Origin of the sequence: Sorangium sp. So ce385, from assembly GCF_051474135.1 — a bacterium.
Lineage (GTDB): Bacteria > Myxococcota_A > Polyangia > Polyangiales > Polyangiaceae > Sorangium > Sorangium cellulosum_D.
On the sequence record NZ_CP150337.1, the window covers coordinates 286948 to 344618 of the forward strand.

Here is a 57671-nt window from a genome sequence, read left to right on the forward strand (position 1 = left end):
GCACCGAGGTCGGCGAGGCCGGCGTGAAGTTCGTCGTCGACATGGCCGCGAACGACACCGTGCACCTCCTGAGCACGGAGAAGTGGGCGCTCCACTACACCTTCATCCGCGAGCAGATCCAGCGGGAGCCGCACCTCGATCGCTGCGATCCCGAGCAAGCCGCGGAGTTCAACACCGGCTGGGGGCTGTTCAGCCAGTCCGAGTACTTCCGCGTCGAGGGGCGCCGCTTCCTCCTCGGCACGCTGGTGCAGCACACGAACGGCGCCAAGACCGTCGAGTTCGCCCCCGGCGACAAGATCGTCGGCGCGCAGATGCGGCGCGCGTTCTTCGCGGCGATGAAGGCGGTGCCCGACCCGGAGGCGTGGTCGATCCGGCCCACCGAGGCGCGCCAGATCGCCGAGGCGCGCGCGATCGAGGGGACCGCGCCGCTGGTCGGGCCGAACGCGCCGTACCGGGGGCTGACCTATCAGCCGCTCAACCCGGCCGAGGGGTTCGGCACGCTGACGTTCGTCCCGGGGCGCGAGCTGGAGTCGGCGGAGCTCGGCCCGAACGTGATCGTGGTGACGGACGACGTGCCGAACGAGACGGCGTTCATGGGCGGCCTCATCACCGAGGCGTTCCAGACGCCGCTCTCGCACGTGAACGTGCTGGCGCGCGGCCGGGGCACGCCGAACATGGCCCTGCGCGGCGCGCGGGACGACGGGCGCCTGAAGGGCCTGTTCGGCAAGCTGGTGCGGCTCGAGGTGCGCGCGACGGACTTCGACCTCCGCGAGGCGACCGCGCAGGAGGCCGACGCCTACTGGGAGGCGCGCAAGCCGAAGGGCGAGCGGCTCTCGCCGGCGCTCGACGTCTCCGTGCGCGGGATCGTGTCGCTCGACGCCGCGAATTACGCGATGAGCGACAGCATCGGGTCCAAGGCGGCGGGCATGGCCGAGCTGTACCGCGTGAGCGGCGTGGGGGCGTATTGCCCGCCCGACCTGATTCCGCTGTACGTGCCGCCCGCGGCGTTCGCGATCCCGTTCTCGCATTACATGGATCATTTCGAGGCGAGCGGCGCGGCGGAGCTGCTGGCCGAGCTCGAGCAGGACCCCGAGTTCCGCGCGGACCCGCGCGCGCACGCCGAGGGGCTGGCCGAGGTGCGCGCGCGGATGCTGGAGCACCCGGTGGATCCCGCGCTCCTGAGCGAGGTCGAGGCCGCGATCGAGCGGCGCTTCGGCGGCGGCCGCGTGCGGCTGCGCAGCAGCAGCAACACCGAGGATCTGGCGACCTTCAACGGCGCGGGGCTGCACACGTCGACGAGCGGCGATCTGGAGGCGGAGTCGAGCTCCATCGAGGACGCGCTGCGGACGGTCTGGTCGAGCCTCTGGAACACGCGCGCCTACGACGAGCGCGAGTTCGGCCACGTCGAGCAGGCGCGCGCGGCCATGGCGGTGCTGGTGCACCAGGCCTGGCAATCGGAGCGCGCGCAGGGCGTGGCCATCAGCCGCAACGCGCTCGACGCCACCCGCGACAGCCAGTATTACATCAACGCGCAGATCGGGGAGGCGTCGGTCACCAACCCCGCGCCCGGCGTGACCAGCGACGAGATCGTGTACACGCCTCCGCCGCGCACGATCAAGGCGGAGTACCACGCTCGCTCGAGCCTGACGCGCGGGCGCGACGTGCTGTCGTTCCCGGAGGTCCAGCGGCTCGGCTGCGTGCTCGGGTCGATCCACGACCATTACCGGCCGCTGGTGGACCCGAAGGGGGAGAACCGGCTCTACGCGATGCAGATCGAGTGGAAGCTGATCGGTCCGGAGCGGCGGCTGCTGGTCAAGCAGGCGCGGCCCTACAGCTTCGGCGCGCTCGCGGCGCCGGGCGACTGCCGCGAGTATTGATACCGCGCTGCCGAGCTCGCCGCGCGGTGACGACGTCACGGTCTCCGCCGCGGCGAGATGCGTTGAACCATCGCGAGCGCGCTTGTCCGGGGTCGTCCGGAGGGCGGCACCTCGACCCCGAGGTGCAACAAGCGCTCCACCAGATCCTCCGCGCAGAGGCGAGCTCGGTAACCTCCGTCGATCGGCTGGGGCCGGGGAAACAATGTGAAGAAATGCAAACCGGCCACGTGCCGTCGATTGCGACGATGTCGTGTCCAGGGCAGACCGCCACGCCCCCTCGCCGCCGACGAAGTATCTTATGAGTCCTGCTATCCTCGCGATAAGACAATGGTGTTTGTCGGCTCCTTATTTGGGTATTGATGAGGCTGTTAGCGCTACGCGACCTGCGAGATCTCAAGCTGAGCCTGCCATGTGACCGGCCGTGGCTTCATGTTGTGCTCTGTCTTAACCAAATCTTATCAATGCTTCGTCTTGCACGTTCGACGAGGCTCTTCTATGTTCGCGGCGTCGCAGGCGCGACGCGCGCATTCCGCGCCCTGGACGACGGCCTGCGATACAGGAGCTATGTCATGAAGATGCGACGAGCGTTCGCGGCCTTTGGCATCATTGCTGCTGTGGGCATCACCGGGTGCGTGGGCTCCGAAGAGCCTGCGGAGCCGGAGATCGTCCGCCTGGACCCGAGCGAAGCCGCAGAGAACCCGCTCGGCAGCTGGAGCGGGCCCTCCTCTGGTCCTGCCGCAGAAGCGCAGTCGACCGGCGAGACCTCCGACGCGGCCGCGTACTGTTGGGTGTGGCTCGACTACTGCGTCGACCCGCGTACCGGGACGGCGACCTGCCATGATAACGGCGGGTGTACCTTGGAACAGTTCGTCAATGCATGCATTGACCTGTACGAAGACATCTGCATCTGAGCGTGGCGGAGAGTCCCGCGGCACGTCTTGAATCGCTCCCAGCGTCAGGTGCGCGCGCCGGCTCCGCCGGCAAGGTCCGGCGCGCGCCCGGCGCTGGCAGGCGTTCCCCTGCGTCGCCCGCGCCCGATGCCGGGCCGGCGCGCGCCCGCCCGGTGGTAAGGTGGGCGCGTGGTCCTGCGTCCGGCAGCCTGGGTGGGTCGCGACCGAGAGCTGAGCCTGCTCGACGACCTGCTCGGCGCGGCGCTGGCCGGCCGCGGATCGAGCGCCCTCGTGGCGGGCGAGCCGGGGATCGGCAAGACGCGCCTGCTCGAGGAGCTCGCCGAGCGCGCGCGGGCGCGCGGCTTCGCGGTCGCGTGGGGGCGCGGGTGGGAGCTCGGCCAGGCGCCGAGCTTCTGGCCCTGGCTCGAGATCCTGCGCGCGCTGCTCGGGCGGCCGCGGGCGCCCGCGGCGTTCGCCGGCCGGCTGCGCGGGCTGCTGCTCGAGCTCGCGCCGGGGGAGCCCGCGCGCGGCGCGGACGTGTTCCAGCTCTACGACGCGGTCGCCTGCCACCTCTCCGCGCACGCGCGCGAGGAGCCGATCGCGCTCTTCTTCGACGATCTCCACGCCGTCGACCCCTCGTCGCTCGAGCTCATGGAGTTCGTCGCGCGCGGCCTGCGCGCCGAGCGCGTCGCGCTCTTCGGCAGCCGGCGCGACGTCGACGGCCGCCGGCCGGAGGTCGAGCGGCGCCTCTCGCGGCTCGCGCGGCTCTGCGAGCACCTCGGGCTCGAGCGCCTGTCCGAGGGCGACGTGCGGCGCTGGCTCCAGCAGACCGCGGGCGACGACGACCCGGACGCGGCGCGCCGGATCCACGCGGCCAGCGACGGCAACCCGCTCTTCGTGAACGAGCTGCTGCGGCTGCCCGCGCCCGCCGCGCGGCGCTCCTCCGCGGAGCTGCCGGGCACGCTGCGCGCGCTCGTCGGCGAGCGCCTCGCCGCCCTCGAGGCGGGCCACCGCGAGGCGCTGCGCGCCGCGGCGCTGGTCGGGCGCGAGTTCGGGCTGCCCCTCGTGGCGGCCCTGCTCGAGCGGCCCGCCGCGGAGCTCGAGGCCGCGGCGCACGAGGCGTGCGCCCTCGGCGTGCTCGCGCCGGTCAGCCCGGGCCGTTACCGCTTCTCGCACGCCCTCGTGGCCGAGACGCTGGTGCAGGAGCTGCCCCCGGCGCGGCGCGCGCTCCTGCATCAGCGCGCCGCCGAGGCCCTGGAGACCCGCCACGACGGCGACCCGGCCGCGCCCCTCCACGAGATCGCGCGCCACTGGCTCGAGGCGGGCGTCGCGTCGGCGCCGCGGGCCGCGCGCGCCGCCGAGCGCGCCGCGCGCCTCGCCATGGCGCGCCTCGCGTTCGCGGACGCCGCCGCGCTCTACGAGCGGGCGCTCGCGGCCGAGGCCCTCGCCTCGCCCGTCGATCCGGCGCGGCAGGGGGAGCTGCTCGTCGCGCACGTCGAGGCGCTGGCGCGCGCCGAGCAGCGAGCGAGCGCCGAGGCCGCGTGCGAGAGGGCCGTTGCGCTCGCGCGGGCCCGCGGGGACGGCGCGCTGCTCGCGCGGGCCGCGCTCGCGCTCGGCGCGGAGAGCCGCGCCGGCGCCGCCGATCGCGAGGTCGCGCGCCTGCTCGGCGAGGCGCTCGCGCTCTTGCCGCCGGGCGACAGCCCGCTCGCGGCCCGGGTCAGCGCGCGGCTCGCCAGCGCGCGCCAGCCCGAGCTCGATCCGCGCGGGCCGATGGACCTCGCCCGGAGCGCCATCGCCATGGCGCGGCGCTTCGACGATCCGGCGCTCTCGCTCTCGGTCATCCACGCCGCCCTCGGCGCCCTGATGGACTTCGCGCCGCCCGAGGAGCGCGCCGGCCTGAACGCCGAGGCGCTCGAGCTCGCGGCCTCGCTCGGCGACGGCCCGCGCGCGCTGCTCGCGGCCCAGCGCCTCGCCTTCGATCGCGCCGAGCTGCTCGACGCGGGCGGCTTCGAGGGCGCGCTCGGCCGCTGCGAGGCGCTCGCGCGCGAGCTCGGCCAGCCGCGCTACGGCTGGGTGCCCGCCATGTTCCGGTCGATGCGCGCCGAGTGGCAGGGCGACCTCGAGCGCGCCCTGCACTGGGAGAATGAGGCGCGCCGCATCCGCGATCAGGGCAACGCGGAAGGCGCGGCGCTCGTCCCGGCCCGGCCGCTCGCGCGGGCGCTCGGGCGCAGCGACCCCGAGCGCCTCGAGCGGCTCCTGGGCGAGCTCTCGAGCCGGGCGCCCGACAGCGCCGCCGTGCCCCTGTTCACGGCGCTGCTCGCGAGCTGGCGAGGCCAGGAAGGGCCCGCGCGCGCGGCGCTCGAGGCGCTGTGCGCGCGCGGCTACGCGGGCTTCCTGCGGCGTCCCGAGCCCCCGCGCGCCGGCCCCGGGCCGGACGATCCGAGCGTCGCCGGGTACATCCACATGCCGGAGCTCGCCGTCGAGATCGCGTGCGCCCTGGGGGACGCGCGCTGGGCGCAGGCGCTCTACGACGAGCTCGCGCCGTCCGCCGGGACGGCGTTCGTGCTGACCACGACCGCGTTCTCCCTGCACGGGCTCGTCGATCTCGCCCTCCTCAACCTGAGCGCCGCGCTGTCGCGCTGGGAGGATGCCGAGCGGCACGCCCGCGCGGCCGTCGCCGCCGCCGAGCGGCTGGGCGCGCGGCCCCTCCTGGCGCGCATCCACCACGATCACGCCCGCGCCGCGCTCGCGCGCCGGCGCACGGCAGCGGCCGGCGAGCGCGACGCGCTCGCGGCGAGCGCCCGGGAGCGGCTCGAGCGGGCCGCGGCCCTCGCGAGCGAGGTCGGCCTGAGCGCGCTCGAGGAGCGCTGCCGCCGGGCGCTCGCCGGGATCGAGGGCGCGCCGCTCGCGCCGCTCGTCCCGGCCGACCCTGCGCCGGCGCCGGCCGGCCCTCGGCCGGCGCCGGCCGGCCCTCGACCCGGGCGCGCCGAGCCGCTGCGGCTCGTCCGGGAGGGCGAGTACTGGACCGTCAGCGCCGCGGGCGCCCTGTGCCGCGTGCAGGACAGCCGCGGCATGCGCATGCTGGCGCAGCTCGTGGACGAGCCCGGCCGAGAGTTCCACGTGCTCGAGCTCTCGGGCAGCCCCGCGGGCGTCGATCTCGGCGACGCGGGCGAGATCCACGACGCGCGCGCGCGCGCCGAGTACCAGGCGCGGATGCGCGAGCTGCGCGCCGAGGTGGAGGAGGCCGCGAGCTTCAACGACCTCGGCCGCCGCGAGCGGCTCGCCGCGGAGCTCGAGGCGGTGACCCGCGAGCTCTCGCGCGGCCTCGGCCTCGGCGGTCGCGCGCGGCGCGGCGCCTCGGCGGTCGAGCGCGCGCGCGTCAACGTCCGCCGCCGCCTCACGCTCGCGCTGCGCCGCATCCGCGCCGCGAGCCCCGCCATCGCCGACGAGCTCGAGGCGGCGCTGCGCACCGGCGTGCACTGCGTCTACACCCCCCCGACCTGAGCGCCCTCGCTGCGCCGCTCAGCCGCTCGCACGGTCGAGCTCCGCGCAGAGCTCGGGCGAGAGCTCCAGGTTCACGGCGCGCAGGTTCTGCTCGAGCTGCTCGAGCGTCCGCGGCCCCACGAGGGGGACGACGCGGGGGGCGCGCTGGTGCATCAGCCACGCGAGCACCAGCTGGTGCGGCAGCACCTCGAGCCGCCGCGCGATCGCGGCGACGGCCGCGAGGCGCGCGTCGCTGTCGCTGCCGGCGTACGGCTGCATGGCCCAGTGGCCCTGCCGCTTCTCGGCGCTGTCGTAGATCCCCTTCAGGATCGGCGAGTACGCGACGAGCGTCAGGTCCGGGTGCTCGCGCAGGTAGTCGAGCTGCTCGTCGTCCACGATCGACGTGTGCTCGAGGCCCTGGCGCCGGCGGAGGTAGCTGTGCTGCTGCTGCAGCGCGACCGGCGCGGGCCAGCCCTCGGCCGCGCAGCGCTGGCGGATGCGCTCGAGGCGCCAGGTGCGCACGTTCGACCAGCCGATGAACCGCGCCTTGCCCGCCTTCACCAGCCGGGCGAGCGCCTCCAGCGTCTCGTCGAGCGGGGTCACCCGATCGTCGACGTGCACGTAGTACAGGTCCACGTAGTCCGTCTGCAGCCGGCGCAGGCTCGCCTCCAGGGCGCGCTCGAGCGTCTCGCGGCCGGCGCCCTCGAAGTCGCGGCGCGCGCTCGGCCAGTCGACCTCGCCGCCGCGCCAGTGCGCGTCGGGGGTCCGCACCATCGCCGCGCCCTTGGTCGCGAGGAACACCTGCCCGCGGTTGCCGCGCTGCGCGAGCCAGCGCCCCAGCACCGCCTCGCTCTCGCCGCCGTGGCTGCCCTGTCGCAAGAACCAGCCGTAGCAGTTGGCGGTGTCCAGGAAATTGCCGCCCCGCTCGACGTAGCGATCGAGCATCTGCCGCGACTCCTCCTCGCCCGTCAGCGTGCCCATCAGCATGCAACCCAGGCTCAGCTGGCTCACCTTCTGGCCCGTGTTTCCCAGCTCGACGACCTTCATCGTGCGCTCTCCTGGCTCGAGGTGCCGCATCGGGACCGCGCCCGGCGCATGCCGTCTCCCGGGCCGCCCGCCTCGAGCCGCGCGGGCGCCACCCGAGGGGCGTAACCTCTCGAGGAACGGACGTAACCCGGGCGATTTCGAGCCGCCGGCCGCGCCGGCGTGCCTGCCGTTCCCCGGCGTGCCTGCCGTTCCCCGGCGTGCCTGCCGTTCCCCGGCGGGGTCGAGGCCTCTCGGGCCAGCGCCGCATCACCCAGGCTCGTCCCTCGCGCTCCAGGGGACAGCGGCTCAGCGCTTCCGCAGGTACTTGCGGATATCGACGGAGACGGCCGCCACGATGATGATGCCCTTGATGATCTGCTGCCAGTAAGGGGACACCCCGAGGATGACGAGGCCGTTGTTGAGCACCTCGAAGATGAGCACTCCGGTGAGGATGCCGCCGACGGTCCCGACGCCGCCCGACGTCGAGACGCCGCCGATGACGCAGGCCGCGATGGCGTCGAGCTCGTACATCAGGCCATAGTTGTTGGTGGCGCCGCCGGTCCTCGCCGCGAGGAGCGCCCCGGCGAGGCCGTAGAGGGCGCCGGCCAGGAGGTACACGAGCAGGAGCGTCTTCGGGACGTCGACCCCGGAGACGACCGCCGCTTCGCGGCTCGAGCCGATGGCATAGATGTTCTTGCCGAGGCGGGTCTGGTTGAGGAGCACCCAGATGAAGAACGTGATCACCGCCGCGATGATGACGAGGTAGGGCAGCGCCCAGTCGCCGCCGAAGCGGATCGCGCCGGTGCCGATGGCGGTGAAGTCGTCCCGTAGGCCGCCGATCGGCTGGGCGCCGAGCGGCGGGCGGTCGACGTAGAGCGACGCGGCGCCATAGGCCATGATCATCGTGCCGAGCGTGGCGATGAACGGCGGCACGTTGAGGAAGGCCACGATCGACCCGTTGATGAGCCCGACCGTGGCGCCGACGCTGACGGCCGCGACGACGCACAGGAGCACCGGCTGGCTGGCGAGGTGCGGGTACATCCGGCTCGCGTAATCGGGCCGCTGCAGCAGCGAGGCGGCGATGCAGGCGGCGAGCCCCACCGTGCGGCCGGCGGAGAGGTCGGTCCCGCGCGTGATCAGGACCCCTCCCTCGCCGAGGGCGATGATCACCCGGACCGAGGAGATGATGAGGACGTTGATGAGGTTGGCCACGCTCAAGAAGCTCGGCCGCATGACGCCGATCACGAGGACCAGGAGGAGGAGGACCAGAGAGATCGCCTGCCGGCTGGCGAACTCTCGAACTGCCCTCATGCGATCTCGGGCGGCGCCGCCGGCGCTGCTGGTTGCCATGACGTGGTCCCTCTGCTTTCGATCGATTCGGTGGCTCACCGGAACTGCGTGGACAGCGCCATGATCTCCTCCTGGGTGGCGCTCTTGCCCTCCAGGATGCCCGTGACCCGCCCCTCGCACATGACCAGGATGCGATCGGACATGCCGAGCACCTCGGGCAGCTCCGAGGAGATCAGGATGATGCTCTTCCCCCGCTTCGCGAGGTCCGCGATGATCGTGTAGATCTCGTATTTGGCGCCGACGTCCACGCCGCGGGTCGGCTCGTCGAGGATGAGGACGTCGGGGCTCGTGAGGAGCCAGCGCGCCAGGATGACCTTCTGCTGGTTGCCGCCGGACAGGTCCTGGATGAAGGCGCGCGTGCTCGGCGTCTTGACCCGCAGCGCCTCCACGAGCCGCCGCACGTCCTGCTCGGCGCGGCCGAGATCGAGCAGGCCGGCCCTGCGCTTGTAGTTCTTCCAGCTCGCCGACAGCGTGTTGTCGGCCACGTGGAGCATCGGAAAGATCCCCGTCGAGCGGCGCTCCTCGGTCAGGAGCGCCATCCCGCGCGCGATGGCCTTGATGGGGCTCCCGATCTGCGCCTCTCTCCCGTCGACGACGACACGACCCTTCGCGACGGCGCGCAGCCCGAACAGCGCCTCCATCACCTCGGTTCGCTGTGCGCCCACGAGGCCGCTCACCCCGAGGATCTCGCCCCGCCGGAGCTCGAAGCTCACGTCCTTGAAGGACCTCGGATCCGCCGAGGTCAGCCCCTCGACCCGCATCACCACCTCGCCGGGGTCGTTCTCGCGCGGCGGGAACCGGTGCGTCATGTCGCGGCCGACCATGCGCTGGATGATGAGATCGGTCGTGAGCTCGGACGACGGGTAGGTCCCGACGAGGCGCCCGTCGCGCATGATCGTGACCTCATCGGAGATGCGAAGGATCTCCTCCATCTTGTGCGAGATGTAGATGATGGCCACCCCCTCGCGCCGGAGCCTGCCGATGATCTCGAAGAGGTGCTCCACCTCGTGCTCGGTGAGCGACGAGGTCGGCTCATCCATGATGATGATCTTCGCGCGCTGCGAGACCGCCTTGGCGATCTCCATCGACTGGAGCTTCGAGACCGGGAGGTCCACGGCCCAGGCGGTCGGGTCGATGTCCATCCGGAGCTCCTGGAAGAGCGCCTGCGTGTCCCGCAGCATCTTCTTGTGATCGACCAGCTTGAGGGGCCCGAACCGGCGGACCGGGTAGCGCCCCAGCCAGAGGTTCTCCATGACGCTCCGGTAGGCGATCGGCTGCAGCTCCTGGTGGATCATGGCGATGCCATGATCGAGCGCGGCGCGCGACGACGGCAGCGATACGGTCTTGCCGGCCAGCGCGATCGTGCCGGAGTCCGGCGTGTACATGCCGAACAGGCACTTCATCAGCGTGGACTTGCCCGCGCCGTTCTCGCCCATGAGGGCGTGGACGGTGCCTGGACGGACCCGCAGGGTCACCGAGTCCAGGGCCTTCACCCCCGGGAACACCTTGGAGATGCCGCTCATCTCGAGGGCGTAATCGGCGCCGGCCATGACGATCTCCTGTGCGCTCGCCCGCCGACGAGCCCCGCCGCGCGGAGCGCGCCCTCCGCCCTCCCACGCGGCGGCGCGCGTCGCGAGCGCGCTCGCGTCACTTGTACTGCTGGTGGTTCTCCTTCGTGACCTTCCGGTAGGGGACCCAGACGTACCTGCCGTCGAGCGGCGCGACGCTGGTCTTGACCTCGCCGCCCGTGGCGAGCGCGAGGGAGATGTCGAAGATCGCCTTGCCCTGGCCCTTGGCGTCGTTGAGGACGGTGCCGAGGAGCGTGCCGCTCGCGATCGCGTCGAGGGCGGGCGGCGTCGCGTCGACGCCGACGACCGGCATGTACTTGCCTCCGGTGAAGTACCCGGCCGCCTTGAGCGCCTCGATCGCGCCGAGGGCCATGTCGTCGTTGTTGGCGAGGACGACCTCGATCTTGTCGCTGTGCGCGGCGAGGAAGGCGGCCATCTTCTCCTGTCCCTTGACGCGCTCCCACATGGCCGTGTCCTCCGCGAGCTTCTCCACCTGGAGCCCGGCGCCGGTGATGGCCTTGATGGAGTACTCCGTGCGGATCGGGGCGTCCTGGTGCCCGGGCTCGCCGGTCAGCATGACGTACTGGATCTTTCCGTCCTTGTTCCGGTCGGCCTCGGGGTGGGCCTTCCAGTAATCGACGACGATCTCGCCCTGCATCGTGCCGGACTGCTCTGCCTCGGCGCCGACGTAATAGGCCTTGTCCCACCTGGCCATGTCTTCTTTGAGGGGCTCGCGGTTGAAGAAGACCACCGGCACGTCCTTGGCCTTGGCCTTGTCGATGATGATCGGCACCGCGGTCCGGTCGACCAGGTTGATGGCCATCACCTTGAAGCCCTGCACGAGGAACTGGTCGACCTGATCGTTCTGGATGGGCTGCTGGTTCTGGCTGTCGACGATGTTCAGCTCCGCCTTGCCCTTGGCGCTCTCCTCGATGGTCCGCCGGATGTACGACATGAAGGTGTTGTCGAACTGGTAGATGGCGACCGCCAGCCTGGGCGTGCCGGAGGCGGGCGCGCCGCTGGTCGATCCGCCTTCCTGACAGCCGGACATCATGACGGCGACGGCGGCCGCCGCGAAACAAAGCGCCCTCATACGGAGATCTCCTTACGCATCAGCCGTCGAATGAGCGAGGCTCGTCGTGGTCTCTCTGGATGACCGTTGGTGAGACCACGAGCGCCGTCGAGCAGCGATCGCTTTCACGACGACCGAGCGACGGAATGGGTGCCTAGACCCGGAGGTCTCGGTGCCCGTGACGACCCACCCACGGTGAAGCAAAAGCACACACTTCGTCCTCATGTTAACGATAACATTTGGGGTGTCAACGCGAATCGACCGGCCCGCGGGTCCCCTCGATCCGGGGGAGGACGAGGCGGGCGGGGCTGCTCCGAAGCGCCGCGTCAGGAGGGGAGGGCGCCCGCCCGCCCGCGGTCGCGGCGGCCGGCCGCCGCTGCGCGCCCGCCGGGGATGGCGGCGTACATCGGTCGATTTGGATTGACGCTCGTCATGTTAACGTTAACATATGGGTCCTGAGCCGCGATCGTGCGGCTGAGCTTGCCCTTACCTGACAGGAGACGTCGCATGTCGATGAGCATGAAGCTGATGGGTGCCGTGTTGATGAGCGTCGGCATTGGCTTTGCGGGGGCCGCGTGGGCCGCGGGCGGGGCGCCGGACCTCCCCGCCTCGGTCGCCGAGGGGAAGGATTTCGGCTGCGGCGCAAAAGGACAGAAGGCCTGTCCGATGCAGGGCTGGATGAAGACGGTGATGCAGTCGGCGACCACGAGCGGCGACGGCGCGAAGATCGCGTCGGCGCTGGACTACGTCGCGTCGAAGCCGCCGCCTGGGATGCCCAAGTGGGTCGCGATCTCGAAGGAAGGCGCGGAGAAGGCCAAGAAGGGCGACATCGACGGCGCCAAGGCGAGCTGCAAGGCCTGCCACGATCTGTACAAGGCGGAGTACAAGGCGAAGCTCCGCGACGCCGCGTTCTGAGGCGCCTCTCTCGGCTCTCCCCCCTCTCCGCTGCTCGCGCCGGGCGCGCCCTCTCCTGGCAGCCTTGGCCGTACCCGCCGGGGCTCGGGCCAGCGCTGGCCCCGAGGAGCTCCGGTCGACGCCGACGACGTTGCGTTTACAGACGCGCCGCTCGCCACTAGCCTGGCGAGCAGTGAGGTGCCCATGTCCACATCAGCCCAAGGTCCGGAGTTCGACGAACAACCCACCCCCGTGCGCTGGGGCGTCCTCGGGGCGAGCAACTTCGCGCTGACGGTCAGCCTCCCCGGCATGAAGCGGGGGCCCCTCACCCAGCTCGCCGCGCTGGCGTCGCGCGACCTCGGCAAGGCGAGCGCCGCCGCGCGGTCGCTCGGGATCCCGAGGGCGTACGGCAGCTACGACGAGCTGCTCGACGATCCGGAGATCGACGCCATCTACAATCCGCTGCCCAACCACCTGCACGTGAAGTGGACGGCGCGCGCGGCCCGCGCCGGCAAGCACGTCCTCTGCGAGAAGCCGATCGCGCTCAGCGCCGAGGACGCCGAGGCGCTGGTCGACGTGCAGCGCGAGACGGGCAAGCGGATCGCCGAAGCGTTCATGATCCGCCATCATCCGCAGTGGCAGCAGGCCAGGGACTGGGTGCGCCGCGGCAAGATCGGCGAGCTGGTCAGCGTCCAGGCGGCGTTCTCGTACTACAACCGCGACGCCACCAATATCCGCAACAAGAAGGCGGTCGGCGGCGGCGCGCTCTACGACATCGGCTGCTACGCGGTGAACACGTCGCGCTTCCTGTTCGGGCGCGAGCCCTTGCGGGCGATGGCGCTCGTCGACCACGACCCTGAGTTCGGCACCGACCGCTTGACCTCGGGCCTGCTCGACTATGGCGGCGCGCACCTGACGTTCACGTGCAGCACGCAGGCGGTGCCCTACCAGCGCGTGAACGCGTTCGGCACCAAGGGCCGCATCGAGCTCGAGATCCCGTTCAACGCCCCCGCCGACCAGCCGTGCAAGGTATGGCTCGATGACGGGTCGACGCTGAACTGCAGCTCGGCCAAGGTCATCTCGTTTCCCGCCGTCGACCAGTACCACCTGCAGAGCGAGGCGTTCTCGCGCGCCATCCGCACGGGCGGCCCCGTCGAGAATGGGATCGAGGTCGCGGTCGGCAACATGCGCGTCATCGACGCGCTCTTCCGCTCCGCCGAGAGCGGGCGCTGGGAGAAGATCTCGCCCGCGGTAGGCCCGGGAGCGAGGCAGCTCAGGCGCTCGCCCTGAGCGCGGCGAGGTCAGGGCTCCCCCGTCCCAGGCGGGAAGGACCCTCACGGACGGCGGCCCTCGCGCGGCCAGGTGCCGTTCTTCACGAAACCTGCACGAATCGCTCCGCCAAGCTCCACGAGCTGCCCATGCCGCCCACCCGTCCTGTGAGCTAGGTTCAAGGCCTCACTCACGCACGGCGGTAAGGCAATGACAGGAACGGTGCAGAGCGGCGGCGGACGGCACGGAAGCCCCTGGAGGATAGCGGTCTGGGGCGTTGCAGCGCTCGTCCTGCTGCTGCCCTTGATCGCGATGCAGTTCACCGAAGAGGTGGCCTGGGATCTGGCGGATTTCGCCATCTTCGGCGCCATGCTGGTCGGCGCTTGCGGCACCTACGAGCTGGCAGCGAGGGTGACGGGCAACAAGGCGTACCGAGCCGCCGTCGCCGTCGCGCTCGCGGCGGCGTTCATCCTTGTCTGGATGAACCTCGCCGTCGGTATCCTAGGCAATGAGGAGAACCCCGCCAATCTGATGTACGGAGGAGTGCTCGCCGTCGGGATCCTCGGGGCGCTCGTCGCGCGCTTCCAGCCGCATGGAATGGATCGCGCGATGATCGCGACGGCGATCGCTCAGGCGCTGGTCGCCGTGATCGCCCTGATCGCCGGATGGGGCTACACCTTGATACTGACAGGGTTCTTCGTCGCGCTGTGGCTCACGTCGGCCCGGCTGTTTCGGAAGGCGGCGCTGGAGCAAGCTCCCGAGGGCGCAGCGCCGTAGGTTGACGCGCGACGTCTGCCTTCGACCCCTGCGAGAGCTTGTCCGTGGGTCTCCGCGAGGCGTCCCAAGCCGCTTGCTGTCGTGTCCGGTTGCGCGGCCACGGTCGGCAGGTCCGGGAGCCAGGGCATTGACCTTGCGGACGCCACGTTCCCATGCTGCATTCTCCCACCTGGCTGGTGGATCCGCGCTCCCGAGGAGCGCTACCCCGCTCAGGTCGATGCCATGATCGTGGAAGCTCACCTGACCCTGCGAGGGCGCCGGTTCTCATTCCTCGACTTCGGCGGGGCCGGGAACTCCATCCTCGCGCTGCACGGTCATTTCGGGCGCGCCCGCATGTTCGCGCCGCTCGCGGCCGCGCTCGGCCGCGGACACCGGCTGGTGGCGCTCGACCAGCGTGGCCACGGGCGCAGCGACCACGGCGGCCCGTTCACCCGCGAGGACTACGTCGAGGACGCCGCCGAGCTCCTGCGCGCGCTCGGCCTCGGTGCGGCCGTGGTGCTGGGCCACTCCATGGGCGGCGTGAACGCCTACCAGCTCGCCGCCCGATACCCCGAGCTCGTCCGCGCGCTGATCATCGAGGACATCGGCGCCGTGGTGCGCGAGCCGGAGGTGCAGCGCCCGGTCCTCGACGTGAGCCGGTGGCCCGTTCACGCCCCGACCCGGGAGGCGCTCGCGGCCGCCATCGAGGCCCAGGGCATCCCGGACGCGAGCTATTTCATGGACAGCGCGACCGAGGACGCCGACGGCTGGCGTCTGCTCTTCGATTACGCCGACATGATGGCCTCGCAAGAGGCCCTGCTCGGGGACTTCTGGGAGGACTGGCTGGCGTCCTCCTGCCCGGCCCTGCTGCTGCACGGCCAGGAGAGCCCGATGCTCTCGGCGTCGATGGCGCGGACGATGGCCGAGCGCAGGCCGCGGACCCAGTGGACGACGTTCCCTGGGTGCGGCCACTGGATCCACGACGACGACCCTGCCGGCTTTGCCGAGGCCATCCGGGAGTTCCTCGCCCGGATCTGACGAGGTGCGCGGCGCGGACGAGCCGCCGCGGTCCCGCCGCCGCGGTCGGCGCGTGCGCGGCGGCGGCGCGTCCTCGCCGTCGCCGGCACGGGCGGCCCGGCGCCGTTCCGCGCGTGGCCGCGGAAATCCTGCTCCGAGCTCGCCCCGAGCGCGTCGCGCGCCAGCCGCTGGAGGCCGAGGCGTCGATGCGCATCGTCGCGCACGAGGACGACGCGCATCTCACGATGCTTCCGGCCGCGACCGTGTGGGGAGAGAGAACATCCATGAACTTCATGTTCATTCACATTGTTTAACAAGATGGCTTTGGAAAACTTAATCATAAAGCCTCGTGCCGCGCGTTGACGACGTCGAGTGCTGGAGCCATATCGTCGAGCGGGCGTGCGGCGCCAGGCGCGATGAGCCATGGCAGCCGATGCCGCTGGCAGGGCGCGACGACCGCACGCTCCGTCACCAACTTGGGCACCAACTTGGGTAGGATCGATGCACAACTTCCAGAGCAGATGGAACATGTGGGGGGCCGCTGCAGCGCTGGCGCTGCTGCCGGCATGCGGCGACGGTTCGAAGGAGCCGATCGACACATCGCAGGCCGCGCTGGAGGGCGCGAACGGGATCAGCGCCGATCGCGTGATGGACTCGCAGTGGGGTCAGGGGTACTGCACGCGTATCATCGTGAGCAACCAGCACCCGAGCGCCACGACGGGGACGTGGAGCGTCGGGCTCGACGTCGGCCCGGGCGCCGTCTTCTCGAGCTGGGACGGCACGTTCAGCGGGAGCACGGGTCAGATCACGGTCACTCCTCTGGGCAACAACGCGGCGATCCCGCCGTCGGGCAACGTCCAGTTCGGCTTCTGCGCCAGCATCCCGAGCCCAGGGATCCAGCCGGTCATCCTGTCGGTGGACAGCGACCTGCCGCCGATGGGCAACGGCGTGGCGATCGCGGAGTACAAGTTCCCGGCTGCGATCGACGCGATGGTGAGCCCTGATTACGCGACGGAGCTCTGGGCGTCCTTCTACCGCCCGGCGAGCCTCGAGGCCGGCCGGCGGTATCCGCTGCTCGTGTTCCTGCATGGAAACCACGCTACGTGCGGCACGGGCGCAAACCCGCGCTTGGACAACAACAACCAGTATGCCGAGACGGGGACGTGCCCGGCGAACTACGTCGTCGTCCCCAACCACCGCGGTTACGACTACATGGCCTCGGACCTGGCGGCGAGGGGCTACTTCGTGGTGTCCATCAACGCGAACCGAGGTATCCATGCTGCCCCGGGCTCGCCCGACGACGAGTTCGCCATCGGGCCGCGCGGGCGCCTGGTGCTCCGTCACCTGGAGCGGCTGAGCCGCTGGCACAGCGGAGCCGAGCCGACTCCCTCGGAGATCGGCGTCGATCTGCTCGATCGCATCGACTTCGATCAGGTGGGCTTCATGGGGCACTCGCGCGGCGGTGAGTCCGTGCGATTCGCGTACAACGAGTACCGCCGGAGCGGCAGCCCTTGGCCTGCGCTGATCGAGAGCCCGGTGAGCATCCGCGGGATCTTCGAGATCGGTCCGACCGATCGGGGCGTGAACGGCCAGCTCCTGAACGCCGACCAGACGGCCTGGAACGTGCTCCTGCCGGCATGCGACTGGGACCAGAGCGATCTGCCCGGCATTCGTCCGTTCGATCGCATGATGAGCATCGCCGAGCCGGCGCCCTTCTTTAAGTCTTTTTACCATGTGTGGGGCGCCAATCACAATTACTACAACAGCGAGTGGCAGCAGGCGGACAGCAACGGCCCCGGATTCACAGGTTGCATCGATCATGAGGAGCTCTTCGATCCGGCCGAGCACGGCTCGCCGGCGCAGCGCGAGACGGGTCGCTTCGCGGCCGTTTCATTCTTCACCGCGAATGTGGGCGCGCAGCGCGACGAGGCCGCCAACGCCTTGTTCGACCCCGCCTTCCCCTTCCCGGATGTTCCCTACCGTGTGAACCGTGGCTATCATCCGGGCGGCGACTCCGCCTACAGCTTGATGCTCGAGGATTTCATCCATCCGACAGGCACGAGCTCCTACGGCCTGCCGAACAGCACCGGCGGCACCATCTCGGTGGAGCACATTATGCTGGCCGGACACGACCCTTCGCACCGGGTCGCCTGGATCCACGGCGTGGTCGCGGGCAGCTCGACGTTCTTCCAGTCGAACTGGTCCGCCGCCGGCACGGGCTTCGATCTCACGGGGTACGACTACCTCGATCTCCGCGCCGACGTCGGCTGGCGCTCCGACCCGATCTCGGCGACGTTCCTCGTGGAGCTCGTGAACGCCGACAATAGCCGGTCGAGCGCCGTCGCCATCGACGAGTTCCTGGAGCTCGATTCACCGCCGCGCGGCGGCACCACGCTGCAGACCGCGCGCATCCCGCTGTCCTCGTTCAGCGGCGCTGCGCTCGGGTCGGTGCGCGGGGTTCGCCTGACCTTCAGCACCCCGCTCAACGGAGACAACCTGTTCATGGCGAACATCCGCGCCACCCGTGCCACCACCGCGAGCGCGGCAGCCTCGGCGCGGCTCGCCCCCGTCGCGTCGAGCGTGGCGCCACGCAGATCCATCGCGCGCGACGCCGGAGCGATCGCCCCCGAGCCGCGACGGATCACGGCCGGCAACGCCATCAAGAGCGTGAGGCGCAGCGGCCCCGACGCGGTCGAGCTCACGCTCACGAGCGCCGAGTTCTTCGATCTCCGCGCCACGAACCTGGTGCTCACCGTCGGCGCCGAGCGAAGCACCCGAGCTCGCCATCCGAACGGTGATCTCCACACCGTTCAGTTCCTGCTCCCGCGCGCGGCCTTCGACCGCCTCGCGGCCCAGGAGCCGGTGAAGGTGGACTACGGGCAAGGCTCCTCCGTGACCTGGGACTTCGGTCACCTCGACAAGACGTCGCTCGCTCCGTGAGTCGACGGCGGCGGGCGCGTATCCCTCGGCTTTCCTGCACGCCGCCAGATGCACGACGACAAGCGCGCTGCGCGCAAGACCGCAGAGCTCGCCCGGGTGACGCCGAGCGGGTCGCGGCCTTGCGCTCGCTCGGGGCCATGGGGTAGCTGACGACCGTCATGGATACGCTCACGCACGGGCTCCTCGGGCTGGCGGTCGGCGCAACGCGTCGCCCCGACGTCAGGCCCGGCGAGGGGCGCGCGTCGCCGACCGACCGCGCCGTGCTGCTCTCGTGCGTGATCGCCGCCGAGCTGCCGGATCTCGACTATTTCTGGCCGGCAGGGGACGCGGTGCTGCGCACCCTGCGCGCGCACCGCGGCCCGTCGCACGCGCTCCTGTTCGCGCCGGTGGGGGCGGCGGTGGCGGCCGGGGTCGCCTGGCTCGTCCTGCGGCGGCGAGCTCGGTTCGCCCCGGTCTACGCGTTCAGCGTCCTCTCGGTCGCCCTCGCGCACCTCTTGCCGGATCTCTGGACCGGGTGGGGGACGCGGCTGCTCCTCCCGTTCTCGGACGCGCGCCTGACGCTCGACTGGACCGGCGTGCTCGACCCGCTGGTCACGCTGCCGCTCGCCCTCGGCGCGCTCGTCGCGTGGCGCCGGCGGGCGCGCTGGCGGCGCGCGATCCTCGTCGGCGCCGCCGTCGCCGCCGCGTACGTCGGCGGCCGGATCGCGACGCAGCAGGTCCTCGTCGCCCGCGTCGCCGCCGCCCACCCCGAAGCGCGGCACGTCGCCGTGTTCCCCGCGATGCTCGGCGTGACGACGTGGCGCTTCATCGCGACGCACGAGGACGCGTACGCCGCCGGCACGGTCGACCTGCTCGGCGGCGCGCCGACCGAGGAGCGCCGGGTCGCGCGCGCGCCGAGCGGCCCCGTGCCCGCCCGTGTCGCCGCCATCCCGACGGTGCGTGAGGCGCTCGCCTGGGCTCGCTTCCCCGTGGTCCGCCACGCCCCCGCCGGCGACGGCGGGACCACCGTGCGCGTCGCCGACCTCCGCTACCACCTGCGCGGCGACCCGACGCTCGAGTTCATCGTCGACATCGCCCCCGACGGCGCGGTGACGCGCGCCCGCCTCGAGCGCGGCGGCTCCGCCCGCGAGCTCCTCGACCGCTGGCGGCGGTAGCCCCTCGCGCCTGCCAATAGCATCAAACCGACGCGCGTCGCCTCTTGCATTCACCAGAGGCCTCCATCGCCAACCCAGAGGGCCCGAGAACAAAAGAAGACAAACCACAGAGGCACAGAGGGCACAGAGAGGAAGAAGAAAAAGAGTTCATTTCTTGCTCTCTCCTCTGCGTCCGCTGTGCCTCTGTGTTTGAAATTTCTTTTCTCTCTCTCCGACGGCGCGCGATTGCACAGCGTTATCGGATACATCGCGCCGCACGAGTTGCTGGCCGGTCGTGCCAATGCGATCTGGGCCGAATGCGATCCGAAGCTCGAAGTCGCGCGAGACCGGTCGCAATCGTCGCTCCGCTGCAAAAAGGTCGTGTCGCCGAACTCTCCTAATCCTGAGCCCCAGAAGACGGCATCGGTCCGCCCATCGCCCGCGCCACGGCGCGCAGGCCCTCTTGCGTGGCTCGGGATGTAGTGGTACTCACCTGATCGAAGCTCGAAAATCGTAATCGGAGACGGAGCGAGGGAGTGGGACCGGGGATGGCCCCCTAGTACGACGGCCCGGAGCGAAGTCCTGGGTTGTTTGTAGTTCAGGGACAGCCAGCTGCCGAGACCGGTCCGGTGCGTGGCAGAGGGTCTGTAGCGCCACCTCGCGCTTCAGGAGCGTCGCGGAGCGGGGGAGCGACGCTGAGCTCGCGTCACCACGATCGGGGGCGCACTCGTACGTGAGAGTCTGGAGGATGCGATGAAAAGACTGTGGTGGATGGCTCTGCCGCTGTTGCTGAGCTCGGGTCTCGTGCTCTGGTGGCTCTCGTCGCGCAGCCCGGCGGACAGCGCTGACGAGCTCCGCGCAGCGGGAGAGCAAGGTCGTGTTGCAGACGAATTGCTGCAGCGTGTCGCCGCTCTCGAAGCCGAGAACACGCGCATGCGCCGCGAGGCCTCGCTGACGCGCTCGGCGGTGCAACGCACGCTGGCGGAGGCTCGCCCGGAGGAGCCGGCGTCCAGCAGCGAGACGGAGCTGGAGACATCGCGACGACCCACCGAGCCCGGGCTGAGGAGCCGGCAACGCGCAGCGATGGCCGCTTACGAGGAGGAGCTGCGCGCGCGTCTCGACGGAGAGGCTCCGGACCGCGGCTGGACGGCCAGCGTGGAGAATGGCGTTCGAGCCACGCTGGGGACCCTGGAGGACGCACCGGTGCTGGAATCCGTGCGCTGCGGCGGCTCGCTGTGCGCGGTGGTCGTCTCCCACGAGCAGGCTCGAGCGCATATGGACTTGTTGACGGCCGTGAAGAAGGCAAACCCGCCGGGGTTCGGCGGGCAAGTCGTGATGCGCCGGCACCCGGGTCCCGATGGGGGGTACCAGACGACGCTCTTCTTGTCGAGGGCCGGTGAATCGTTCCCGGGCCTCAACGAAGCTCTCTCCGCCCGATAGAACCTCGTCCTTCAGCAACAGGAGATCCAGAACATGATGCCCACATCGAAGCTCTCCCTCGCGACCGCCGCGGCAGCGATGGTCGCCCTCACGTCGGTCCCGGCAAGCGCGGGCGACGAATCGTTCGCGCCCGCTGCCGCTTGCTCCCCTGAGGACGGCTCCATGGTCCTGCAATACGACCCCTATGGCGCGGTAAAAAATATGCATACGACCGTTCACGCGTGGGTCACCTGCGCGGTCGGTCAGGACAACAGCTTGGATACGAACGACGATTTGTGGGTCTACTACGAGGACAAGGGCCTCGTGTCGGGCGCGGCCGGGGACTTCCTGTGCACCGCTTACGAGGTCGCTGACGACTGGTCCACGGTCGTTTGGGCCGACACGAAGTATGGTTGCAGCACGGCCGGGGGCTGCGCCAGCTCACCAGGCTCCTGGACGGGCGCTGGTTACGTCCGGATCAACGACATCTCGCACGGCGGTACCTACTTCACGAGCGTGTCTTGTTCGATCCCGATCGGCAAGTCGTACATCACCGCATTGACCATCGACGAACAGTGATGATGCGCTGACCCGAGCAGCCGCCCGGCCGCGCTGCTCGACGACAGCGGCTGTATGCGTTCGGTAGAGCCCATCCTGACGCCGAGCAGACCGGGGACATAGGCTTGCCGTGCGATGCGAGAGCGACGGCAGGGCGGCGTGACCAGCGGCGAGACCAGACGGAAGGGACTCGAGGCGGAGGCCGAGGAGCGCGCGGCTGGCGACGTCGGCATGCGGAGGCGGCGCGCCGGCAGACCGAACGCCCCTGCTGCGGAGCCTGAGCAGCAAAAGGTCGGCTGCACGCCACGCACCGCGGCGGACGGCGGAGATGCCTCACCCCCGCGGCAACGCCGGCGAGCGCCGCCCACGGCCAGCGCGACGCCGCCGGAGGTCACCCGTAGCGCAGAGCAGGCGCCGCAGCGCTCACGCGGCCAGCGTGGCTGGCGCCCACGTCCACGGGCTGGCAGCGAGCCGCTGCCGAGCGTCGGTGTTCTCGAGGGTCTGCTTCCAGGACTTGGGAGCGAGCTCGATGACCCGATCGCGCGGCCAGCCCGGCAGCAGGATCAGCACGTCGCGCAGGTAGGCCCAGGGGTCGAGCTGGTGCAACGCGCAGGAGGCGATCAAGGACACGATGGTGGCGTTCCACTCCGCTCCGTCGTCACTGCCCACGAAAATCCAGTTCTTCCGACCGAGGGCCTCCCTGCGGAGCTCGAGCTCGCTGCGGTTGTTATCCAAGCGAAGCCGCCCGTCCTCGAGGAAACGGGTGAGCGCAGTCCACTGGTTGCGCGCATACCCGATGGCTCCGGCGATGGGGCTCCTGGGCAGCACGAGCAGCTCCTCCTTGTCGAGCCAGGCGCGGAAGGCATCGAGCACGGGCTGGGCGCTGCTGCGGCGCTGCTCGGTGCGGCGGCTGGGAGCCAGGTCCTTGGTGGCCTTGTCGATGGCGAAGAGCTGGTGAATGAAGCCGAGAGCCGCCATCGCGCGCTCCCGGTCCGACGACATCGCTTCAAAGAAGCGCCGCCGGCAATGCGCCCAGCAGCCCACCTCTGTGACCTGCTCGGTCCGAAACAGCTCCTCGTAGACGCTCGATGCGTCGGCCTGGACGTAACCCTTGTACCCGCGGAGAAACTCCTTGGGACCATCCTGGTTGTGACGCGGCGTGAAGCGAAACAGCACGTGGTCGCGGTCTGCGACGAGCACCCAGAAGTGACCGCGCCGGCACTTGTCCTTCGCCTGCACGAGCACCCCGGTGGCGTCGATGGCGATGCAATGCGCGGAGAGCGCGTCTTTCGCCATGGCGGCGACCAGATGGCCCAGCACCTCGGCGCACGAGCTGACCCAGCCGCAGAGCGTCGAGCGCGCCAGGTGCACCCCTTGGCGCTCGAAGATCTTCTCCTGCCGATGCAGCGGCAGGTGGTCGCCGTATTTGCTCACCAGCACGTGCGCGAGCAGCCCTGGTCCGGCGAGCGACCGGGGGACGGGACTGTCGGCCACCTCCGCGATGACCACGCCCGCTTCCGGCTCGCCCTGTTTGGCAAACTTGGGCCGCACGATCTGCAGCCGCACGAAGCTCGCGGGCCGCCACTCCAGCGTCTCGGACACCTCTTCGCCGATGCGGACCATCGCGGCGGCGCGCTCGTCGCGCATCTCGGGCGGGAGAAGCTCGATCCGCTCGATGGGCAGGTGCTCGGGCAGCTTCTGCCGTCCGTGCGGGGTAGTCCTGCGCCCCTTGCCGCCGCCACCGGATGCGCCTGCTGGCGCCGCACCGCCGCCTTCAGGCGAGCTTGGCGCGTCCGCGTCGGCTGGCGCCGCTGCGCCCGTCGGCGCCCCTGCGCCCGCGAGCATCTGCACGATGGCGTCGAAGGCCAGCTGCATCTGCCCGGGGTCGACGTGCTCGGCCTTCTGGCCGAAGATGTGCCGGCGAAGCCGCTCCAGCTCGATGCTGGCGAGCTCGTAGAGCTTGCGGTACTCGTCGCGCTCGTGCGCGGCGCGCGCCAGCCTGTCCTTCAGGTCATGAATCTGCTCTTCGAGCGACTTGCCCACGAGGCGCTAAGTACTCGTGACTTCTTGCTTTTTGAAGGGGGTTGTCGTAGGAAAAGAAGTGGCTCTCGCCGGAATGCAGCGCGTGCGCTGCCCGGCAGTGCGCGAAGCTCAGGTGAGCTCAGGGGGCTGGAGCCGGTGCAGCCTCGGCGAGGCGGACCTCGCGCCGCAGCTTCGTCGGCGCAAGCGCGATGCCCTCGAGGATCTTCCCGAGCTCGGCCGCGTCGATGACGACGCTCGTGGCTCCCGGCGTGACCGCACGCGGGGCTCGGAAGGTCCCGCGCTCTAGACGTTTGTAAAGCAGGCAGTACCCGCTGCGGTCCCACCACAGAGCCTTGCAACGGTCGGCTGCCCGGTTGAAGAACAGAAACAGCGCTCCGGAGAGCGGATCCTGTCGCAGCACCTCGCGCACGACGGCGGCGAGGCCATCAAACGACCGCCGTAGGTCCAGCGGCTCGGTGGCGACGTAGATCGAGACGCGGCCCGGGATCATCGCGAGCCCCCGAGCGCACGAACGACGCGCGCCAGCGTGTCCTCGTCGAACGTCGGCGGCACGCGCACGACCGCGCCGTCTGGCAGGACGATCTCCAGCGCCGCGCCCGGCGAGGGCGCCGTCGCGCCCGATGCGGCGACCACCACAGGGAGCAACGCAGGCAGCGTCGCCTTATCCGAGCGCTGCCGGTACTCGCTCCGCTTCATGCCCAGCCGGCGGCTCCAGGAGTACAGCGTGCCGGCGCTGACCCCCTCCTGCTCCGCGAACACGCGGGCGGAGTGCCCGCTCTTGTGCCAGCGCGCCACCCGGTCGCGCCAGATGCGTCTGCTCTCGTCCATCCACACCTCCGGCGCCGGTTTCTACGCAGCACCGAGGCTCCAAAACAGCATGTGGGTCACCGAACGCGTACCAGCGGCTCGGTCGGTCGGCTGCCGCGCGAGCCCGCCGATGCCATGGGCGCGCGCATCCGCGCCTCACGCCCTCGAGGCTCGTCGAGCTGGCGGATCCTCGGCTCGGGGCCGAGCGCCTGGCTCAGCGCGAAGATCGCTCTGGCGCGCGTGCTGCTGCTGCTGGCGACGGTAGGCCCCCGGCGACATGCCCGACCACTGCCGGAACGCGTGGCCGAACGAGGCTTCCGACGCGTAACCGGTGAGCTGAGAGGTGAGCGCGAGCGTCGCGCCTTCGCGCAGCAGCATCGTCGCCTTCTGCATGCGCATCCGCGTGAGGAAGCCGAGCGGCGGCTCGCCCACGAGGCTCGTGAAGCGCGCCGCGAAGGCAGACCGCGACAGCCCGACCTCCTCGGCGAGCGAGGCGACCGTCCACGGATGCTCCGGTCGCCGGCTCATCAGACCCATGGCCGTGGCCACGCCCGGGTCGCGCAGCGCGCTCACCAGCTCGAGGGATCGACACGAGTGCGAAGGCTCGTCGCCGAGCGTCTCGACGTACGCCCGCATCACGTGGACGAACAGCACGTCTGCCATGCGGGCGAGCGCGAGATCGGCGCCGAACGGCCTCGACTCGATCTCGCGCGCGAGGAGGCGGAGGTGCTCCCCGAGCGATGTCTGACCCGCGCCCGCACCCGCGAGCCGGAACAGGGGCGGCAACGACGACACGATCGGGACGGAGAACGGATCCTCGAGCTCGACGAGCGCCGACGTGACCCGCGTCTCGGTCCCCGCTCCGCCCAGGGTCAGGTGCCACACGCGAGCGTCGCCGCTCGCGCGGACCCCGGGCAGCTCTTCGAGAGCGACCACCGGCGTGCCTCTGCGATCCCGGAGCGAATGCGCCCGGCCGTGCGGCACCACGGCGACATCACCGGTCGTCAGGGCGAGCGCGTCGCCGTCGTCCTCGGTCGAGAGCCAGGCCGCGCCGCTTACCACGTGGTGGATGCAGAAGGCCGAGGGCCTACCTCGAAGCGCGACGCCCCACGGCGCCCTCGCGTCGAGGCGGGCCCACGACGCCGCCCTCGCTCGCACCGAGGAAAGGAGCTCGCTCAGCGGATCCACGAGCGGCCCCGGCTGGACGATTTCGCAAGCAACGTGGACGCGCTCGACTGGTCGTCTCCGCTGGGGCGCCGCATCGTTGAGGGGTGATTCGAGGCCTTCATTCGCCTCAGGAAGGATAACTCATGTCCATCGAAGCGACCACCGAGCCGGTGCTGGTCACCGGCGCGACTGGCAGGCAAGGCGGAGCCGTCGCCGCTGCGCTGCTCGAGCGAGGTGTCCCCGTGCGTGCGCTCGTTCGTGACCCTGGCGCGGCCCCTGCGATCGCGTTGCGCGCTCGCGGCGCGGTCCTCGCGCGGGGCGATTTCGACGACCCCGGCTCGCTGCGCGTCGCCTGCGAGGGAGCGCGGGCGGTGTTCTCCGTGCAGCACCCGAACATGGCCGACATGGAGTCGGACTCCGAGCGCGTGCAGGGGAAGAACCTCGTCGAGGCAGCCCGGGCGGCCGGCGTGCCGCAGTTCATCCATACGTCGGTGTCCGGCGCCGGCGCGCACCACCGGCGAGCGCCGGGCTGGGAGCTCGAGCGGGGCGCCATCCGCAATTATTGGGAGAGCAAGGCGTACACCGAAGAGCTGGTGAAGAATGCCGGATTCCGCTTCTGGACCCTCATCAAGCCGGCCTTCTTCATGGAGAACTTCGTCCGCCCTTCCATCATGTTCGAGGGGGGGACGGGGGACCGCCTGCTCACCACGATCGCGCCTGACACGGAGCTGGCCGTCGTTGCCGTGCAGGACATCGGGGCAGCGGCCGCGGCCGCTGTCCAGGAGCCGTCACGGTTTCACGGCGTCGAGCTAGAGCTCGCCAGCGAACGGCTGACGATGCGGGAGATCGCCCGTGCCCTGTCCCGCGCGCTCCGCATTCCCATCGAAGCTCCGTCGCTCACGGCCGACGAGGCCATCGCCCGGGGTCTCATGCCCATGATCGCGCGCCCGCACGCGCGGCTGAACCAGTACGGCAGCCCGGCCACCCCCGAGGCGGCGCGGGCGCTCGGGATTCCGCTCACCGACTTCGAGACCTGGCTTCGACACCACCGTGTGTGACGCTCAGCCCGGAGGCTTTCGGTAGCCGTCGTGTCGAACGATTCAGGCGACGCTGTAGCGTTCGCGCTCCTGAATGGCTTGCGGCAAGCCGAGCAGCCGCACCTCAGCACCGACCATCACGATCCGGGCGGACGGAGCTGTTTGCGGACCTTCTTGATGAAGGTCTGCGTGCACTTTCCGTGGGTGGCCTCATGCTCGATGATCTCGAGCGTGAGCTTGGCCTTCGTCCCGCTGGAGAGATGCGCAGCCGCGTTCACCTCCCTGGCGAGATGGATGCCCTCCAGCGACGCGGGTCCCTGCGGCTTCTCGACGGCCGCCGTCTTGTTCGGCTGCCGGAAGTGGGAAGGTTTCGTCTTGGTGACGTCGCGGAAGCGGGGGTCGTCCGAGCGCCGGCCGGTGCCGTGGCAGCCGGGGCAGGTGGCGGTGCTGCCGGAGAACGAGTTGGCGATGCGGCCGTCGCCGCCACAGACGCCGCAGGATTCACTAGACATGAGCCAGGCCCTCCGGTCGGGGTAGGTGCTTCGGGTCCTTCATGCCGAGAGCATACACGCGAGCGTGGCTCGTGGGAGCCTCGCCTGGGGCGGTCCTCCTTTTTGTGCGTGGTTCGCCGCACGCGCTGCGGCGCGAGCTGTGGCCAGGGGAACAGCGAGGCAGCGCACCCGCGCCCACGTTCGGCAAAAGGCAGGGAATCGCCGACGCCTTCAGGTACGATGAATCCCAAAGGCACTTTGGGAAGGTTTGCCTCGAGCTTTGAGGCCAGGGCCGAGCTCGACCATCCGCGCCATGTCGTCGAGGTGCGCCTGCCGCGCGTCTTGCCCGCCCCTCGGCACCGAGCCGCCCGTCGGCGCGGTGACTGCGCTGATCGGCGGCCCGGCTCTCCTGGTGATGCTCCGCAAGCGCCATGGCTGAGGCGGAGACGTCAGCCCGGCCTGACCCGCTTGGCCGCGGGACGGCTCGTGCAGCGGGCGATCCACGCGTTCACGTTCGCGAACGGCGAGAGGTCCACGCCGAAGCGGGCCAGGAACGGCAGGGCCGTCACGATCGCCACGTCGGCGAGCGAGAACTGGTTGCCCACGAGGTACTCCTTGCCCTCGAGCGCGCGGTCGAGGATCCCGATCCCGTCCGCGAGGTCCTGCTTCGCGCCCTCGGCGACCTTGGGGTTGCGCTCGTCGGCCGGGAAGCGCTCCAGGGTGTTGCGCAGGAGCCGCGTCGTCGCCTCGTACAGCGTGACGTTGGCCCAGGCCATCCACTTGAACGCCTCCGCGCGGTCGGCGCCGAGCGGCGGGAAGAGGCCCTTGTCCACGCCGTAGCGCTCGCCGAGGTAGAGCAGGATCGCGAGCCCCTCGAAGATCGGCTGCCCGTCGACGACCAGCAGCGGGACCTTGCCGTTCGGGTTGAGCGCGAGGTACTCGGGCTTGCGCTGATCGCCCGCCGCGAGGTCGAGCTTGACCTTCTCGTACGGGACGCCGAGCTCCTCGAGCGCCCAGTGCACCCGGTCTGCGCTCGTCATGGGGGCGTAATAGAATTTGAGGTTGGACATGCGGCGAGCAGAACCCCGCCGCGCGCGAGCCGCAAGGGGCTTCGTTCGTCGCGCATGAGCCCTCGCCTCGACGACGCGCCCGGCTCCCTCGGCGGCCACCACCTCCAGCGTGAGGCTGCTCGGCGGCGCGCCCATTGACCGCGGCCATCGCCGGCGCGAATGATGCGTCATGAACGCGCCCACGTACGAGCTGTATTACTGGCCGGGCATTCAGGGCCGCGGCGAATTCGTGCGCCTCGCGCTCGAGGACGCCGGCGCTCCTTATGTCGATGTCGCCCGCCTGCCCGCGGCGAAGCACGGCGGCGTCGCCGCCATGCAGAAGCTCATGAAGAGCCACGCGCTCGCGCTCGAGCCCTTCGCGCCGCCGTTCCTCCGCTCCGGCGACCTCGTGATCGCGCAGGTGGCCAACATCCTCTTCTACCTCGGCCCGCGCCTCGGCCTCGCGCCGGACGACGAGGCGAGCAGGCTCGGCGCCCATCAGCTCCAGCTCACCATCACCGATCTGATCGCCGAGGTGCACGACACGCATCACCCCATCTCCGTCGAGCTCTATTACGAGGACCAGAAGCCCGAGGCCCTCCGCCGCAGCCAGGCCTTCCTCGCCGAGCGCATGCCCAAGTTCCTCGGCTATTTCGAGCGCGTCCTCGATCGCCACGGCGGCCGTCACCTCCTGGGAGGCGCGATGTCCTACGTGGATCTCTCGTTGTTCCAGGTGATCGAGGGCCTCCGCTACGCGTTCCCGCACGCCATGGCCGCCTTCGCGCCCAGGATCCCTGGGCTCGTCGCGCTGCACGACCGCGTGGCCGAGCGCCCGCGGATCGCGGCCTACCTGGCCTCGGATCGGCGGATACCCTTCAACGAAGACGGCATCTTCCGGCGCTATCCGGAGCTCGATCCGGCGCCGTCGAAGAGACGATGAAGGTGACGTAGCGGCGCGCGGTTCCGGCCAGGAGGAGCGCGCAAAACATCCTTTCGGCACGGCGCAGGCCGGCTGAACGTCACGACGCGACCGCCCTTGAAGCCTGGTCAATGAGGGTCTGCCGGCGCGGCCGGGAGCTCCGCCAAGGGGTCCGGCATGGGGTCGCGACCCGAGTCGCTCAGCGCGCCGCGTACTTCATGACGAACGAGGGGTACCGATCGCCGACGATCGCGCCCGGCGCGAACGCAGCGTCGAGCTGCGCGAGCTCGTCCGCGGAGACGCGCACGTCGAGCGCCGCGAGGTTCTCGTCGAGCCGCGCGCGTCGGCGGATGCCGACGATCGGCACGATGTCGTCGCCGCGCGCGCGCAGCCACGCGATGGCCAGCTGGGCTGGCGTGCAGCGCTTCCGGGCGGCCATGTCGACGAGCGGGCGAGCGGCGCGGACATTCTGCTCCAGCGCGTGTCCTTCCATCCGCGGCGCCACGAAGTGAGCGCCAGGGCTCGGCGCCGTGGCGCCGCTGAGCAGCCCATCGGCGAGCACGCGGTAGGCGACGATGCCGATCCCGAGCTCGCGCGCGGTCGGCAAGATCTCTGCTTCGATGAAGCGGCACGCGAGCGAGTACTCGATCTCGAGCGCGGCGATGGGGTGCACGGCGTGCGCGCGGCGCAGGAGCTCTGCGCCGACCTCGGACACGCCGACGTGACGGACTTTGCCCTCGCGCACGAGGTCGGCGATGGCGCCGATCGTCTCCTCGAAGGGCACGTCGGGGTCGGGTCGCCCGGGCTGGTAGAGGTCGATCTCGTCAACGCCGAGGCGCTGGAGCGAGTAGGCCGCGAACGTCTTCACCGTGGCCGGGCGGCCGTCCATCCCGAGGAACTTGCCGCCCGGGGTGCGCAGCATGCCGAACTTCACGCTCACGAAGGCCCGGTCGCGCCGGCCTTCGATGGCGCGCCCGATGAGCGCCTCGTTGTGCCCCATGCCGTAGAAATCGGCGGTGTTGAGGAGGCTCATCCCGGCGTCGAGCGCCGCCTGGATCGTGGCGATGCTCTCGGCGTCGCTGTCGGGGCCGCGGCTCGGCGACATCCCGCCGCAGCCGAGGCCGAGCGCGCCGACGAGTGGACCGTTCTTGCCGAGGTGCGTGCGCGGTAGCATGGGCATCGTTCTACCTCCCTCCATCAATGTTAGAGCGAACGCTCTAACAATGGTTCCCCGCATGCGCACTGTCAACCCCGACCAGCACGAGAAGAAGCGTCGCGAGCTCCTCCGCGCCGCCCTGCGTCGCTTCGCCGCCGAGGGCGTGCAGGCCTCCATCGCGAGCATCTGCGCCGAGGCGGGCGTCAGCCCTGGGCACCTCTACCACTACTTCCCGAGCAAGGAGGCCATCCTCGAGGGCCTCTTCCAGCTCGTGCTCGACGAGGCGGCCGCGCACCTGTCGGGCGACGTGCAGGAGGCGCGCGACCTCCCCGCGCTCGTGGCCGACCTCTACGACGGCAAGGGGCCGTCCCTCCTCTTCGACCTGCTCGCCGAGTCGCAGCGCAACGCCGCGATCGCGGATCGGCTCCAGCGCCACAGCGCCGAGATGAAGCAGCTCCTCGCGAGCGCCATCGCGCGCGGACAGGCCGCCGGCCTCGTCGACGGCACGCTGCCGGCGGCGGACCTCGCGACCCTGCTGCTCGCCGTGCTGGACGGCAGCAAGGCGATCCGGCTGCGCGATCCGGGCGTCGACCGCGACCGCGCGCGCGAGATGCTGCTCGCGCTCGTGTCGCGCGTGCTCAGCGCGTCCGGTGATCGGCCGGGGGCAGGCGTGGGTCGGCGACGAGGATGAGATCCGCGGCCGTGCCGAGGATGCGCGGGCCGACGCCGGGGAGGCCGAGCGGTTGGCTAATCGCGGGCTCCTCGCGCGAGAAACAGCGTTTGCGGCGGACCCGCCATCGGGGAGCGCGCGCCGGTGTCGGCGCACGGCTGCTCCAGCAGCGCTGGCGCGGCGGCGGGCCGACGCGAGGCCGTTTGGGAGGCTGGCGAGGCTTCGCGCCGCTCGATGTCGTGATCGCACCGCAAAGCGGGGATCGGCGCGTGCGCTCACGCGCGAGCAGCCTGCAGCAGGTCGACTGGTAATCCGTCGGAAGTGGTTGCGTGTGCCGGGGAGCTCGGGCGCGAACAGGATTTAGAAATTCTGTTTACGAAGGGAAACGTCCGCGCGCGGCGCCCTCTGGCTCCTTGGATGGTGGCGAACCCGACGGCCCTTCGGAAATTCGCCCGTGGCCGGCTGATTTTTCATGGGGTGCGGAACCGGGAGCGCGGGGATGACCGGCAGAGGAGGGCCGGGGCGGGCCTCACGTGCCGCCCGGGCGAGGGGCGAGGGCCCGCAGCAGCACGTTGCGCTGCGCCCGCGGCCCGTGCTGGCCCGGGTCGCTCGGGCGCGTGGGGGGCGCCGCAAGCTCTCACGATCACGCGAGCAACATAGTTCGGTATGGTTCGTCGTGCGGATCGAGCCCTGGATTGCCGGCGCGAGCCCTCCCATGATCACGAATCGGCATGCTCACCTACGAGCGCTTCAACGACGCGCCGAAAATTCGACCGTCGCAGTCCTCCCGCCTTGGACGTCGCAGCGGGCCATCGCCGAGCACCTAGGTCGCGGTGTTCGACGCGACCCGGCGCGGCCGACACCGGGTAGGCCGAGCACCATCTCGAGGAGGGCGGCCTCGGTCGCGGTCGGCAGCTCGGCCGCCGTCTCGGCGGGGGCGTCGACGGGGGCGCGGCTCATCGGGCTCATCGGGGCCACCTCCGAGAGCAGGTGAGGGCGCGGGCGAAGAGGCGGCGAGGTGCTCCTCCGGGGCGGGGCTGCACCCGAAGCGGGGTTGCGGACACTCTGGCCGGTGAGGACCGACCAGGGGCGTCGAATCCTTGCGGTACGCCGCATCGCGGTCGTGTGAGAGACGGCTATTTTCTCCGTAGCGAGCTTCGTGCCGATGCTGACAGCTGCCGCCATCGGGTTATCATCACCGCCATGGCGCGCACCGCACCCGTCCCGAACATCCCCGCGATTCCTGGCATGAACCCCGGCGTGTGGATCATGGGCGGCGGCGGCGCGGGCGGAGGGGGAAATGGACGGGGTGGCAACGGACAGGCCAATGGGCAAGGGGCCAATGGGCAGAGCGGAGGCAACGAGGCCAATGGCGGAGGCAAGAACGCCAGCGGCTGCGGCCAAGGCAAAGGTGCCGGTTGCTCCAACCCCGTGCACGGCGGGGGCGGCGGCGCTGCCGCGGGCGACCCCGTCGATATCGTTACCGGTCGCGTCTACACCGAGCCCGTCGTCGACCTGGCGCTCCCTGGCCCTCTGCCGCTTATCATCACCCGCGCGTACTCGTCGACAGCACGTAGCCGCGATGTAGGCCTCGGCTTCGGGTGGACACATTCGCTCGCGTGGGAAGTCGAAGTGCGGCGCCGCTCGGTTCGTGTGTGGCGCCCTGAGGGAACTTTCCTCTCCTCTCACCGCCTTGAGGCCGGGGACTCCACCGTGCTCGAGGATGGCGCCCTGCTTCTCCACGACGCGACCGGCTACACCCTCATCACCTCGGACGGCCGACGACATGAATTCACCGGCACTCCCAACCCGGGTCAGCGCTTGCTACTGAGCCGCATCATCGACCGCAATGGAAATGCGATCAAGCTCAACTACCGTGATGGCGTACTCGAGTCGATCATCGACAGCGTGCAGCGTGTCGTCCGTGTACGCCGCCACCAGGGCGGCCGCATCGCGGCATTCGAGGTAAAGAACAGCCCTTCGCAGGGCCGGTGGATCGCCTACCGTACGTACACCTTCGATACAGCTGGGGACCTCGTCTGTGCGACGGATGCAGAGGGGCACGCATCGAGGTTTTCGTACTCCGAACATCTCATGACGTCTCACACGCATCCGGCGGGCCTGCGCGTGGTGTATCGTTACGATGCACAGGGGCGCTGCGTCGAGACGTGGGGGGAGCACCCGGGTGCGCGTGATCCAAGCCTCGCGGACGACGTACCGGCATTCCTGGCAGACAGGACGACGGAAGCGAGGGGCGTTCATCATTGCAAGCTCGAATACGGTGGTGACGGGTACACCGAGGTTATCGATTCACGCCAGGTGCGCCGCTACTTCGGAAATGGACTCGGCAAGATCGACAAAGCCGCCTGGGGCGTCGGCGTTCACACTTCTTCCTACGATCAGTACGGGAACCTGCTCGCCTATACGGATCTACACGTATGATGATCGCGGCCTGCTCGTGGAGGCCACACTACCCAGCGGGGGTGTGACGAGGATCCGCCGAGATGCGCACGGCAATCCAACCGAAATTATCGAGCCTAGCGGGGCCTTCAAGCGCATACGCTACGACTACCTGGGGTGCGTGCACGCCATGACGGACGAACGCGGGCATGAGCGCCGGTATGTCTACAGCGCCCGGCGCGAGGTCGTCGCGGTTCATCTTCCAGACGGTGGTCAGTACTCGTTCGCCTACGATGCCGACGGCCGGATCGAGCGCCTTACCGACCCCGTCGGGCGCGTCCACGAGCTCCGCTGGGCCGGGCTCGGCGCGGTGCACGAGCTCCGAAAGCCGGACGGATCGCGCATCCGCTATCGCTATGATCGCGAGGGGGCGCTCACCCTCGTCATCAATGAGAAAGGGGAGAGCCACCGGATCGTCCGGAACTCAGCGGGCTGGATCGTCGAGGAGCAAACCTTCGATGGACGGCACGTTCGCTACCAGATGGACGTCGCCGGGCGAATCACCCTGATCGAGAGCGACAGCCGTGACAAGACAGAGTTCGTCTACGACGCCTGCGGACGCATCGTCGAGCGCATCTACTCGGACGCAACGAAGGACAGCTTCGCATACGATGCCTGTGGCCGCATGACCTCCGCCTCAAGCAATGCCGTCGAGTGTGAGTTTACTTACGATGAGCGCGGACGAATGACGCGCGAGACGCAGATTTTCGGAGGCGCAACGAACGTCGTCAGCAGCGCCTACGACGCGCTCGGCAAGCGCCGGATGAAGCTCACCTCCCTCGGGTACCGCGAGGCGGTCGAGCACGACGCCATGGGCCAGCCGGTGCGCCTGCTCCTCGGCGGAGTCGATCCCATCGAATTCCGCTGGGATGCGCAGGGGTTCGAGACCGAGCGCGTGCTCCCGGGCGGCGGTGCGGTCCAGACGAAGGTGGACCCCCTCGGGCGCGTCGAGCGACGCCGCGTGATCAAGCAATCCGGCGGTCCCGTGGTTGGCCCCGGGCAGCCCGAGTGGGTCGGTCCGTTGCCGCTGAAGATCACAAGTGAACATGCCTATCGGTACTCGGCAGCTGGCGACCTTCTGGAGGAGTGGGATCTCTCCAAGGGGCGTATAATCTACACGTACGATCCAGCCGGACAGCTCCTCTCCAAGCTCCCGGAGCAGGCGCGCGCCGAGGTCTATGCTTACGATGAGGCAGGAAACCTCTTCGAGCAGGGTGCGGGCGCAGAACCAAGGACCTACGAGCTTGGAGGAAGGCTCGTGCGGCGCGGGCGTTCGGAGCTCCTCTACGACCGTGATGGACGCCTGGTCGAGAGGCGCGTCACCGAATCTGACGGGCAGCGACGCGTGTGGAGATATCACTGGGACGCGCGCGGGCTTCTTTCCAATGTCGTGAACCCGGACGGGCAGAGCGTCGAGTTCGTGTACGATCCCTTCGCGCGTCGGGTCGCCAAACGCACGGTCGCGAGCGACGGGCTCGTGTCGCTGACTCGGTTTGTCTGGGATGGCGACGTGCTCGTGCACGAACTCCACGAATCGCCCGGTGCGACCGGCGCCCCCGTCGTGGAGCAACGGACCTACTGCTTCCGGCCGGGAACGGTCTTCCCGCTGGCCCATGTTGACGCCATTCCTGATGGCTCGCGCAGCCCGGCGGCCGAGTGGGTTCATTACGTGAACGATCGCACGGAGCGGCCCGCCGCCCTCGTCCGCGGCGACGGCGAGGTCCTCGCGCAGCTCGACACCCGGGTGTGGGGCGGCGTCGAGCAACAGGAGAGCGCCCTGGCCGCCACGCCGCTGCGCTACCCGGGCCAGTACGAAGACGAGGAAACCGGGCTGTGTTACAACCGCTATCGGTACTACGACGCGGAGAGCGGGCGGTATATCAGCGCCGATCCGATTGGCCTCCAAGGCGGCCTGCGGCCGTTCGGCTACGCGAACAACGAGCCGTTGCTCGTGGTCGACCCCGATGGGCTCGACCCGGTGCTCTCGACCGTGAGCGGCAGCTCCGGCTCCTTCACGAGAGGTAGTCAGGAGTCTCCGGCGGAGATCGGAGGCGGGACGAACCCGGACCTGCACGACATCGTCAAGCAATCGCTCCCGCCCAAGGTCAACGGTAAATATCCCGGCGGTCCCGATCCAACGTCGTGCGCGGAGCCCCGCGCGCTCACGGCTTACATAAAGAAATGGGAGAAGGACAACCGGGACGGCAAGCCGCTCGATCCGAGCAATCCGCAGGATCACGCAGACATCCGGAAATGTCTTGGTTCAATCACTAGTATCAGCGCCCACAATCCGGCGAACGGGAGCCAAGAGGGCGTCGACCGCGCCCCCTGCCCCAATTGCAGCCAGCTCCTCGCGAACCTGCACTCGAAGTGGGGTGGCCCTAGACCAGATACGATCCAAGAAGGCTACCCTGCGCTGACCGGGAAGAAGGGGGCGAAGAGGGGGATCGGCGAGCGCACGAACTTCTCGAGCCCGAAGGATCCGAACTGGCTCAAAGACCCACTTCCCGAGGGCGTGAGCTACCAGCGGCACGAAAACTACGGGAGATCGGTGTGATATGAGCACGCAGGTGGCAGGGGAGCTGAACACCATCCTCGAAAAGCTGTCGGAGCACGCGCGGCGCACGCTGACTGCCTTCGGCGTACACATCGAAGAGGCCGGCCGTGTCGATGAATCGACGCTCCGCGGCGCCTTGCGCAGCAAGGGGCTCCCGGAGCTCGACGCCGCGCTTCAGTTCCATCGCGACGTCGGTGGACTCTCCGTGCCCGCATTGTCGCTTACCTTCGCCACGGCTCGCCGGCTGGCGCACTGGCCGGCCAGGCGGACGCCCGACGGAGAGGTAGCCGTCCCCGTCGGCCGCAGCGGAGGCGCGGCGTACTTCATCGATGCCGGCGCCGTGCTCTACCGGATGCGCGACGCGCCGCGAGACAAAGAGCTCACCCCGGTCGCCGCGAGCCCCTGGACGCTGCTCGAGAAGCTCGCCCTGCTCGCCAGCGTCGAGCCGCTGGCGAAAGGGGCGCTGCGCTTGCGATTCCGCCCGTACGTGGGCGCGGCGCTCGCGGGAGCCCTCGGTGCGGAGCTTGCCATCGAGGCCACCGACAGCTTCCACCGCTTCTTCCGCCGCGGCCCGCTCGTCATCGCAGACGGACACCCGCTGCGGGACGAGGAAGAGCGCGACACGCTCGTGTGGGCCCCCACCCTGGCGGACGCGATCGCCGCGCTGCGTGCCGCGGGCTCGGCGTGCGGAGCGATCGGTGCGGAGCTCTCGACAGCCGCCGCCGAGCTGCAGATCGGACCGCCGAGGAGCGCGCCGGGGGCGCCGTCGCCCGAGGTGCTCCGCGAAGGCGACGCGGTCGCGCTGCTCGCGGCCGCTGGGGAGGAGGGCACCTCCGGCCATGTGTGGGCGCCACCAGGGCCTCCGCGTCTGGAGCAAACACGGTTATTCGCGGGCACGCTGCTGTCCTGGGAGACTGTCGATGAACGGGGTGCACGCATCCGTGATTTCACCGGCGCCGAGGACACGCTGGGCCTGCTGCTCACGCCGCGCGCTGTCCGTGGGCTCCTGCGGCTCGGCGCGCGCGTTGACCCCCGGCGCAAGGGCGAGCGGGCATCGCTCGAGCACCTGCTCACCTGCTGGGAGCTGCCGGCGCACGAGGCGGCTTTCGACTTCGAAGAGCGCCTCGGCGGTCTTCGCTTCGCCGACTTGCAGTGGGGGCCGTTCGGCATCGTCGGCGCGTGGCCGGACCGGCCAGCCGCGAAGGAGGCCGCGAGCGTGGACGAGGGCCAGCTCGTCCCCATCGGCGCCGAGATCCTGGGCAACGTGAGCTACGCCGTCGACGCCGAGGGCGCGGTGCACCTGGAGGACGAGCACCTGGACCCCACGCCGATCGCCGTGTCCTGGCCGGTGTGCCTCGAGCGGCTCGGCGCCGCCAGCGCGGACGAGGGCGAACTCCCGTGCTCATGCCAGATCAAGGCGCGTGTCGGCCTGGCGGTTGCGGCTGCGCTCGGCGCCGCGCCGGTGCCGGAGGGCACGGACCAGCATGCCTCGATGTGGTACCGCGACGGCATCTCGGTGCTCGACGTCGCGGCAGACCCCTACAGCCGCGAGCCACGGACAACGGTCGCTGCGCGCAACGAGGGGGACTTGGTGATCGCCCTCCAAGTGGCGCTCCAGGCTGCCCCCGATGCCGCCGTCGAGGTGTTCGGGGTGAAGGGAGATCCTTCGCCGCCCGCGCCGGAGGAGCCCGTCGTGGTGCGCGCGCGCGTCTGGGGCAACACGTGGGACAAGGCGCAGCGGGAGCTCTGCATCTACGGTGGGCCCGAGCGCTACCGCTTCGTCTGGCGCTGAAGCGCCCTCGCGCGGTTCATCCGGAGCGCGATGACCCGCGGCGCCCTTCTACGTCCACATCCATGCCCCCAACCCGCTGGTGAGCGACGCCCACGAGGCCCCGGTTTTCTGCTTCGCCTGCCGGTGGAGCGAGGACAGTGAGCCGCTCCTCGCCGCGGATCGACAGTAGCGGGCGTAGGAGCGCGCTCCTTCATATCACGATGGGGAGACGCCCGGGCGCTCCCGATCGAGTCGTGATAGCAATGGACGAGAGAGGTCGCCATGCGCCGGATCATGTACGTGGAGAACAAGAGCGGCGGCCTCGACGGCGATGGTCGCATCGGCTGGGTCGAGCTCTCCCGATCGGGGCGGACGTACTTCTACCGCGGTCGCCAACTGGCCAAGACGGGGGGCGGGTACAAGTACAACTGTGTCGACGCGGAGAGCCGGGAGGCATACTGGGTATCCGGCCCACGCAAGGACGGCGCCGACAAGCTCTACGGGGGTGTCGTCTACATCGACGAGGACGCGAGGGTCGAGTACTGGACGCGGATCCGCGAGCGGCCCGACCTCGTAGAGCTCACCGAGTACCGCGCGGACGCCTCGACGCGGACCGCCGGCACCACGCGCCGCAACGACGAGCGGGTCCGGGGCGGCGCCCGCTCCCGTCCACGATCGAGGGCATGATCGCGGACGCTGCCGAGCGCGACGGGGTCGTCACTCCGACTCGCCCTCGGCGAGCGCGACGGGCTGGTGGTTCTCGGTGAGCACGCCGCGCCCGTGCCACACCATCAGCACCGCATAGAGCGCTGCGAGCACGCGAAAACCGCTGAGCAGACCGAAGCGCTGCCCGAGCGAGCCGCCCGCGACCGCGCCGATCAGGCTCCCGGCCGGTCCCGAGAGCGAGAACAGACCGCCCACCCGGCCGCGGCCGAGCTCGGCGGTGAGCGCCGCGAAGCGATTGACGCTCGTGAGGTGCTGCACGCCCAGCCCGAGCCCGAGCAAGACCGCCCCGATCCACAGCGACGCGACGCCGAGGGGGAATGCGAGCAGGAGCTCGGTCGCGAGCAGCAGCGAGAAGGCGATCGCGTAGCGGGCAGCGTCGCGCAGCGGCGACAGGGCACCGCCGGCGAGGAGCAAGGTCAAGACGAACACGGCGCCCTGGAGGGTCACCAGGCTCGCGGCTTGCGGCACCGAGAGGTGAAACTCGCGGATCCCGATCAACACCACGAACACGGCGAAGTAGGACATCGCCATCTGACCACACAGCTCGATGAGCATGCTCTGGCGCAGCTCGCGGCGAGACAGGATGATCCCGACCTGTCCGCGCAGGCGCTCGACGAGCGGCGTGGCCGAGCGCCCGCGGCCGGGGGGAGCCCCGGAGAGCACGCGATCGCCGACGAAGACCGTCGCCAGCAGCCCGAGCCCCGTCACCACGAACACGCCGGTGTAGCCGAGCAGGCCGAGGAGCTGCGCGCCGAGCATCGGGCCCACGAAGAACATGCCGAGCGAGTGGGACGCGCGCTGCCAGCCTGCCTTCCGCGGGCCGAGGCGAGGAAGCAGGTGAAGAAACTCGGTCTGGGTCGCGACCATGCGAAACGGGTTGAGCAGCCCGAAGAGGACCACGCCCGCGATGAGCTGCCAGGGCCGGTCCATCTGGGTGAAGCCGAGCAGGTACAGCGCCGCGCCCGCGAGGCCGCCGAAGCGGAACAGCGGTCGGCTGCCGTGGCGGTCGATCAAGCCTCCGACCGGCATCGAGAGCAGCAGCATGCCGGTGAACTGCAGGCCCCCGACCAGGCCGATCTGCCAGGGGGAGGCGTGGAGCGAGGCGGCATACAGCGGCAGGACCACCTTGGCCACGCCGTTGCTCGTGCCCGCGAGCAGGCCGAGCACCATGAAGCCGAGAAGATAACGCTGGGGGAGAGACGGCGAAGAGGTCATCAGGCGAACCGAGGCGAGCGGCCGGTCGGTCGGCGCGTTCGTCCGCCGTGCCGAATCGGGTGTCGCTGCCGCGCGGGCGCCCTGCAAATCACGCTCCCGAGCCGGCGCAGACCCACGCCGACCGCCTCGTCGCCCCCGGCGCCACGGCAGGAGGCCGGCGTCAGCCCGCGGCCCGCGGCCTGCTGCTCCAGCAGCACACGCGCAGCACGCGCCCGCTGCTGGCGCAGCAAGGGGGCATCCGGTACAGCGGACGCACGCTTCCCGGAGCGGAGGTTCGAGGGCGGGCTCGGGCTGACGGGCACCGGCGAGGGCTGGAGGCCCGCGCGCGAAGCGACGGCCGCGGAGGGGCCCTTCGAGCGTCCGTGATTTGCGCCTTCCGGCTCACGCCGATCCGAGCTCCGTGACGAAATCACGCAGCGCGGAGGCGAGCGCGAGGGGCGCCTCGAGGGGCGACAGGTGCCCTGTGCCGGGCAGGACGCGCAGGCCTGCGCCGGCGATGCGCGGCACCACCTCGCGCCGCAGGACGTCGAGGCGCTCGACCTTGTCGAGCTCACCGGCGATCACCAGCGCCGGCGCGTCGATCGACGCGACGTCGGCGGAGATGTCCTCCTGCGACGCGACGTGCGGCCAGGCGGCCTTGGCGGCGGGCGCGCCGCGCAAGCTGTCCTCGATCACCTGCTGGCGCAGCGCGGAGCTCAGCGGGCGCGCGGTCAGCACATGATCGAGCACAAAGCCGATCGATTCCGGCGAGTCATAGGCGCGGGCCAGGGTCGCGCGTTGCTCGTCGCTGAGCGGCATCGGCGTGGGCGGCGCCGGGGCGACGAGGACGAGCCCCCGCAGCCCGGCAGGCCGGCGGGACGCTAGCAGCTGCGCGACCTTGCCGCCCATCGAGTGGCCCACCAGCACGTGGCGCTCGAGGCCGAGCACCTGGATCACGGCCTCCGCGTCATCGGCCATATCGCCGATGCGATAGCCCTCTTCCGGTGCGTCGGAGTCGCCCCAGCCGCGGTGGTCGATCGCGACCGTGCGGCACCTCGGGGAGAGGGCCTCGGCCACCGCCGCCCACGTGCGCGATGAGCCGCCCCAGTAATGGAGGAAGACGAGGGCGATGTCCCCCTCGCCTCGCTCCTGGACATGGATCTGGATCCCGTTCGCCGTGATCTTCATGAGCGCTCCGTCCAGATCAGCTGTCGAAGGGGGCGCCCTCCAGGAGGGCGCTGGCGTCGAAGGGCTGAAAACCAGGCACGTAACGGCGGCCGAAGTCCGAGAGGAAATTGCCGGCCGTGGTGTGCGGCTTCCGCTCCACGACGCCGCAGAGGGCGCGCCGAAATTCCTGCTTCATCTCGAGCCGCGGATACGCCCTCAGGATCTCCTCGACCGCTCCGCGCGGCAGCGCCTCCAGCCCGAGGCCGCCGTAATCGATCCCGATCCCGAGGTGGGCGACGGCGACCTCCGGCTCCTTGTGCGGGGCGATGCCCAGGCTCGTGTGCAGCGCGATGGCGTCCCACACGAGGGACGCCTTCTCCCGGGGCAGGCCGCGGTCGACGAGGAAGGCCCGGGCGGCGTTGGCGCCGTCGACCTCGAAGCGCTCGGGGCCGGCGAAGCGCTCGGTCAGGCCGAGGTCGTGCAGCACCACGGAGAGGTAGAGCAGCTCGCGGTCGCAGGCGAGGCCGCGCTGCCGGACCGCGAGCTCGCCGAAGTAGTACGAGCGCATCACGTGGTGGAAGAGGTAAGGGGCCGAGACCTCGCGCGCGAGCTCGGTCGCGTCCTGGGCAAGGCGCGTGTCGGGGGCGTGGATTCCTGCGATCGCTGTGGTCATGGCGGGGGCTCCTGTCTGCCGGCGGAGGCCGAGCGAGAGGAGGGTGCGCGCTCGCTGGCCGGGCGCCCCGCCGAACTGCGGTCATTTCCTGCCACGCGCGCGGGCGTTCCCGGAGAAGCGCTCCCGGTACTCGAGCGGTCCCACGCCGAGCCGGCGCAGGAAGGTGCGGCGCAGGTTCTGCTCGTCGCCGAAGCCGCACTGGTGGGCGATCCGCTTGAGCGGGAGGTCGGTGCCGGCGACGGCCTGGCAGGCGGCCTCGAGGCGCATGGCCGCGACCGTTTTCGCCGGCGTCTGCCCGAGCGCGGCCGTGTACGCGCGCGCGAAGGTGCGCGGGCTCATCCCCGCCTGCGCGGCGAGGCGCTCGACGCGGAGATCGCCGGCGAGGCGGTCCGCCATCCAGGCATGCAGGTCGGCGAAGGTGCCGCCCTCGGCGGCCTGCGCCGCGAGCGGCGCGCTGAACTGCGACTGCCCGCCGGGCCGCTTGAGGAACACGACGAGCTGCCGGGCGACCGCCATCGCCGCGCGGTGCCCGAGGTCCTCCTCGACGAGCGCGAGGGCGAGGTCGATGCCGGCGGAGATGCCGGCCGAGGTCCAGATCGAGCCGTCGCGCAGGTAGACGGAGTCCGCGTCGACGCGGACGCGCGGGTGGCGCTCCGCGAGGAGCGGCGCGGAGCGCCAGTGGGTCGCCGCGCGGCGACCGTCGAGCAGGCCCGCGGCGGCGAGGAGGAAGGCGCCCGTGCACACGGCGCAGGTGCGGCGCACGCGCGGCGCGCGGCGGGCGAGCCAGGCGACGAGATCCGGCGGCACGGCCGGGGCCTCCGGCGGCCCGCTGCCCGGCACGATCAGGGTGTCGATGGCCTCGTCGTCGAGCGCCGCGAGCGGCTCGGCGCCGACGGCGAGCCCGGTCGTGGTGCGCACCGGCCCGCCGGCCGTCGAGGCGACGATCGCGCGATACGGCGGAGGAGCGCCCGGCGCGCGCAAGGTGGTCGCCACGGTGAAGGCCTCGAGAGGCCCGGCGAGATCGAGCAGCGCGACGCCCTCGAAGGCGAGCAGGACGACGAGGCGGGGCTGGGTGAAGCTCGCTGGCATGAGAGGATGGGTAGATAGATCAAGGCGGGCCGGGCGGGAGCGCAGCAGGGCGGGAATGCGCTCGAGCCCGCCGGCGCCCGCGCCACGACCCTCCCGCGGTGCCCATCGCCGGCCGGATCGCTGCGCCGCCCGGGGGACGAGGGCGTCGAGGGCCTACTCGTCGACGGCGGCGTAGCGGCCGCTGGGCGTGACGATGACGTGGGCCTTGAGCCTCTCGGCGAGCCCGTCGATGGCGCCGATGCGGTGAAGGGTCAGCAGGGGTGAGGGATTGCTGATGGCCTCAGCCAGCGGCGGAGGTGCGCAGCGCCGGGGGCGGGTCGCTTGCTTGCGGGCGCGTCAGGCGGCGGAGCTGGTGGAGGCGCGGAGCGGCTCGGCGGGGAGCTCGCGCTCCCTGGCGGCGGGGACGAGCTTGGGGGCGGTCTTGAGGTGGGTGGCGTACAGGGTGAGGCCCGTGAAGGTGATGCCGCCGAGCATGTTGCCGACGACGGTCGGGATCTCGTTCCACACGATGTAGTCCATGATCGAGAAGTTGCCGCCCATGAGCATGGCCGACGGGAACAGGAACATGTTCACCACGGAGTGCTCGAACGTCATCGCGAAGAACAGCATGATGGGCATCCACATCGCCGTCACCTTGCCGCCGACGGTGTTGGAGATCATCGCGCCGACCACGCCGGTCGAGACCATCCAGTTGCAGAGCACGCCGCGCACGAAGAGCGTCAGCATGCCGGCGGCGCCATACTCCTTGTAGCCGAGCGTGCGCGCCTCGCCGATGCCGGAGATGGCCTTGCCGACGGCGCTCGGCTCCGTGGAGAAGCCGAAGGTGAAGACGATCGCCATCATCACGGCGACGGTGAAGGCGCCGGCGAAGTTGCCCGCGAAGACCAGGCCCCAGTTGCGCAGGACGCCGCCCAGGGTGACGCCCTTGCGGCGATCGATCAGCGCCAGCGGCGCCAGCACGAACACGCCCGTGAGCAGATCGAAGCCCAGCAGGTACAGCATGCAGAAGCCGACCGGGAACAGCATCGCGCCGATGATCGGGTAGCCCGTCTGCTGGGTGACCATCACCGCGAAGACGGCGGCGAGCGCGAGCAGCGCGCCGGCCATGTAGGCTCGGATCAACGTGTCCCGGGTCGACATGAAGACCTTGGATTCGCCCGCGTCGACCATCTTGGTGACAAATTCTGTCGGCGCCAGATAGGACATAAGCTTGGCTTTCCTCCGTGAAGACGTGACTTTCGAGAGGGCTCGAGCTTGGCGCGCCCGCCCGTGGCAGGCCGCGCCGCGCTGGCCAGCGCGGCCTGGGCGGCAGCGCGAGCGGATCGCCCAGGCGTGTGCCGGGGCGATCGAGCTCTCACGACGTGCCGAGGAATGTAGACGCGGCTGCGTTTCGTCAGTGTTTCCGTTGATGAACGAACTGGGATTTATCGAGAGGCGAGGCGTGGGGGCGGCGCAGGGATCCTCTTTCACGCCGCCCCAGGTGGACCGCCGAGGCGCGTCTGCCCTGTCTTCGATGACGTGGGCGGTGAGCGGGACGTGCCGTTCCTCGGAGAGGTGGCGCAGCTCCAGGGTCATCGCTTCGTCCTCGCGGGTCGGCGTCGGATCACGCTGGCGTGTTGATGGGCCAGGACGAAGCTGTGGGCGGCCATGTCCAGCGCCGTGCGCAGGACGGTGGAGCGGCCGACGTAGAGGGCGTCGTCGGAACCGCGGGCGAGCAGGCGCCGAGCCGGACGATTGGCGTCCGCGCCAGGTGAAGGGCCGCCGCCTCTGACGTGCAATCGCGAGAATACGAATGTGGTCTTCGCGTACGCTGTACAACGCGCAGCAGGAAAATCGCCGCACGAGCCACCAGCGCACATCGCTCTCCACGGCGCTCCCCGCGAGCGGTGACGCAGCCAGGGCATCGACTGCGCCTTGGACCTCGGCGACGAAGGCGTTACCAGGGCCAGGGCGTGCCCGAGCGTCGTAGGCGGCCTCGTTCAGCCCGGCGGCGCAAGGCAGAGCCTGCCGCCGCGCGGACCTAGCGTCCCGGTCGTACGATGGTGAGTTGGCCAGGACCGGTTCCCGGCGTTCCACCAGGAGCCCTGCCGGCGCCGCTCGCTCCTCGCGACGCGGCGCCTGGCCGATGACAGTCCGCCACCGGAGTCCGGCGCTTGACAGCCCAGATAGAGCCATGGTTCATGAAACCATGGCGCGAACCGCTCCAGTTCCGAACATCCCAGCGATTCCTGGCATGAATCCGGGGACCTTTATCCTCGGCGGTGGCGGCGCGGGTGGGGGCGGTGGCGGCGCCGGCGGCGGGGGCTCGGGGGACGGGCAGGGCGGGAGTGGCGGCAACGGCGGCAACAGCGCCAAGGGCGGCGGGAAGCAAGCGCCGGATCCCAAGAAGTATCCGACCTGCGGGACCAAATCCCACCCGGTCGACGTCGTCACCGGGCGAGCGTTCACGCACCCCATCGTTGATTTCGAGCTGCCCGGCCCGCTCCCGCTGCGCTTCGCGCGCACGTGCAGCTCGACGATCCACCGCGAGGACGCGGGGCTCGGCTGGGGGTGGGCGCACACGTTCGGGTGGCGCATCGAGGTGCAGCGGCAGCGCGTGCGCCCAGCTGATGTCGCGCGTCGACGACTTCATCGATCGTGACAAGCGTGCGCTCGGCGGGGGCGGCACGCACGGCCTGTCGCACCGATTCCGCGAGCAGATCCACGGCGCGAACGGGCCTGGGACGCCGAGCTGGCAGAACCATGAGGACCAGATCACGGGGCAGGAGTCGGGGCTTCGCAAGTGCATTGCCGAGTACGATCGGCGCGTCGCCGCCGGCACGGCGATGCCGCCGCTGCGGCCCGACGCGCGCCCCTGGTCTACCAAGCCGCCCCCCGCCGCGTCGGACTGGGTGGGGCCGATGCCGCCCCCGCCGCCCACCGGCGGCGGCGGGTCGTGAGGAGGGGGTACGCCATGATGGACGAAGCGAGGATCGCGCGCGAAGGCGGGAGCATCGAGCGTGCGTTTTTCCTCCTGTCGCTCGACTGCGTACGGCCGCACTACGAGAAGATGGGCCTGCGCGTGACGAGCAAGGAGCAATTCCAGGAGGCGCTGCGGTCATGCACGGCGGACCGTGACTGGTCCGTCAACACGCGCGAGGCCCCGTATCAGGTCACCGTCGCCGCGCTCGGGTGCCTGCGCGCGCGCGATCCGGAGTTCGCGGGCGCGCTGCTCGGCTGGGTGACGTCGGTGGTCGGCCGTGCCGGCTACTGGCTGACGTGGATGTCCGTCGTGCGTGTACAGCCGCGCGCAGAGGGGCTGTTAGGGCTCGCCGAGGGCGCGCGGGAGGCGCTGTGGCGCGCGTTCGACGAGGCCGAGCGCGCGGGCGAGGGCGTGCCGTCCCTCGACCCGGCCGAGCTGTCCGAGTTCGACCATCGGGTCCTCGATGAGAGGGGGTACCTGGAGGACGAGATCGACCCCATGGATACGGTGCAGGAGCTCGTGCAGGCGCACACGTTCGCGAGGTTCTGGCGCGAGGCGGTCGCACCGCTCCTGTCGGAGGACGAACGTCGAGCCCTCGTCGCAGCAGCCATCGGGTTCTTGCGTGGCCAGGGGCGTGACGAAGAGGGCGACGTCCTGGATTCGGGGGCGTGGGAGAGCACGTGATGAAAACGACATGGTCAACGCGGGCGGAGTGGTAGCGGCGGCCGAGCTCGAAGGCGGTGGCGAGCCGGGCCGCGTCGAAGAGGGCCGACCTGGAACTCCGGGGGCGCGTCGTCCCAGGCGGGAGGGCTGCCGAGGCTCAGCGCCCGCGGCATCACGGCTTCGGGCGGCTGTCGGGTCGCGAGCGCAGTCCCCTTCAGTCGCTGGTAGAGCGCTTCGGGGAGAACGAGGGTGACGGTGGCGGTCGACATCGCGCTGCGGTGGACGCGGGAGGCAAGAGCGCTTCGCCGTCGAGCCAGCGCTTCGGCGATCAAGGATTCGTCAAGGCGGCGGCTCATCCCCTTCGCCAGCCAGCGACAGGATTCTCTGGCGGATCTCGCCAGATAGCCACATGCCCGCATCGGCGAGCTTGTCGACCCACGGCCCGACGCTGTGTGTTATCCCTCGAGACCTTGCCTCCAGCAGGATCTTGAGCGTTCCCCAGACGACCAGACCTGCCGCTTGAGCCGTGCGTCGTGCCAGCGCATCGTCGAGGAGAATCACACGGGATGGATTTTCCAGCGCCAGGGCCATGGCAGCAAGCTCTCCTGCCCCCAGGTCGAGCGCGAGCCATTCCGATGGCATGGATTGGGGGTCGACGATGCTCAGCCACCCATAGGTGCTCAGCGTGGGGACCTCATACCCCTTGCGTCGCCCTTCCTTCAACTCACGATCCACAGCGCTGGGGACCCAGACGTCTTTGAACATCTCGGCGAGCCAGTCCATGGCACCGATGCGGTGAAGGTAGAGGAGGGGCGAGGTATTGCTGATCGCCTCAGCCAACCGCGGCCTCCAGTGAGCGGAGCTCGGCTTCAAGAGGGAAAACCTTGTAGCGGCCCAGGCTCAACAAAAATTCGACCCGCGCCATGCCGGCGAGCTCCGCAGCGCGGCCGGACGAGAGCCGCCCCAGCTCGTACAGCTTGACCGCAGCGAGGGTGCGGAGCTCTCGCGCGAACTCAGCTTCATCCATCTTCTCCGCAAGGAGCACCTTCTCGGGCACATCAACCACAATCTGTCGAGTTGCCATGTTCCGTCCTTGGTTGCTCGGAGGGTCGAGGAAGTCTGCCTCTACCACGAAGCGGGATCCCTGCGCGATCGCGTGAACACGCATGAGGGTGTGCCGTGTCCCGCGCGGTGCGCAGAATGGTCGCGCGGTCGATGCAGAGGGCGTCGTCGGAACCGCGGGCGATCAGGCGCGTCTCGCGAACGCGGCCGTGGGTGCACGGCGGCGACGCCACCGACGACGATGAAGTCGACCCGATGCCGGGCGAGCACCCCGAGGAGCTCAGCGATCTTCGTCGGAGCGGGCATGCGGTTCTCGCGCGCGCCTGCTCTGACGGGCGAGCGTGACGAAGTCAATGTGGGCCTGGAGGGTGGCGACCCGGTCTGCTGGCGTGAGGCTCAGCATCCAGCGGATGAGCGTGAGATCGACGCCGTCCTCATTGTAGACCGGAGGTGCCGCTTCAGGATCGACCATCTCGGGTGGAGCGTATCACGCACGGATGCGACGGACGAGCTCCCGCGTCGCGGCGGGCAGTGCCGCACGCCATCCAGGCATGCGGCGCCAGGCGTCTCGCCGGCCGTCATTGCGCGGATCCTGCCCGGGTCTTGTGACGAGAGACTCCCGCGATGGCCATCCACCCGGCCGGACGAGATGGTGCGGGGGGCGCCATCCGCCAGCCTGAGCGGCCGCTGCCGGAGGCTTGCGGAGCAGCCGGTCGGGGCGATGCGCTGGGGCGGGCGGCTGGATGCGCAGGGGCGCTGCGCCCCGCGAGGAGACCTACTCGTGGACGGCGGCGTAGCGGCCGCTGGGGGTGACGATGACGTGGGCGGTGAGCGGGACGTGCAGCTCTGCCGAGAGGTGGCGCAGCTCCAGGGTCATCGCTTCGTCCTCGCGGGTCGGCGTTGGGTCGCCGCTCGGGTGGTTATGGACCAGGACGAAGCTGTGGGCGGCCATGTCCAGCGCCGTGCGCAGGACGGTGGAGCGCCCGACGTAGAGGGCGTCGTCGGAACCGCGGGCGAGCAGGCGCGTCTCGCGGACGCGGCCGTGGGTGTCGAGCGCGGCGATCCAGAGCTCCTCGTGGACCAGGGAGGCGAGCCTCGGGCCGAAGTACCGCGCCACGCGGGCGGCGTCGGTGAGGAGCGCGCCCCGGCGCGCGCGGGCGGCGTGGGGGCGGCGGCCGAGCTCGAAGGCGGCGGCGAGCCGGGTCGCGTCGAAGAGGGCGATCTGGGTGCGCTCGGCCAGCGCCGCGGGCGAGAGGCGACCGAGGGAGGGGAGGGCGGCCGTGCCGAGGATGCGCGGGCCGACGCCGGGCAGGCCGAGCACCATCTCGAGGAGGGCGGCCTCGGTCGCGGTCGGCAGCTCGGCCGCCGTCTCGGCGGGGGCGTCGACGGGGGCGCGGCTCATCGGGCTCATCGGGGCCACCTCCGAGAGCGGGTGAGGGCGCGGGCGAAGAGGCGGCGCGCGAGGCGCAGGCGGGTGGCGACCGTGGGGCGCGGGAGCGAGAGGGAGGCGGCGATCTCGCGCGAGGAAAGGCCGGTGGCGGCGAGCGCCAGGATCTCGCGCAGCTCGGGGCGGAGACGGTGGAAGGCGCGGAGCAGGCCGCGGGCGACGAGGCGGGCCTCGGGCGAGGGGGCGGCGAAGGCGGAGAGGCGGTCCGGGTCGACCGCGGGGAGCTCGTGGCGGCGGTGGGCCTTGTCGCGGTCGTGCGAGGCCTGCCGCGAGGCGATGCCGGCGAGCCAGCGGCGGAGGGCGTCGGCGGGAGGGAGAGCGGGGGAGGGGCGGAAGCGGCCGGCGCGCAGGCTGCGCCAGGCGCCGAGGAGGGTGTCCTGGGTGAGGTCGTCGAGATCGGCGGGGAGAACGCCGCGGGCGCGGAGGGTGCGGCGAATGAGCGGGCGCTGTTCGAGGAGCGCGGTGGGGTCGAGGTAGACGGCGGGGTGCGGGGGCTGATGAGGGGTCTTGGGCGGTCGGGCGAGCCGGCTGCGAGCAGCGGGGCGGGGACGGCGACGGGAAGGCGGATCGATCTCTTGGCCCTGGTCAGGGCGTAGACGTACGGTTTCCATGTCGGACCTCGTGGAAGCGGGGTTCGGCCACGCCTCCGGACGGTGCCAGCCGTCGCGGGGGCACTTTGTGTTTTGTTCAGGGTACGTGCGAGGCGCGATCCGAGTCAAGTAAAGTCGCCATCTACGACTACTTTCGGCCTGCCCAGGTTCAGCCCGTGGCGATGGAACCCATCGATACTGATACGGTTTTTCGGTACATCGCGGCGAACGTGCAGCGGCTTCGGGTCGGGCGAGGGCTGACCCAAGACGAGCTAGCGGCAGCGGCGGACGTGAGCCCTGGCCTGCTCCATCGTCTCGAACGCGCCAAGACCAACGTCAGCGTCGCGGCTCTTGTGGCGATCGCCAACGCCCTCGGCGTGACACCAGCAGCACTGTTCCGGCCAGCCGAGATGCCGGACACGACGCGCGGGAGGCCGCGCAAGCGTCCCGCCGGCGTTTGATAGCCATCGCTCGGTGTCCGCAGCTCGACCGCCTGCGGCCACCTCGTACTACATCGGCTTGACGCTGCTCGACGGCCGTAGTTGCACGCATGATCGGCAGATTCAGAAACCATTCCACATCGTTGACAACTTGCTGACCACGGCCGTAGGTGGCCGAGGCGATCACGTGGATCGCACCTTCAGGGATAAGAAGCTCCGACGCCCCTATACCAGCAGTCGCGCGCGCACTGTACAGTCCAACTGCACGGGACGACCTCTACGAAGGTGCTTGACTTCGGACTGCGTTTGGATTTCCTATCCCAAGCTGGCCCAGACGCGGCGGTGAACGCGTCTGGCGGTACCTGGAACTAGCGCATTCTGTGCGTCCAGTGTGCGATTAACACAGATCGCTGCTTCCGGTTGCGAGACACGCTGATGGAAGATTCAAAGAAGGCGAAGCCGCCGGTTCCGCCGCGTGGGGGAACCATGCCTCCAGCGAGGAAGGCGAAGCTGCCAGTTCCGCCTGCCGGGGGAATCACGCTCTCAGCGACGACGGCGAAGCCGACCGCTCCGCCTGGCGGCGCAACCACGTCCCGGGCACCGACGGCGAAGCCGACCGCTCCGCCTGCTGGCGCAACCACGTCCCCGGCGCCGACGGCGAAGCCGACCGCTCCGCCCGCTGGCGCAACCACGTCCCCGGCGCCGACGGCGAAGCCGACCGCTCCGCCCGCTGGCGCAACCACGTCCCCGGCGCCGACGGCGAAGCCGACCGCTCCGCCCGCTGGCGCAACCACGTCCCCGACGCCGACGGTGAAGCCGACCGCTCCGCCTGGCGGCGCAACCACGTCCCCGGCACCGACGGCGAAGCCGACCGCTCCGCCAGGCGGCGCAACCACGTCCCCGGCGCCGACGGCGAAGCCGACCGCTCCGCCAGGCGGCGCAACCACGTCCCCGGCGCCGACGGCGAAGCCGACCGCTCCGCCCGCTGGCGCAACCACGTCCCCGGCGCCGACGGCGAAGCCGACCGCTCCGCCAGGCGGCGCAACCACGTCCCCGGCGCCGACGGCGAAGCCGACCGCTCCGCCCGCTGGCGCAACCACGTCCCCGGCGCCGACGGCGAAGCCGACCGTTCCGCCAGGCGGCGCAACCACGTCCCCGGCGCCGACGGCGAAGCCGACCGTTCCGCCAGGCGGCGCAACCACGTCCCCGGCACCGACGGCGAAGCCGACCGCTCCGCCTGGCGGCGCAACCACGTCCCCGGCGCCGACGGCGAAGCCGACCGCTCCGCCCGCTGGCGCAACCACGTCCCCGGCGCCGACGGCGAAGCCGACCGCTCCGCCAGGCGGCGCAACCACGTCCCCGGCACCGACGGCGAAGCCGACCGCTCCGCCCGCTGGCGCAACCACGTCCCCGGCGCCGACGGCGAAGCCGACCGCTCCGCCCGCTGGCGCAACCACGTCCCCGGCGCCGACGGCGAAGCCGACCGCTCCGCCTGGCGGCGCAACCACGTCCCCGGCGCCGACGGCGAAGCCGACCGCTCCGCCCGCTGGCGCAACCACGTCCCCGGCGCCGACGGCGAAGCCGACCGCTCCGCCAGGCGGCGCAACCACGTCCCCGGCGCCGACGGCGAAGCCGACCGCTCCGCCAGGCGGCGCAACCACGTCCCCGGCGCCGACGGCGAAGCCGACCGCTCCGCCAGGCGGCGCAACCACGTCCCCGGCACCGACGGCGAAGCCGACCGCTCCGCCAGGCGGCGCAACCACGTCCCCGGCACCGACGGCGAAGCCGACCGCTCCGCCTGGCGGCGCAACCATCTCCCAGGCCACGAATGCAGCGGACGACCGGATTTTGGGCGATCATCCGCCACCTTCACATCCAATTGGAGAACTTCTCGAGGCGAAGGATGGCAAGACCGTTAATAGTGTTCTTCATCGTGCGTTGACAGAGACCAGCGGAAAGCGTCCGGCTACCGTGACGGTCCTCCGTGAGATGCTTACGCGGCACCATGCGAGCCCGGAGGCGATGGAGCGGAGCCAACAAAAACGCAAAGCGATGGAGCGTCTTGGACTCGGAAGGGAACAGGCAGGACTTCGTCGCTTTCCGACGAATCCCACAACGCAGAAGGGCAACCTCGCGGAGGTTGTGCTCGCAGAGTACATCGTCGCGTCGAGCAAACTCGCCCTTCCGACCTATCGCCTTCGATACAATCCGAACATTGATCAGTCTATGAAGGGCGATGATGTACTTGCGTTCGACTTGGACGCGAACCCCGTGAGACTCGTCGTAGGCGAGGCAAAATTTCGTGGGGCGTCGTCTGCTGCCGCCGTCATAGAAATTGTTGATGGGCTCCTCCGGTCCCATAGGAGCGGAGTGCCGGCATCCTTGCAGTTCGTCGCGGACCGCCTCTTCGATGAGGGGCAGGCAGAACTTGGAAATCGCGTCCTCGAATGTGCCATTCTGTTCGCACGTAACAAGCTAAGGCTGGACTACGTTGGGCTGCTGTTAAGTGACGCGAAATCTGCGGCCCGGGTCAATGACTTTACTCCTGCGACCTCTGTCAGGCTCGCAATGATTTCGTTCGGTGTTGATGTTCCAGACGCTCTGGTCCATTCCTGCTACGACCAGCTGGAGTGACGCATGTCGATTCCTAGAGAACAGGCGCACGCGGTTCTTACGAGACTCCAAGTGCCGCAAGTCGCAACACTCTTCGCGCAGGCTCACGCCAAGTATGTTCTACACGAAGTACGGGAGGCCACAGAGAACTTCCCCAACTTCGACCCAAACCTTGATGACAAAGTTACTTTTTTGGTCTACGCCCTGCTGGCTGCGGGCTGCAGCATCATCGAACAGGGCGATAGGTCTGAAGGTTCCGCGGCCGTGGAGCGTGCAGCTTCGCTGCTCCACTATGTCCACGGACCGATTGCGAGGGAGTCTCGTGAAAGCGGATTTCACGCCCTGGTTGCATCTATGGCATTTTATGCAGCTGGTCACTACTCCCGCGCATTCGTAACCATTCGCCCCATTGAAGAGCAAACGGCAGCGGCGCGAACGATCGCCGCCTTCCTCCGTAAGGATGTTGCATCGTTAATAAATCAGTTGAACGGTGTGCTACTGCGTGATCCTGTTCAATTTGAAGACCAGCTCGACCTCGACGAGTGGGCAATCACGATTGCGATCTCGCGAGCGGCCGCTGTCGCACTTGAGTTTATATTCACCGGTGTCAGCACGGCGCTCGCATACGCCGACCAACAACTCGAAGATGCTGCCATCATCGCATCGTGCGGAAATTATGCTGCATGGTGGTGGATTATACGCCTGTTCCGGCTGATGTTGAAGGATCTGGGAGATTCTTCACCTTGGAAGGTTCTGCCGCCCTACTTTGGTCCACAGTTGTCCGACGCTCTTAGTAGGTACATAGGGTTGCTTGCATTCGCCAAACATCCGATTGCAGAGCTTTGGTCATCGCAGCGAACCGCTCTGCCCCTCGCACTCGACTCAAATAATGGCGGAGGTATAATCAATCTCCGTACAAGCGCGGGCAAGACACGCGTGGCTGAGTTGGCGATTCTGCAGACCCTAATTAATGATCCAGCAGCACGTATTTTGTACCTCGCACCTTTTCGTTCATTGGCGATCGAGGTTGAGCATACGCTCGCAGCGACGTTCAGTTGGCTCGGCCACGGGGTGTCACACCTGTACGGCGGATCGCGCGTAAGCTCCGTTGATACCGAACTGGCGGCGGAGTCGGCAATCACCATCGCAACCCCTGAAAAAGCACGAGCTCTCTCCCGGGCTGCACCGAATATATTCGAGAACATGAAGCTGATTATTATTGACGAGGGACATCTGATTGGAGCGTCGGAGCGATTCGTTCGGAATGAAGTATTCGTCGAGCATCTTCGGGCCCTTGTGCGTGCGACAGGTGCGCGCCTCCTCTTGCTATCGGCCGTGCTCCCGAACCCGCAGGAACTCGCCGAATGGGTGACGGGAGATCGCGCTGCAGTCGCCATCTCGCAGTGGAAACCGTCAGCAGAGCGATTTGGAATGCTTAGGTGGAACGGGTCGTGTGTAAGAATCGATTGGCATGGTGATACTGCGTCGTTTAACCCGTCCTTTGTAGAAGCGAAGCCACTTGGATTTGGCAGGCGACGGAAGCCATTCCCGAGTAACAAGAGCGAGGCGGTGGCCGCTACGGCAGTACGTCTAAGCGCCATTGGACCTGTGATGATCTTTACAGGAAGAGCGGTCTCCGTGCCCACGCTGGCGGAGGCCGTTCTCGTCGCACTCGGTGAGACGCCGGCAGATCATCCATGGCCACAGCATGAATGGCAAGTCTTCCAAGCTATTTGCCGCGAAGAACTGGATTCCGACGCTTTGGAATTGCGTGCAGCCCGGGCGGGCGTGGTGTGCCATAGTAACAGGCTAACACCACAAGTGCGCCTCGCAATGGAACATCTGATGCGGTCGAAGCCGCCAAAAATCATTGTTGCAACAACGACGCTTGCGCAAGGTGTAAATGTTGGAGTGTCTTCGGTAATAGTATATACGCCATACATTGGCGACAAATCCACTATCGACAAGCGCGACTTCTGGAATATATGCGGGCGCGCGGGTCGTGCATTCGTCGACGGTGAGGGCAAAATTCTCTACGCCATCGATGATACGCGTGAGCGATGGCAGATCAAAAAGGACGAATCGCTTGCTCGGAGCTATTTCGGTGCCGGTGTTGGTGATCGTGTCGAAAGCGGGCTCCTGTTCGTCGTGCAACTGCTTCGGCGCATTGCGGGGCAGGCTGGTGTCTCGTTTGAAGTTCTTCTTGAACTCGCTGCAAGCAATGACTTCTCTAGTCTTGGAAGTGAATCAAAGGCTATCGAAGAGATCTGCGACCTTCTCGATGATGAGTTGCTCGCCCTGCACGCGGATCCTGTAGTCAACGGCGAGGCCAGCGAACCCGAGGTTTGGGTAGAGCAGGTCTTTCGGAACTCTCTCGCAGCTCTACAGGCACGCGCAGGAACGTCTGAGGCAGGAACCGAGGATGTGCTTGCCTTTCTGCGCGCGCGAGCTACCTCGGCCTTGAGACGTGTACCCCAGCGGGCACGCAAGGCTGTCGTTTCATCCGGCTTGCCAATGAGCGTGGCCCTCAGGGCGCATCAGAGCACCGAGGTATTTAGTGCAATCGCCACCTCTTACGATGCAGATTCACAGGCGCTGCCAGAACTCGCGTCCGCGGTGCGTGCAATCGAGGAGTGGGCTCGAACATACGCGAGACCCGTGACTGGGGCGATGCCGGAAGCGGCCAAGCTTGATTCGATACGGGAGGGATGGCTTGGGGGGATCGGGCTTCAGACGCTGAGCACCATCGAGCCTGACGTGCGTATCATCTCGAAGGAGCTATACGGCTGGAAGCTGCCCTGGATTATTCATGCGGCATCTCAACAACTCCGTGGTGTCGAAGAGTCCGGAAAGGCTGAGACGCTTGCAAGACTCGCCTTACTGGTGGAGCTCGGTGTCCCATCCGAACTGGCGGCCCGTATCTTTCTTGCAGGTGTTCGTTCCCGTGCAGCCGCTACAGAGCTAGCCGCTGTTGATCTCGCTTGGGGATCAACGGTTTCGGAAATTGGTCGGAAGCTGCGGAATGCCAAGTTGGTTGAGAGCATCCGACCGCTTGTGTCTACTGAAACGGCAGACTGGTTGGAGCTGATGGTGGCAGATGCTGCACGTCAGCGACGGCAGACGCTCCCGACGTTTCCAGAATTTAAGCTTGTTGGCACAGAGGATGCCGAGTTGCTGCACGCGCGAAGACTGAACGATCGAATTTTGCTCGCTACCGCCGAGGGGGTAACGCGAATCCCGGTAAGGGCAACTGCCCAGCTTCCTTTCGACAAAGTGGCTAACGACCCGCGTGTTGCGTTCGCGAAATCGGATGGCGTCTGGAGAATGATTGTTCGTGACCCACGGTTAGAGCCAGAGGAAGAGCTATGGTGATGCACGGGACTCGTTGATTCGTGGATCATCATAACACCCGCAGTGGGCCACCGTCTGCGTCGCCGCTGCAGGCTGGTTGTGGGGCGAAAATTGTCCTCCGAAGCGTGGATTGGTTGTTTGTATTGCATCGGTGGCGGACGACATAAGGAATCTACGGTCGACTCAGAGCTTGGGCCGCAGGGAGCGCGACCTGGAGCCCCAGAGTATCCGCCCAGCCAAGGGCATCGTAACCGTCCGCGCGGCGCCGGTTACCTGTCCCCATCGCGACGAAAGAGAAAGCGATGGCGACGAGAGCGGAGCGGGCCGAGCGGGTGGAACGATGGAAGCGGAGCGGGCTGAGTGCCGAGAAGTTCGCGCGGCGCCAGGGGTACAAGCCCAAGCAGCTGTACTGGTGGCGCTGGAGGCTGCGGGTTGACGGGGCCTCGTGTAGATGATCTCGTCAACCCGCGGGATTTCGGTGAAGTTCACCGGTGAAACCCGCAGCCGGTGCCGGTGAAGACCATGCCGGATGCCGATGAAGTTCACCGGTGAAGACCAGGCCGGGTGCCGGTGAAGTTCACCGGTGAAGAGGCCGCTCAGTGCTTCTTGGTGCGGCGCTGCTTGATGCGGGTGGCGCTCAGCTCCTTGGCTTCCTTCAGCCGGTAGCTCTCGGCCTCGATCTCGATCACCTCGGCGCGGTGCACGAGCCGGTCGACGAGCGTGACGACGCACGCGGCGTGCGGGAAGACCTGGCCCCAGTCGGCGAAGGCCTTGTTCGTGCTGAGCAAGAGCGGCTTCTGCGCGTCGTAGCGACGGGTGACGACCTCGAAGAGCAGATCCGCATAGCGGCTGTCGTAGGAGAGGTAGCCTACTTCATCGATGCAGAGAAGAGCGGGGACTGTGTAGCGCCGGAGCCGGCGCGCGAGCGCGGCCGAGGACTCTTGCCCGGCGAGGTCGGCGAGCATGTCGCTCGCGGTCGAGAAGCGGACCGTGTGGCCGCGGACGACGGCCTGGTGGGCGAGGTTCTTGAGGATCATGGTCTTGCCGACGCCGTTGGGGCCGACGAGCACGGCGTTGTGGCCGGTGGCCAGGAATCCCAGGCCGAAGAGGTCGTCGACGGCCTCGCGGTCGATCTTCTTGGGCCAGGACCAGTCGAAGTCGGTCATGGGCTTGAAGGCGGCGACGCGGGAGTTCTTCAGGCGGCGTTCGAGGCTGCGCTTGTGGCGCTCGCGCTCCTCGATGGCGAGCACCTCGCGAAGCCAGGGCTTGTCGGCGAGCTGCTCCCAGCAGGCGAGCAGGCCAAAGAGGCCGAGGCTCTTGAGGCGGTCTTTGGTCTCGGTGGGCGTCAGGTCGGTCATGGCGTCGGGTCCTTCTTCAGGGCGTCGTAGGTGGCGAGGGAATGCGGTGTGACGACGAGGGCGGCGTGCTGGCCGCGGGTGACGGGGATCGAGACGGGGGGCGGCAGGTGGCGCTCGGAGCGGCGGCGGTCGATCACCTGGCGGACGGCACCGATGTGGATGGTGTCGCGCTCAAGCACCTCGACCAGGGCCTCTTCGAGCTCGGCGGCGCCGACGGCGTCGAGCAGTTGCAGAAGCCGGGCGATCGCGCTGCCGACGTTATCGCCGCGCTCGGCGACGATGCGCAGGAATGCCTGGCTGCTGCGGGCGGCGCGCGCGAGGCGATCAAGGCCGCGGTGCTCGCGGGCGCGGCGCTTCTCGTCGACCAGGCGCTGGAGGTGCTCGGGCTGCTCGATCTGCTGGCCGCGGTCCCACGAGCGGACGTGGGCCGCGACGACCTCGTTGCCGTCAGCGATGCGCACCTGATCGAGGTCAGCGAGGACGACCAGCGTGCGGCGCGTCCGGTCGTGGGGGACCGAGTAGTCGTTGAGATCGAAGCGTGCGTAGGGGGTCTTTCCGACCTCGACCTCGACGCGCTCGTGGTCCGGAAAGGGCGTGTCGGGGTGTCGCAAGAGCGCGCTGCGCTCGTCGTCGAAGGCCTGACGCACGGTGCGGGTGCGGTCCTCGACCCAGGAGCGATCGAGCGCCGCGGAGTTGGTCCACTCGGTCGCTTGGCGGTTGAGGTCTCCGAGGTCGGCGTAGGCCCGGGCCTCGAAGAAGGCCTCGCGGACGTAGCGGATGGCGCGCTCGACGCGGCCCTTCTCGTTGCCGCGGGCGACGGCGACGGGGCGCGGGTCGAAGCGGTAATGCGCCGACAGAGCCAGCAGCGTGGGGTGGAACCGGATCGCGTCGCCGTGGCGCTCGACGACGGCGCTCTTGAGGTTGTCGTAGAGCAGCACGCGCGGGACGCCGCCGAAG

Annotated in this window: 50 protein-coding genes and 1 pseudogene (2 of these 51 only partly in view); 26 read left to right on the top strand and 25 right to left on the bottom strand. The window is 69.5% G+C overall.

Annotated elements, in window-relative coordinates:
- The 3 genes from WME83_RS01075 to WME83_RS01085 all read left to right on the top strand — a co-directional run.
- On the top strand, nt 1-1877 hold the 3' portion of the coding sequence (locus WME83_RS01075) for a PEP/pyruvate-binding domain-containing protein (RefSeq protein WP_437317402.1). The gene continues 1123 nt to the left of window position 1, outside the view; the window shows 1877 of its 3000 coding nt (coding positions 1124-3000); the start codon falls outside the window, past its left edge; the stop codon is at nt 1875-1877.
- Nucleotides 1878-2446: 569 nt separating this feature from the next.
- A complete protein-coding gene (locus tag WME83_RS01080) occupies nt 2447-2788 on the top strand; it encodes a hypothetical protein (protein WP_437317403.1) in 342 nt (113 codons plus the stop codon).
- 192 nt (nt 2789-2980) lie between these two features.
- The gene (locus WME83_RS01085) at nt 2981-6271 is read left to right on the top strand and encodes an ATP-binding protein (RefSeq protein ID WP_437317404.1); all 3291 of its coding nucleotides are present in this window, start codon (nt 2981-2983) and stop codon (nt 6269-6271) included.
- 18 nt (nt 6272-6289) lie between these two features.
- Here WME83_RS01085 and WME83_RS01090 read toward each other — a convergent pair whose 3' ends face one another.
- The 4 genes from WME83_RS01090 to WME83_RS01105 all read right to left on the bottom strand — a co-directional run bounded on the left by WME83_RS01090 (nt 6290) and on the right by WME83_RS01105 (nt 11287).
- Nucleotides 6290-7297: an aldo/keto reductase gene (locus WME83_RS01090; protein WP_437317405.1), complete on the bottom strand. Its 1008-nt coding sequence runs from the start codon at nt 7295-7297 to the stop codon at nt 6290-6292.
- 285 nt (nt 7298-7582) lie between these two features.
- Nucleotides 7583-8587, bottom strand: coding sequence for a galactose/methyl galactoside ABC transporter permease MglC (mglC, locus tag WME83_RS01095; RefSeq protein ID WP_437317406.1), 1005 nt, complete (start codon nt 8585-8587; stop codon nt 7583-7585).
- Nucleotides 8588-8661: 74 nt separating this feature from the next.
- A complete protein-coding gene (locus tag WME83_RS01100) occupies nt 8662-10176 on the bottom strand; it encodes a sugar ABC transporter ATP-binding protein (protein WP_437317407.1) in 1515 nt (504 codons plus the stop codon).
- Between the two features lie 97 nt (nt 10177-10273).
- Complete coding sequence (locus tag WME83_RS01105; RefSeq protein WP_437317408.1) at nt 10274-11287, bottom strand: galactose ABC transporter substrate-binding protein; 1014 nt, start codon at nt 11285-11287, stop codon at nt 10274-10276.
- 486 nt (nt 11288-11773) lie between these two features.
- On the opposite strand from WME83_RS01105, the gene WME83_RS01110 reads away from it, so the two are divergent.
- From WME83_RS01110 to WME83_RS01150, 9 genes are all read left to right on the top strand, one after another.
- Nucleotides 11774-12181, top strand: a complete 408-nt coding sequence (locus tag WME83_RS01110; protein WP_437317409.1) for a hypothetical protein — start codon at nt 11774-11776, stop codon at nt 12179-12181.
- 183 nt (nt 12182-12364) lie between these two features.
- The gene (locus WME83_RS01115) at nt 12365-13450 is read left to right on the top strand and encodes a Gfo/Idh/MocA family protein (RefSeq protein ID WP_437317410.1); all 1086 of its coding nucleotides are present in this window, start codon (nt 12365-12367) and stop codon (nt 13448-13450) included.
- Between the two features lie 189 nt (nt 13451-13639).
- A complete protein-coding gene (locus WME83_RS01120) occupies nt 13640-14206 on the top strand; it encodes a hypothetical protein (RefSeq protein ID WP_437317411.1) in 567 nt (188 codons plus the stop codon).
- Between the two features lie 222 nt (nt 14207-14428).
- Complete coding sequence (locus tag WME83_RS01125; RefSeq protein ID WP_437317412.1) at nt 14429-15223, top strand: alpha/beta fold hydrolase; 795 nt, start codon at nt 14429-14431, stop codon at nt 15221-15223.
- Between the two features lie 113 nt (nt 15224-15336).
- A complete protein-coding gene (locus tag WME83_RS01130; protein WP_437317413.1) occupies nt 15337-15516 on the top strand; it encodes a hypothetical protein in 180 nt (59 codons plus the stop codon).
- Nucleotides 15517-15703: 187 nt separating this feature from the next.
- Nucleotides 15704-18142, top strand: a complete 2439-nt coding sequence (locus tag WME83_RS01135) for a cellulose binding domain-containing protein (protein WP_437317414.1) — start codon at nt 15704-15706, stop codon at nt 18140-18142.
- A gap of 158 nt (nt 18143-18300) precedes the next feature.
- The gene (locus WME83_RS01140; protein WP_437317415.1) at nt 18301-19296 is read left to right on the top strand and encodes a metal-dependent hydrolase; all 996 of its coding nucleotides are present in this window, start codon (nt 18301-18303) and stop codon (nt 19294-19296) included.
- A 732-nt stretch (nt 19297-20028) separates the two neighbouring features.
- A complete protein-coding gene (locus tag WME83_RS01145; RefSeq protein ID WP_437317416.1) occupies nt 20029-20715 on the top strand; it encodes a hypothetical protein in 687 nt (228 codons plus the stop codon).
- 33 nt (nt 20716-20748) lie between these two features.
- Complete coding sequence (locus WME83_RS01150) at nt 20749-21273, top strand: hypothetical protein (protein ID WP_437317417.1); 525 nt, start codon at nt 20749-20751, stop codon at nt 21271-21273.
- Between the two features lie 402 nt (nt 21274-21675).
- Here the strand turns inward: WME83_RS01150 and tnpC are convergent, their stop codons facing one another.
- The 4 genes from tnpC to WME83_RS01170 form a co-directional block, all read right to left on the bottom strand.
- On the bottom strand, nt 21676-23295 hold the full coding sequence (tnpC, locus tag WME83_RS01155; protein ID WP_437313096.1) for an IS66 family transposase: 1620 nt from the start codon (nt 23293-23295) through the stop codon (nt 21676-21678).
- A 118-nt stretch (nt 23296-23413) separates the two neighbouring features.
- A complete protein-coding gene (tnpB, locus tag WME83_RS01160) occupies nt 23414-23785 on the bottom strand; it encodes an IS66 family insertion sequence element accessory protein TnpB (protein WP_437313095.1) in 372 nt (123 codons plus the stop codon).
- A complete protein-coding gene (gene tnpA / locus WME83_RS01165; protein ID WP_437313094.1) occupies nt 23782-24123 on the bottom strand; it encodes an IS66 family insertion sequence element accessory protein TnpA in 342 nt (113 codons plus the stop codon). The genes tnpB and tnpA (WME83_RS01165) overlap by 4 nt, the downstream gene beginning before the upstream one ends.
- A 135-nt stretch (nt 24124-24258) precedes the next feature.
- Nucleotides 24259-25290, bottom strand: coding sequence for an AraC family transcriptional regulator (locus WME83_RS01170; protein ID WP_437317418.1), 1032 nt, complete (start codon nt 25288-25290; stop codon nt 24259-24261).
- Nucleotides 25291-25418: 128 nt separating this feature from the next.
- On the opposite strand from WME83_RS01170, the gene WME83_RS01175 reads away from it, so the two are divergent.
- On the top strand, nt 25419-26327 hold the full coding sequence (locus WME83_RS01175) for an NmrA/HSCARG family protein (RefSeq protein WP_437322144.1): 909 nt from the start codon (nt 25419-25421) through the stop codon (nt 26325-26327).
- Between the two features lie 116 nt (nt 26328-26443).
- On the opposite strand, the gene WME83_RS01180 is transcribed toward WME83_RS01175, so the two are convergent.
- A complete protein-coding gene (locus tag WME83_RS01180; RefSeq protein WP_437317419.1) occupies nt 26444-26818 on the bottom strand; it encodes a molecular chaperone DnaJ in 375 nt (124 codons plus the stop codon).
- A gap of 428 nt (nt 26819-27246) precedes the next feature.
- The gene (locus WME83_RS01185; protein ID WP_437317420.1) at nt 27247-27867 is read right to left on the bottom strand and encodes a glutathione S-transferase family protein; all 621 of its coding nucleotides are present in this window, start codon (nt 27865-27867) and stop codon (nt 27247-27249) included.
- Nucleotides 27868-28036: 169 nt separating this feature from the next.
- On the opposite strand from WME83_RS01185, the gene WME83_RS01190 reads away from it, so the two are divergent.
- Complete coding sequence (locus WME83_RS01190; protein ID WP_437317421.1) at nt 28037-28786, top strand: glutathione S-transferase; 750 nt, start codon at nt 28037-28039, stop codon at nt 28784-28786.
- 178 nt (nt 28787-28964) lie between these two features.
- Here the strand turns inward: WME83_RS01190 and WME83_RS01195 are convergent, their stop codons facing one another.
- Nucleotides 28965-29939, bottom strand: a complete 975-nt coding sequence (locus tag WME83_RS01195) for an aldo/keto reductase (RefSeq protein ID WP_437317422.1) — start codon at nt 29937-29939, stop codon at nt 28965-28967.
- Nucleotides 29940-30000: 61 nt separating this feature from the next.
- On the opposite strand from WME83_RS01195, the gene WME83_RS01200 reads away from it, so the two are divergent.
- From WME83_RS01200 to WME83_RS01220, 5 genes are all read left to right on the top strand, one after another.
- Nucleotides 30001-30612, top strand: coding sequence for a TetR/AcrR family transcriptional regulator (locus WME83_RS01200; protein WP_437317423.1), 612 nt, complete (start codon nt 30001-30003; stop codon nt 30610-30612).
- Nucleotides 30613-31794: 1182 nt separating this feature from the next.
- Nucleotides 31795-33033 carry a DUF6531 domain-containing protein gene (locus tag WME83_RS01205; protein WP_437317424.1) on the top strand — a complete coding sequence of 413 codons (1239 nt, stop codon included), beginning with the start codon at nt 31795-31797 and terminating at the stop codon, nt 33031-33033.
- A 148-nt stretch (nt 33034-33181) separates the two neighbouring features.
- Complete coding sequence (locus WME83_RS01210) at nt 33182-35608, top strand: RHS repeat-associated core domain-containing protein (protein ID WP_437317425.1); 2427 nt, start codon at nt 33182-33184, stop codon at nt 35606-35608.
- Between the two features lies 1 nt (nt 35609).
- Nucleotides 35610-37400, top strand: coding sequence for a hypothetical protein (locus WME83_RS01215; RefSeq protein ID WP_437317426.1), 1791 nt, complete (start codon nt 35610-35612; stop codon nt 37398-37400).
- Nucleotides 37401-37661: 261 nt separating this feature from the next.
- Nucleotides 37662-38066, top strand: a complete 405-nt coding sequence (locus WME83_RS01220) for a 1-deoxy-D-xylulose-5-phosphate synthase (RefSeq protein ID WP_437317427.1) — start codon at nt 37662-37664, stop codon at nt 38064-38066.
- Nucleotides 38067-38096: 30 nt separating this feature from the next.
- Here the strand turns inward: WME83_RS01220 and WME83_RS01225 are convergent, their stop codons facing one another.
- The 6 genes and pseudogenes from WME83_RS01225 to WME83_RS01250 form a co-directional block, all read right to left on the bottom strand.
- Complete coding sequence (locus tag WME83_RS01225; RefSeq protein WP_437317428.1) at nt 38097-39320, bottom strand: MFS transporter; 1224 nt, start codon at nt 39318-39320, stop codon at nt 38097-38099.
- A gap of 381 nt (nt 39321-39701) precedes the next feature.
- Entirely contained in the window at nt 39702-40487 is a 786-nt protein-coding gene (locus WME83_RS01230) for an alpha/beta fold hydrolase (protein ID WP_437317429.1), read from the bottom strand.
- A 16-nt stretch (nt 40488-40503) separates the two neighbouring features.
- Nucleotides 40504-41139 (bottom strand): HD domain-containing protein, encoded by a 636-nt coding sequence (locus WME83_RS01235; protein ID WP_437317430.1) that lies wholly within the window; start codon nt 41137-41139, stop codon nt 40504-40506.
- An 81-nt stretch (nt 41140-41220) separates the two neighbouring features.
- Entirely contained in the window at nt 41221-42228 is a 1008-nt protein-coding gene (locus tag WME83_RS01240) for a GlxA family transcriptional regulator (RefSeq protein WP_437317431.1), read from the bottom strand.
- A gap of 336 nt (nt 42229-42564) precedes the next feature.
- Nucleotides 42565-43434, bottom strand: coding sequence for a formate/nitrite transporter family protein (locus tag WME83_RS01245; RefSeq protein WP_437322145.1), 870 nt, complete (start codon nt 43432-43434; stop codon nt 42565-42567).
- 306 nt (nt 43435-43740) lie between these two features.
- Nucleotides 43741-43949 (bottom strand): annotated as a pseudogene (locus WME83_RS01250) (JAB domain-containing protein); the annotation flags it as partial.
- Between the two features lie 512 nt (nt 43950-44461).
- On the opposite strand from WME83_RS01250, the gene WME83_RS01255 reads away from it, so the two are divergent.
- The 3 genes from WME83_RS01255 to WME83_RS01265 are packed head-to-tail and all read left to right on the top strand — an operon-like array spanning nt 44462 to nt 45874.
- Nucleotides 44462-44869: a DUF6531 domain-containing protein gene (locus WME83_RS01255; RefSeq protein WP_437317432.1), complete on the top strand. Its 408-nt coding sequence runs from the start codon at nt 44462-44464 to the stop codon at nt 44867-44869.
- Nucleotides 44838-45167 (top strand): hypothetical protein, encoded by a 330-nt coding sequence (locus tag WME83_RS01260; protein WP_437317433.1) that lies wholly within the window; start codon nt 44838-44840, stop codon nt 45165-45167. Before WME83_RS01255 ends, WME83_RS01260 begins: the two co-directional genes overlap by 32 nt.
- 14 nt (nt 45168-45181) lie before the next feature.
- Nucleotides 45182-45874 carry a hypothetical protein gene (locus tag WME83_RS01265; protein ID WP_437317434.1) on the top strand — a complete coding sequence of 231 codons (693 nt, stop codon included), beginning with the start codon at nt 45182-45184 and terminating at the stop codon, nt 45872-45874.
- 318 nt (nt 45875-46192) lie between these two features.
- On the opposite strand, the gene WME83_RS01270 is transcribed toward WME83_RS01265, so the two are convergent.
- The 5 genes from WME83_RS01270 to WME83_RS01290 all read right to left on the bottom strand — a co-directional run bounded on the left by WME83_RS01270 (nt 46193) and on the right by WME83_RS01290 (nt 48973).
- The gene (locus WME83_RS01270; RefSeq protein ID WP_437317435.1) at nt 46193-46693 is read right to left on the bottom strand and encodes a DUF3368 domain-containing protein; all 501 of its coding nucleotides are present in this window, start codon (nt 46691-46693) and stop codon (nt 46193-46195) included.
- Entirely contained in the window at nt 46686-46937 is a 252-nt protein-coding gene (locus WME83_RS01275; protein ID WP_437317436.1) for a UPF0175 family protein, read from the bottom strand. Before WME83_RS01275 ends, WME83_RS01270 begins: the two co-directional genes overlap by 8 nt.
- 258 nt (nt 46938-47195) lie before the next feature.
- A complete protein-coding gene (locus tag WME83_RS01280) occupies nt 47196-47387 on the bottom strand; it encodes a hypothetical protein (RefSeq protein WP_437317437.1) in 192 nt (63 codons plus the stop codon).
- A 303-nt stretch (nt 47388-47690) separates the two neighbouring features.
- The gene (locus WME83_RS01285) at nt 47691-48317 is read right to left on the bottom strand and encodes a JAB domain-containing protein (RefSeq protein ID WP_437322146.1); all 627 of its coding nucleotides are present in this window, start codon (nt 48315-48317) and stop codon (nt 47691-47693) included.
- 5 nt (nt 48318-48322) lie between these two features.
- Nucleotides 48323-48973: an RNA polymerase sigma factor gene (locus WME83_RS01290; protein WP_437317438.1), complete on the bottom strand. Its 651-nt coding sequence runs from the start codon at nt 48971-48973 to the stop codon at nt 48323-48325.
- A gap of 161 nt (nt 48974-49134) precedes the next feature.
- On the opposite strand from WME83_RS01290, the gene WME83_RS01295 reads away from it, so the two are divergent.
- Complete coding sequence (locus WME83_RS01295) at nt 49135-49413, top strand: helix-turn-helix domain-containing protein (protein WP_437317439.1); 279 nt, start codon at nt 49135-49137, stop codon at nt 49411-49413.
- A gap of 347 nt (nt 49414-49760) precedes the next feature.
- Here the strand turns inward: WME83_RS01295 and WME83_RS01300 are convergent, their stop codons facing one another.
- Nucleotides 49761-51218 (bottom strand): hypothetical protein, encoded by a 1458-nt coding sequence (locus WME83_RS01300; protein ID WP_437317440.1) that lies wholly within the window; start codon nt 51216-51218, stop codon nt 49761-49763.
- Between the two features lie 145 nt (nt 51219-51363).
- Between WME83_RS01300 and WME83_RS01305 the strand changes: the two genes are divergently transcribed.
- The 3 genes from WME83_RS01305 to tnpA (WME83_RS01315) all read left to right on the top strand — a co-directional run bounded on the left by WME83_RS01305 (nt 51364) and on the right by tnpA (WME83_RS01315) (nt 55811).
- Entirely contained in the window at nt 51364-52026 is a 663-nt protein-coding gene (locus WME83_RS01305) for a Hachiman antiphage defense system protein HamA (protein WP_437317441.1), read from the top strand.
- Between the two features lie 51 nt (nt 52027-52077).
- Nucleotides 52078-55377, top strand: coding sequence for a DEAD/DEAH box helicase (locus tag WME83_RS01310; protein WP_437317442.1), 3300 nt, complete (start codon nt 52078-52080; stop codon nt 55375-55377).
- Between the two features lie 281 nt (nt 55378-55658).
- Complete coding sequence (gene tnpA / locus WME83_RS01315) at nt 55659-55811, top strand: IS66 family insertion sequence element accessory protein TnpA (protein WP_437317443.1); 153 nt, start codon at nt 55659-55661, stop codon at nt 55809-55811.
- Nucleotides 55812-55952: 141 nt separating this feature from the next.
- Here the strand turns inward: tnpA (WME83_RS01315) and WME83_RS01320 are convergent, their stop codons facing one another.
- Nucleotides 55953-56714 carry an ATP-binding protein gene (locus WME83_RS01320; RefSeq protein ID WP_437313655.1) on the bottom strand — a complete coding sequence of 254 codons (762 nt, stop codon included), beginning with the start codon at nt 56712-56714 and terminating at the stop codon, nt 55953-55955.
- Nucleotides 56711-57671 carry the 3' portion of an IS21 family transposase gene (istA, locus tag WME83_RS01325; RefSeq protein WP_437313654.1) on the bottom strand. Its footprint extends 527 nt past the window's final position, so the window shows 961 of its 1488 coding nt (coding positions 528-1488); its start codon lies off the right edge, out of view — the gene reads right to left on this strand; its stop codon occupies nt 56711-56713. Before istA ends, WME83_RS01320 begins: the two co-directional genes overlap by 4 nt.

Coding starts and splice junctions, on each gene's coding strand:
- WME83_RS01200 (WP_437317423.1), top strand. CDS start 30,001: ATGCGCACTGTCAACCCCGACCAGCACGAGAAGAAGCGTCGCGAGCTC.
- WME83_RS01240 (WP_437317431.1), bottom strand. CDS start 42,228: ATGCCAGCGAGCTTCACCCAGCCCCGCCTCGTCGTCCTGCTCGCCTTC.
- WME83_RS01115 (WP_437317410.1), top strand. CDS start 12,365: ATGTCCACATCAGCCCAAGGTCCGGAGTTCGACGAACAACCCACCCCC.
- WME83_RS01225 (WP_437317428.1), bottom strand. CDS start 39,320: ATGACCTCTTCGCCGTCTCTCCCCCAGCGTTATCTTCTCGGCTTCATG.
- WME83_RS01080 (WP_437317403.1), top strand. CDS start 2,447: ATGAAGATGCGACGAGCGTTCGCGGCCTTTGGCATCATTGCTGCTGTG.
- mglC (WP_437317406.1), bottom strand. CDS start 8,587: ATGAGGGCAGTTCGAGAGTTCGCCAGCCGGCAGGCGATCTCTCTGGTC.
- WME83_RS01260 (WP_437317433.1), top strand. CDS start 44,838: ATGTCGCGCGTCGACGACTTCATCGATCGTGACAAGCGTGCGCTCGGC.
- WME83_RS01125 (WP_437317412.1), top strand. CDS start 14,429: ATGATCGTGGAAGCTCACCTGACCCTGCGAGGGCGCCGGTTCTCATTC.
- WME83_RS01210 (WP_437317425.1), top strand. CDS start 33,182: ATGACGGACGAACGCGGGCATGAGCGCCGGTATGTCTACAGCGCCCGG.
- WME83_RS01135 (WP_437317414.1), top strand. CDS start 15,704: ATGCACAACTTCCAGAGCAGATGGAACATGTGGGGGGCCGCTGCAGCG.
- tnpA (WP_437317443.1), top strand. CDS start 55,659: ATGGCGACGAGAGCGGAGCGGGCCGAGCGGGTGGAACGATGGAAGCGG.
- WME83_RS01190 (WP_437317421.1), top strand. CDS start 28,037: ATGAACGCGCCCACGTACGAGCTGTATTACTGGCCGGGCATTCAGGGC.
- WME83_RS01290 (WP_437317438.1), bottom strand. CDS start 48,973: ATGGAAACCGTACGTCTACGCCCTGACCAGGGCCAAGAGATCGATCCG.
- WME83_RS01140 (WP_437317415.1), top strand. CDS start 18,301: ATGGATACGCTCACGCACGGGCTCCTCGGGCTGGCGGTCGGCGCAACG.
- WME83_RS01100 (WP_437317407.1), bottom strand. CDS start 10,176: ATGGCCGGCGCCGATTACGCCCTCGAGATGAGCGGCATCTCCAAGGTG.
- WME83_RS01090 (WP_437317405.1), bottom strand. CDS start 7,297: ATGAAGGTCGTCGAGCTGGGAAACACGGGCCAGAAGGTGAGCCAGCTG.
- WME83_RS01285 (WP_437322146.1), bottom strand. CDS start 48,317: ATGAGCCGCGCCCCCGTCGACGCCCCCGCCGAGACGGCGGCCGAGCTG.
- tnpA (WP_437313094.1), bottom strand. CDS start 24,123: ATGGACGAGAGCAGACGCATCTGGCGCGACCGGGTGGCGCGCTGGCAC.
- WME83_RS01235 (WP_437317430.1), bottom strand. CDS start 41,139: ATGACCACAGCGATCGCAGGAATCCACGCCCCCGACACGCGCCTTGCC.
- WME83_RS01295 (WP_437317439.1), top strand. CDS start 49,135: ATGGAACCCATCGATACTGATACGGTTTTTCGGTACATCGCGGCGAAC.
- WME83_RS01245 (WP_437322145.1), bottom strand. CDS start 43,434: ATGTCCTATCTGGCGCCGACAGAATTTGTCACCAAGATGGTCGACGCG.
- WME83_RS01185 (WP_437317420.1), bottom strand. CDS start 27,867: ATGTCCAACCTCAAATTCTATTACGCCCCCATGACGAGCGCAGACCGG.
- WME83_RS01215 (WP_437317426.1), top strand. CDS start 35,610: ATGAGCACGCAGGTGGCAGGGGAGCTGAACACCATCCTCGAAAAGCTG.
- WME83_RS01265 (WP_437317434.1), top strand. CDS start 45,182: ATGATGGACGAAGCGAGGATCGCGCGCGAAGGCGGGAGCATCGAGCGT.
- WME83_RS01280 (WP_437317437.1), bottom strand. CDS start 47,387: ATGGTCGATCCTGAAGCGGCACCTCCGGTCTACAATGAGGACGGCGTC.
- WME83_RS01205 (WP_437317424.1), top strand. CDS start 31,795: ATGGCGCGCACCGCACCCGTCCCGAACATCCCCGCGATTCCTGGCATG.
- tnpB (WP_437313095.1), bottom strand. CDS start 23,785: ATGATCCCGGGCCGCGTCTCGATCTACGTCGCCACCGAGCCGCTGGAC.
- WME83_RS01255 (WP_437317432.1), top strand. CDS start 44,462: ATGAATCCGGGGACCTTTATCCTCGGCGGTGGCGGCGCGGGTGGGGGC.
- WME83_RS01110 (WP_437317409.1), top strand. CDS start 11,774: ATGTCGATGAGCATGAAGCTGATGGGTGCCGTGTTGATGAGCGTCGGC.
- WME83_RS01180 (WP_437317419.1), bottom strand. CDS start 26,818: ATGTCTAGTGAATCCTGCGGCGTCTGTGGCGGCGACGGCCGCATCGCC.
- WME83_RS01220 (WP_437317427.1), top strand. CDS start 37,662: ATGCGCCGGATCATGTACGTGGAGAACAAGAGCGGCGGCCTCGACGGC.
- WME83_RS01145 (WP_437317416.1), top strand. CDS start 20,029: ATGAAAAGACTGTGGTGGATGGCTCTGCCGCTGTTGCTGAGCTCGGGT.
- WME83_RS01105 (WP_437317408.1), bottom strand. CDS start 11,287: ATGAGGGCGCTTTGTTTCGCGGCGGCCGCCGTCGCCGTCATGATGTCC.
- WME83_RS01320 (WP_437313655.1), bottom strand. CDS start 56,714: ATGACCGACCTGACGCCCACCGAGACCAAAGACCGCCTCAAGAGCCTC.
- WME83_RS01120 (WP_437317411.1), top strand. CDS start 13,640: ATGACAGGAACGGTGCAGAGCGGCGGCGGACGGCACGGAAGCCCCTGG.
- WME83_RS01195 (WP_437317422.1), bottom strand. CDS start 29,939: ATGCTACCGCGCACGCACCTCGGCAAGAACGGTCCACTCGTCGGCGCG.
- WME83_RS01230 (WP_437317429.1), bottom strand. CDS start 40,487: ATGAAGATCACGGCGAACGGGATCCAGATCCATGTCCAGGAGCGAGGC.
- WME83_RS01150 (WP_437317417.1), top strand. CDS start 20,749: ATGATGCCCACATCGAAGCTCTCCCTCGCGACCGCCGCGGCAGCGATG.
- WME83_RS01275 (WP_437317436.1), bottom strand. CDS start 46,937: ATGGCAACTCGACAGATTGTGGTTGATGTGCCCGAGAAGGTGCTCCTT.